Below are 57,671 nucleotides of genomic sequence, written 5' to 3'. Positions count from 1 at the left end.
GGCCCTGGATGAGCAGGGTGAACAACACCACGGTGAACGCGGTGAACAAGATCTGGGTGCGCCCGGGGAAATCGGCGCCTTCCTCGGTGAACAACGGAATGGCCAGGGCCAGCGCGACGGTCGCGACCCCGCGCATACCGGTCCACCAGGTCACCACGGTTTCCCGCCAGGTGTACGGCTCGTCGGCATCGGGATCGCTCCACCACTTACCCCGCAGCCACCAGGTGAGCAGCAGCCAGACCAGTCGCAGGCCCACGACCACGGCCAGTACGGCGCCGGCTCCGGCGACCAGTTGCGGCCAGTCGTCGCCGGTGGCCGCGAGCACCACGCTCAGTTCCAATCCGATCAGGCCGAAGGCGAAACCACTGATCAGCAGCTCGGTGATATCCCAGAACGAGTCGCCCACCATTCGGTACGCGGGGTCGCCGAATTCGGTGGCCGCGTCGGTGAGGTAGAGCGCGCACACCAGCACCGCCAGCACACCGGACCCGCCCCACGACTCCGCGAGTCCGTAGGCGGCGAAAGGTAGCAGCAGACTCAAGGCCACCTGCCAGCTCGCTTCGGACAGGTAGCGGGTGAGTTTGCTACCCACCATGCCGAGGAGCAGGCCGACACCCACGGCCATCACGGCCGATACCACGAATTCGAGACCCGCTCCGGCGGCGGAGAACTGACCGGTGACGACCGCCTCGATCGCGACGGAATAGACCACGATCGCCGTGACATCGTTGAACAGCCCTTCCCCGCCGAGCACGACGACCAGCCGCCGCGGCAGCCCGAGCCGCCCGGCCAGGGCCGTCGCGGCCACCGGGTCCGGCGGGGCGACGATCGCCCCGAGCACCACCGCCGCGGCCAGCGGCAGGCCGGGATACCAGGCGTGGAATACGGCCGCTACCGCCGCGGCCGTAGCGATCACCAGGCCCACCGCGCGCAATACGATCGGCTCCCAGTTCTCCGCGAACTGCCGCCAGGAGGTCCGGCGCGCGGCGGCATACAGCAGCGGGGGCAGCACCAGCGGCAGGATCAGGTCGGGAGGAACCCGGATCTCGGGGACGAACGGCAGCAGTGCCAGCGCGCAGCCGAACAGTGTCATCAACACGGCGGAGGCCACGCCGATCCGGCGGCCCACGGCCTCGGCCAGGACCGCGGCGAACAGGATCGTGAACATCAGCACCAACTGGTCCATGACCGTCCAGTCTGCGGCGACTGCCCGCCTCCGGACGTGCGCAATGCCGGGGCGGATCGAAATCGGGACATTCGCCGTGGTGCCGGGGCCGAACCGGACAGCGGAGCGTGTCGATCCGGTCGTCGTGCCGACCGCCCGACCGGTCGCTGTCGCACGGAATTGCAAGGGGGCCATACGATGCACCGGTGACCGAATACGACCACCTCGACACCTCTGTCCTGCCCGAACGCCAGCGGCGGATCCTCGTCGTGATCCGTGATTTCGCGGTGCGGCACGGGTATCCGCCGAGTACCCGGTGGATCGGCGAGGCCGTGGGGTTGCGGTCGCCGTCGTCGGTGGCACGCCATCTGAAGGCACTGGAGGAGAAGGGTTTCCTGCGCCGCGGTGCCGGGGTGGCACGGCCGATGGATGTGCGGCTGTTCCTGAATACCGGCACCGAATCGCCCACCGAACGGGACGCGGTGACCGTCCCGGTGGTCGGTGATATCGCCGCCGGCGTCCCGATCGCCGCCGACGAGCATGCCGGCGAGATGCTGTCGCTGCCGCGGGAACTGGTGGGCCGGGGCACCGTGTTCGGGTTGCGGGTCCGTGGTGATTCCATGGTGGACGCCGCCATCTGCGACGGAGATATCGTCGTGGTCCGGCAGCAACCCGACGCGCAGACCGGGGAAATCGTGGCCGCGCTGCTGGACGGGGAGGCGACGGTGAAGGTGTACCGCCGTCGCGGCGGGCACGTGTATCTGGAGCCCCGTAACCCCGCCTACGACGTCATCGACGGGGACGACGCGGTGATCATGGGCAAGGTGGTCTCGGTGATGCGCCGGATGTGACCGATGCCGATTCCGGTCCACTCACCGGTCACCGGCCGGTCGGCGGGCCGCGCCGATGCGGCATGATCGAACCCATGGCCGACGCAGCAGGACCGCGGGTCCCGGACGATATCGTGGATTTCCGCGCTCTCGCGCATTCCCGGCTGGAATCGTTTCCCCGGATCGCCGTGGCCGACGATCCGGGTATCCGCCGTGCCGCGGTGGTCCTCGGAGTCGTCGATACCGGTGACGCCCTGGCGGTGATCGTCATCAAACGGGCCTATCGGGGCCGCAACGCCGGACAGTGGGGTCTACCCGGCGGACGGGTCGAGGCCGGTGAGACGCTGCCGGAGGCGGCAGCCCGGGAACTGCACGAGGAACTCGGCCTGACCGCGCGGACCGCCGATATCCTCGGCGCCCTCGACGATTTCCCCGCGGCCTCCGGTTTCGCCATCACCCCGGTGGTCGCGATCCTGGGCGACACCTCCGCACTGCGGCCGAGCGAGGACGAGGTGCATTCGGTGCATCTCGTCGATCTGCATCGGCTCGCCGCCGAGGACACCCCGCACTGGGTCCACCGGGAAACCGGCGCCGACGCGCCCGCGGGCAGCGGCCTCCTGCAGATGCGCCTGGCACCGGATATGACCATTCACGCGCCGACGGGTGCCATGCTCTGGCAGTTCCGTGAGGTCGTTCTCCTCGGCCGACCGCCCGCGCAGGCCCGGGTCGCGGATTTCCTCCAGCCCGAGTGGACCCACCACTGACGATGTGCGCGGATCAGTCCCCGCGCCGCTCCGCGTCGGGGGCCGCGCCCGAACGCTGTCCCTCCGGGACGATATCCGGTCGTTCCGGTGCCGGATCAGGACTGCGGGCCGATCGCACGGCCGGTGTCGCGGTCCTCGGCACCCCGGCCCCGGCGGCTCCCGGTGTAGGCGGCCTCACGAATCCGCTGCACCACCTGCGGTACCGGCTCCACATCACCGGGATGGTTGAGCATCGGGTCGAAGAAATCCGTGCGGTGTTCCGCGGGATCCGCCGAGCGCAGGACCAGCTCCCCGGCGAGCTGCCCGCTCGTCCGCAAGCCCGCCACCCGGATATCGAAATCGACCTGATGGTCGCGTAAGTGCTCGTCGAGCTCTGCGAGCGAGGCGCCCCCCGGATGCGATCCGGCCGGGTCGGCGAAAACCCAGCGCACACCGGAATCGGGAAAGCGATACGGCAGCAGGGAACCGTAGCGGGCGTGCGACCATCCGCGTGCCGGAGTGACGACGAACCGGCCGGCGGTCCCGCGGCCGGTGGTGGCCAGCGCGAAATCCCACGGGTGCTCGTCCCGGTCGAGGACACGGAAGGCGAGGCCGAGGATATCCGGCACACCGCCGGGTGTTCCCGTGCCCTTGGACAGTCGCGCGATCACCGCGCGGTCACCGGTGCCGAACAGCGGGGCGAACTCGGGTTCGGCGCGGAACCGGCCGGTGAGGCGCACGCCCCGCGGATGGAAGAACCGGGCGTGCCGGAGCCGGGCCCCGGTATCGAAGGCGGTCCGCACGACGGGCGTGATCGGATCATTCATTCGCGCTCTCCTCACTCGTCCGGCGCCAGCTCTCATCGGCGACGAGCTGACTGGTCTGTGGGCCCATGAGCAACATCCCGCCGTCGACGACGTAGGAAGCGCCGGTGACATATCCGGCCGCCGGGGTCGCCAGGAACGCGACCACCGAGGCCACCTCGTCGGCGTGACCGGGCCGGCCCAGCGGTAGTCCCGGCCGGGGATGCTCGCGCGGATCGGCATCCTCCTGACCCGTCATCGGTGTCGAGATCTCCCCCGGCGCAACGGAGTTCACCGTGATGTGATGTTCGGCCAGTTCCAGCGCCAGCACCTTCGTCAGCGCGCCGAGGCCGGCTTTGGCCGCGCAGTACGGCGCGGCCCCGACCTTCGGCGCGTGCTCGTGGACGCTGGTGATATTGATGATGCGACCGCCGTGACCGGCGCCGATCATATGCCGGGCGGCGCGCTGGGTGCACAGGAACGCCCCGTCGAGGTCGACCGACAGCACATGACGCCAGGTGTCGAAGTCCATCTCCATCGCCTTCTGCGACGAACCGGTGCCGGCGCTGTTCACCAGGACATCCACCCCGCCCAGCTCGTCGGCGAGTTCATCGATGGCCGCCGTGCTGGTCGGTAGATCGTCCAGGTCGAGCTGCCGCACCGCGGCCCGGGCGCCCCGGTCACGGGCCAGCTCCGCGGTGTGCGCGGCCCCGGCCTCGTCCGTGTGGTACGTGATTCCCACATCGACGCCGCCACCGGCCAGGGCCACCGCGACAGCCCGGCCGATACCCGAATCGGAGCCGGTCACCACGGCACGCAGCGGCGCGCCGATACGTTCTTTCGGTAAGGGAGCGATAGTAGCCATGGCCTGCGGCTACCCGGTCCTGCCCGAGTGACACAGCTATTCGCCCACCGGATCGCGGCCACCGCCTCCGGGCCGGATTCCGGGGTGCCGCGACTGCGGAGACCGGCTACGGCTCAGGCACCGGGCCGCGCGGAACCACCGGCGGCGTGACCCGGCAGGACACAGACCGCATCGAGGCCGAGGACGTGGTTGAGCCGGCCGAAGGCGAGCCAGGAGCCCAGGCACATGCTGAGTTCCACGATTTCGGCCTGACTGTAGTGAGCTGTCATCCGGGACCAGAAGTCTTCGTCCAGGTTGTGGTGGTCGAGGGCGTAGCGTTCGGCGTACTCGGCGGCCAGCCGGGCCCGGTCGTCGAGCGCCTCGCTACGGCGCCAATCGGTCACGGCGTCGGCGAATCCGTCTTCCACCTTCCGGCCGTCGCGTTCGGTGCGCCAGTCCTGGCAGAAGATACAGCCGTTGATCTGGGCGATACGCAGCCGCGCGGCCTCGAATTCGCGCAGTCCGAGGGTGGTGTGCTCGTAGACCGCGAGGGAGAATTTCGAGGCGGCGATCCCGATACCGGGCACCATTTCACCCCAGACGTATCCGATGGGGTCCTTGCCTTCGGGGATATCAACTCGCATGACTGTTCCTTCCCAGCTTCCCGGCCGCGGGCCGCAGCGGTACGTCGAGTGCGTCGTAGAGGCCGGGCGCGGCCTCGGCCAGCCAGCTGATCGCGCCGACGAGACGTCCGACGGCGGTGGCGTTACCACCCGCCGCGTAATTGCCGCCCTCGTCGGTCGCCTCGACGGTGACCTCGATACGCGGGCGGCCTTCGATGATCACCCGGTGTGCGCCCTGACCGTTGGGTGGGGCCGGCCACTCCGGTGCACACGACGGGTGGATGCGGGTGATGTGTTCGACGACGATCCGCGGTACCCCGTCGACGATGCCCTGCACCTCGAATCGCATCGCCCCCTGGGTACCGGCCTCGAACTTCCCCATAGTCGCCGTCTCGACCGTGGTCTCCAGCGGTAGCCGCTGCACCGTCTCCCGGATGTCGTCCAGTTCGACCTCGAGTGCCCGCGCCATGAGCCGCACCTGCCCACCCCACACCATGGTCGGTACCGTGGGCGCCACCATCGGGGGCAGCTGGTCCATCGGCTGTCCCATGCCCACCAGGTAGCGCACGGAATCGGGCTGATCGTAGGTCGAGTAGTCGAAGATCTCCTGGCAGCGCACCACATCGACCACACTGCCGAGACCGCTGATCAGCAAGGGCAGCACATCGTTGCCCCAGCCGGGGTCGATACCGGAGACGAACAGCGAACCGCCGCCGGACTCGATGGCGGCCAGCACGGGCTCACGGAACTCGGCGGGCGCGCCGCGCTGGTCGTAGAGCGCGTACAGCGCGGGGGTCACCACCACGGCACCGGTGCCGACGGCGCGGACGATATCGGCCAGCGCCGCGTCGGGGCGGATCTCGCCGGAGGCGGCGTACACGACCGCGCCGGGCGTGGCCCCCAGGACAGCGTCTATATCGGTGGTGGCCGGTACGCCGAGCACCCGGTCGAGGCCGGCCAGATCGCCCGCGTCGCGTCCCTCTTTGGCGGGGTCGTGAACGAGCACGGCCGTCAACGTCAGTTCGGGGTGGGCATCGACCGCGCGTATCGCCGCGCGACCCACATTGCCTGTCCCCCAGACAACCGTCGAGATCATCGCCGAATTCTAACAATCGCTTGGTTGCGGAGACGCAAATCGGCATTTCCCGACCCGGCCCACGGTCGCCCGGGGTGATACCTGCCGGGAATGGTGATACCTACCGGGAATTCTTCGTGGCTCATATCTCCATTGCTGGAAATGCCGCCGCCCGATAGCCGTCGTATCGTTCCTTTCATGACGACGGAATTCCTAATGGCTACAACAAATTCGGAGTTACCGTCGGTAACCCGAATGTTACTTCGAGCTGACGGTTCGATGACAAGATTGCTGGAGGCTCTGGTCGACCGGCCGCTCGCGCTGAATCTCACCGACCAGCACGTCACTACCGGCCGAAGCCTCGCGCCCGCCGTGCGCGCGGCGCTGGGTTGCGACGATACCGACCCGGTGGTCGTCCGACGTTCGACCCTTGTCACCAGTGACGGTGCCGCGGTTTCACTCAACGACGTAGCCATCGCGGCCACCGACAACGAACTCACCACGCTGTTGACCGACGAGCGCCTGCCCATCGGGCACAGCCTGGCCGGGGCGCAGCGGCATCTGGCGCGCCGGGTCCTGGGTTCCGGGGTCGCACGGTGGACCGCCAGCGGTGAGTCGGAGGGCCTGCCCTGCGCATACAAGGAGAGCGTGCTCTGCGACCACCACGCCCGTGCGGTCGTCCATTTGCACGAGCGCTTCAACCCGTCCTTCGTACCGCTCGGGGTGACCGGATGAAAGTCCTCGTCGCCGGCGCCGGAATCGGCGGCCTGACCACCGCCCTGAGCCTGCACGAAGCCGGGATCGACGTGCAGGTCATCGATCGCGTCGACGAATTGCGGCCGCTCGGAGTCGGTATCAACCTGCTCCCGCACGCGACGGGCGCACTGACCGAACTCGGACTGGGTGATGCCCTCGCGGCAGGGGCCGTCGCGACCGCCGAACTCGTGCATTTCGACCGCTTCGGCAACGAGATCTGGCGCGAACCCCGCGGCATCGCGGCCGGGCACGCTTTCCCGCAGTACTCGGTGCATCGGGGCCGGCTTCAGGCCATGTTGCTCGATACGGTCCGCGAGCGACTCGGAGCCGATGCGGTCCGCACCGGCTGCCGCTTCACCACAGCAATCCAGGAAGACGACACGGTCCGCGCGGTGATCGGCGACCCGCGCGACGGGTCCTCCCGGGAAATGACCGCCGACGTGCTGATCGGCGCCGACGGCCTGCACTCCGCGGTCCGGGCGCATCTTTACCCGGACGAGGGGCCGCCGCGGTGGAACGGAATCCGGATGTGGCGCGGGGTGGCCGCGGCGCCACCCTTCCTGACCGGAGCGTCGATGGTGATGGCCGGGAGCAATCATGCCGCGAAAATCGTCGCGTACCCACTGTCGGTACCGGCCCGGCCGGGAGACACGGTACCGGTCAATTGGGTCGCCGAGGTCCAGTTGCCGGAAGGCGGGCAGGGAGAAGCGAACTGGACCCGTACCGGCCGGCTCGACGACGTCCTGCCGTACTACAAGGGCTGGCGAATCGGCGATCTGGACGTCGAGGACCTGATCGCCGGAAGCGAGACCATCCTCGAATACCCGATGGTCGATCGAGAACCGTTGGCGCGATGGAGTTTCGGCCGGATCACTCTGCTCGGCGACGCGGCGCACCCGATGTATCCCATCGGATCCAACGGTGGCTCCCAGGCAATTCTCGATGCCCGGACCGTGGCGGCCGAACTCGCGCGGGCGAGCGACCCGGTCGCGGGTCTGGCGGCCTACGAATCGGTGCGCCGTGAATCCGCGAACGCCGTCGTCCTGGCCAACCGGAACATGCCGATGGATCGCACCCTGCGGACCGTCGCCGAACGCGCGCCCGATGGATTCACCCGGATCGAGGACGTACTCACCGAGGCGGAGCTGCAGGCGATCACCGACGGTTACCGCCGGACGAGTGCCGTGCGCTAGCCCGGATCCCGAAACCGCTGACATCCCTGGTGAACCGGCGACGCTCACGACCGAAGTCCCGGCGATATAGTCGGGGCCTCGGCTCACTGTTCGATGATGTGCAGCCGGCCGCCGATACCGGTGAACGCCGTAGGAGTCAGCCCGAACATGGCACGGAACGTATCGCTGAAATGCGACGGTGAGGCAAACCCGGCATCCGTCGCGGCCCGGGTCAGATCGTAACCGGCGGAATAGAACCGGGCGATCCGCACCATCCGCGCCCACTGGACATAACGGCGGAAACTCGTCCCGGTCTGAGCGGCGAAGGTCCGCAGAAAATACGACGTCGACAAGCCGGCGCTCCGGGCGGTCTCGTCCGCGCGATGCGGGCGGGCCGGGTCGGCCCGGATGCCGTCCGCGGCAGCGGTGATCCGGGCGTCCCGGATCGCGGGGACCGGAATACTGGCCACGTCGAGCAGCCGGGCGATATCGGGCTCCGGGTCGCGGCACAATGCCACCAGCTCGGCTTCGTCGCGGTGCGCGTACGGGTAGTCGCCTGCCGTACGGGTCATCCCGCCCAGGCAGCGCGCCAGGCGCGCGCTGGTCGGGTCGAAGAAACAGAACAGCATCCGGCCCCGCGAGCCCACCATGTGATGGGTGACGCGGGCGCGGAACAGGAAACTGCGGGCGGTGATATCGGGCAGGCCGCCGACACGGACCCGGAACGGTGCGTCGACCCCCACCCCGAGTGACGGGATCGCTGTCGAATGCGCGTCGAGACCCAGGCTCGGCCCGAGATACACCGCGTGGCCCAGTCGCACCCACAGTCGCGCGGTTCCCACCGTCGCAGCGCACGTTTCCGGAAGTGCCGACCGAGTCATATGCGCGACGATACCGGCGCGGGATCGAGCAGCGGCACCGTCCGGGTGCCGCGCGAAGCACCGAGGAGGCGGCAATGACCACCGACCGGATCGAGCCGGACGCCGGGCGAACACCGGCGCTGCAGGAGACAACTGTCGACGGCGCCCGGCTCTGCTGGGCCGAGGCGGGCAACGGTGACCCTGTGGTTCTGTTGCACGGCTGGCCAGAATCGCATCGCGCCTGGCAGCACCAGATCGGGCCGCTGTCGGCCGAACGCCGGGTGATCGCACCCGATTGGCTCGGCTGGGGCGCCTCCGCCCGCGATATGTCCCTGTCCTGCGATTACGACACCGAAGTCGACCGGATCGCGCGCATGCTCGACGCCCTGGGACTCGACCGGGCAGACCTGGCCTGCCACGATTACGGCGGCTTCCTCGGCCTCGGTTTCGTCCAGCGCTACCCCGAGCGGGTCCGGCGGCTGGCGATCCTGAATTCGCGGGCCCACGGTACCTTCACCCCGCTGTACCGGTTGCTGTTCGGCGCGTTCACCGTCGGCGCCCGGCACCGTCCGACCCTGCCCCTGGTCACGGCGCCGCCCGTCTACGGCGTCCACCGCATCGGTATGGCACGGTATCTGCGCAACGGCACCTTCGACCGTGCGCAGCTCGAGTCGTATCTCGAGGTCCTGCGCAGCCCGGCGGGCCGCCGCTGGTACGCACATTTCTTCGCCGGCTACGAGGTACGGGTACGGCCGGAGCTGGGGGCCCGGCTCCACGAGATCAGCTGCCCCACCACGATCATCTGGGGTACCCGGGATCCGGCGATTCCGTTCCGCACGGCGCAGGAACTCGCGCAGCGCATCCCCGATGCCGACCTCGTACCGATCGATGCCGACCATTTCCTCATGGAGCAGCGACCCGGCGAGGTCACCGCGGCCCTGCTGCGCTGGCTGGACCGCCCCGCAGCGGACTGACGGTCATCAACCGGGTCCATGACTTATGGCATGACCGGGGCGGTCCGGGGTAGTCGCCGCGTATGACACCTACCGGCAGCGGAAAGCGGAACCGGGCACCCGTTCGGCGAACAGTACCCGGCCGCCGCGGCATGAGGTGAGCGAGATGCCGTGGCGCGTCGGCACATCGGGCTGGCAGTACCGGGATTGGCGCGGCGTCCTGTACCCGGACAACTGCCCGCAGCGGCTGTGGCTCGAGCGGTACGCCGCCGGCTTCGCGACCGTCGAGAACAACAATGCGTTCTACCGGTTGCCCAGCCGCGACACCTTCGCGTCCTGGCGGGAGCGAACGCCCGGCGATTTCGTCTGCGCGGTCAAGGCCAGCCGGTTCCTGACCCATATGAAACGGTTGCGGGATCCCGCCGAACCCGTGGATCGCCTGATGCGTCACGCCGAGGGACTCGGCTCCCGGCTCGGTCCCGTTCTGCTGCAACTGCCGGGCACCCTGCGCGCCGACCCCGAACTCCTCGACACCTGCCTGCGCTGTTTTCCGGACCGGATCCGGGTCGCGGTCGAACCCCGGCACGAATCGTGGTGGACCCCGGCGGTGCGGACGGTTCTCGAACGGAACAATGCCGCGCTGTGCTGGGCCGATGCCGGGTCGCGTCCGGTGACACCGCTGTGGCGGACCACCGGCTGGGGGTATCTGCGCCTGCACCGCGGCCGCGCCGATCCGTGGCCCCGCTACGGCCGGCGAGCACTGCACACCTGGGTCGAGCGGCTGACCACGACCTGGTCCGGCGACGACGATATCTACGTCTACTTCAACAACGACCCCGGTGGCGCGGCCGTCCACGACGCCATCGCCTTCGCCCGTATCGCCGCCGCCTCCGGCGCCACGGTGACCCGCACCCCGGACCGGGCGCTCACGAGTAGCTGACGCGCCCGTACCGGGTTTCACCGACCGGCCGCCGGGTACCGCGCACAGGTCCGGGACCGGCACGAAACCTTTCGTGCGAATTCAGCCACCACAGCTTTCGGAGGAATTATGCAGATCGGGTACAAGCTGGCCGCCGAAGCCTTCGGGCCTGCCGAACTGGTCCGGCAAGCCGTGCGCGCCGAAGCGGCCGGGTTCGATTTCGTCGAGATCAGCGACCACTATCATCCCTGGCTGGACAATCAGGCCCATTCCCCGTTCGCCTGGACCGTTCTCGGCAGTATCGCCGCACAGACCGAGCGGATCGGGCTCGCCACCGGTGTCACCTGCCCGACCGTGCGGTATCACCCGGCGATCATCGCGCAGGCCGCCGCCACCCTGGCGCTACTGTCCGAGGGCCGGTTCACGCTCGGTGTGGGCTCCGGCGAACGCCTCAACGAACACGTCGTCGGCGAGGGTTTCCCGGTCGATGTGGATGGGCGGCACCGGCTGCTGCGCGAAGCCCTGGAGATCATCCGCCTGCTGTGGCAGGGCGGATACCAGTCCTACGACGGCCGATACCTGAAGCTGTCGGACGCACGCGTTTTCGACCTGCCCGACGAACCACCGGTGATCGCCGTGGCCGCCGGCGGAGCGCGGGCGGCCGGGATCGCCGGCGAACTGGGCGACGGCCTGTTCGCCACCCAGCCCGAACCGGAACTCGTCAGCCACTACCGGGAAGCCGGGGGCAGCGGTCCCCGCTACGCGGAAGTGCCGATGGCCTGGGCGCCCGACGAGCACACCGCGGCCCGGGCCGCCCACGACACCTCACGCTGGGCGCTGACCGGCTGGAAAGTGATGAGTGAACTGCCCAATCCGGTGAATTTCTCGGCCGCGGCCGCCACGGTCCGCGAGGAGGACATCCTGGAGAAGTTCGCCTGCGGCCCGGACCCGCAGCGCTACCTCGACGTCGCCCAGCCCTTCGTGGATGCCGGGTTCGACCATCTGGTGATGCAGAACGCCGGACCCGACCCCGATGGTTTCATGGACTTCTACCGCACCGAACTGGACGAACCGCTGCGCAAGGTGATGGCGCAACCGGCATGACGCGAGAGATCGCGCGCGAATTCCGGATCCTTCCGTACCCGGCGCCGGCGCCCGGAGATCGACCCCGGATGACCGGATTCGATCCGGCGGCGCCGGGTACGCGGCCCACGTGACTGGCATGAATATCAGAGAACTAGCGCAACGACCCGGTCCGTTCGCCTCGCTGTATATCGACGCCGAACACGACACGGAGGACGCCGAACAGCAGCGCGCGCTGCGCTGGCGCGCGCTCGCCGAACGCCTCACCGACGCCGGGGCTTCCGACCGGATGGTCGAGTTACTCGGCGCGGCGGTCACCGGCAGCGAGCCCGAGCCGGGACGCGCGGGGCGCGTACTGATCGCCGACTCCGACGCGGTGCTGGTCGACCGCCGGCTGCCGCGCCCGATACAGCCGGAGATCGTCCGCGTATCGCCCCTGCCATATCTGTTGCCGCTCATCGAACACGAAACCGCCGAGGTTCCGCATGCGGTGGCGGTGGTGGACAAGGTCGGCTCGGAACTGTACGGGGTCGACGACAACGGCGAGGTGGTCGGGGAAACGATCGAAGGGAGCGGCCATCCGATCCACAAGGTGCGGCACGGCGGCGGCTGGTCGCACCGGTCGATGCAGCGGCGAGTGGAAGAGACCGTGCGGCGCAATGCCGACGATATCGCCGCCGAGCTGAAGCGCCTGACCGAACGGGTCCGCGCGCGGATCGTGGTGCTGGCCGGTGACGTCACCGCCCGCGCGGAGGTCCGCCGCGCGCTGGGGTTCACCCGGGCCCGGGTTGTCGAACTCGAATCCGGGGGCCGAGCCGCCGGGACCGATACCGGCGAACTCGACGCCGAAGTCCGCGATCTCGTCGCCGCCGAAGCCGAGGAGCTGCGCGCGGAAACGGTGGCGCGGTTCGACAAGGCCCGCGGCCGCGACGACGGACCGGCGGTGGCCGGGTTGTCCGCGACGATGTCGGCGCTACTCGCGGCGAACACCGAGAATCTGCTGATCAACGCCGCAACACTCGGCGACCGTACGGTCCGGCTGGATCCGCAACCGCTCCGCGATCCGGCCGCGCTCGGCGCACTGTCCGATACGTCGGCCCACTGCCGCGCCGACGAAGCGTTGCCGGTGGGCGTTCTGGTGCGCGGCGGCACCATCACCCCGGTCGACGCGGGCGTCGCACCGAGCGAGGGCGTCGGCGCCCTGCTGCGCTATACCTGACCCCCGCCGCCGGAGGTAGGAGGACGAGATGGAACGAGGAAGCAGTAAGCACAGCCCGATCCGCGACGACGAGCTCGCCCACGAGCTGCAGGGCACGCTGCGCGGCAACCGGTCCAGCAGGGCGGAGGAATGGCGCGACCCCGAACCGCCCGCCGACGACGACGAGTTGATCAACGAACGGGTGGATCGAACCGAGCGCGCACCGGACGAAGGGTCCTGAACAGCGGACCGACCGGCCCCGAACCGATCGGTTCGGGGCCGGTCGGCACGGCTTGTGGGCCGAACGCCCGGTGCGGGCCGCTGTTCTCTACCTGGGGGTCCGGCACCGGACTGTTGCCGGATATCTGTCAGGACGTCGAATCGGCCGATTCGGAAATCTCGATCACGCCGAAGGCTTCGCCCTGCGGGGCGCTGAGCACGCCCATTCGTCCGAACGGACTGTCCTGGGGTCCCGTCAACACCGCCCCGCCGAGTTCAGCGGCGGAAGTGAGGGTCGCGTCGGTGTCGGCGACCTGGAACCAGGCCAGCCAGTGCGACGGGCCGGAATCCGGGATACCGGTGGCATCGGCGATGCCACCCACCGGCGGCCCGCCCGGCTCCAGGGCGAACGTCGCGTAGGTCATCTCCGTGCCCGCGCCGACCTCGGTGAAGGTCCAGCCGAACACCTGCGAGTAGAAACTCTGTGCGCGTTCGTAGCCGTCGGTGTGCACCTCGTTCCAGCAGTAGGCCCCGGGCTCGTTGTAGATCCCGGCGCCGGAATGCAGCCGCGCCTGCCAGACGCCGAACACCGCCCCGGTGGGGTCGGCGGCAACGAACATCCGGCCGATATCCATCACATCGAACGGTGGCGCCAGTACCGTTCCGCCCGCATCGGCGACGGCCGCCGCCGTCGCGTCGGCGTCATCTGTCGCGAGATAGGTCGTCCATGTCGACTGCATGATCTGTCCGGCCGGTTTCGGCCCGATCCCGGCGGCCGGGCGCCCCCGCACCGTCGCCATGAGGTAGCCGTCGGCTTCGGGCGCGGTATCGGCGATCTCCCACCCGAGCAGCGCACTGTAGAAAGCGCGGGCGCGGTCGGTGTCGTCGACCTGGCAATCGACCCAGCACGGCGTGCCGGCGGGCCAGGGGATTTCACGTATCGGCATATCGTGTCCTCCGTTCATCGGTTCACACGAGTGGAGAGCAGGAGCCGGCCTGACCGGCGATAACGGCCCAGCACGAGATGGACGCCCGACGCGTTCGGAATCACAGCGAGTGCGCGGTAACCCTAGCCAGGCCCGCCGAGGCGGGCAAGCGTGTGCGGGCGGGCGAGTGTCTGCCTCCGCGATCGCCACCAACCATCGCAAAAATGTATACATCTCCCTGTTTTCATCTACATCCACCTGGTCATTCATCTGAATTCTTGCGATCTCCGGCACATTATGAATACAGTATGCCGAAGGATGTGCGGCCAGTCACAAGCAGCCCACCAGTCGCATCAGCAGCACCGTGCCGATCACGGCACATCACCGGCGGACCACCGGGTGGTTTCCGCCGCCAGTCAGGAGTGACCAATGAGTACTCGGGCACCTGCTCGCCCGCCGAAGCGCGCACGCGCCATCGTCGGAGCCACCGTCGGCCATACCATCGAGTTCTTCGACTTCACGGTGTACGGCTTCCTCGCCGTCCATATCGGGGCGACATTCTTTCCGTCCGACGACCCGACGGCCGAGCTACTCAGCAGCTTCGCCGTATTCGGGCTGGCGTTTCTCGCCCGGCCGCTGGGCGGATTCGTACTCGGCCCGCTGGCCGACCGGATCGGCCGTAAACGGGTACTCGTCCTGGTCCTGACCGTGATGGCGGCCTGTTCGGTCGGCATCGGGGTGCTCCCCGGCTACGACTCGTGGGGTATCGCGGCCCCGCTCGTTCTCGTCGCGCTGCGGACCCTGCAGGGCTTCTCCGCCGGTGGCGAGTACGGAAGCGGCAGCGCCTTCCTGCTCGAATACGCGGGACGCAACCGCCGCGCCTTCGGGATCAGCTGGCTCACCTTCGGCACGACCGCCGGGCTGATGCTCGGTATCACGGTCGTCACCGCGCTCACCGCCACCCTGGGCGACGACACGATGGCCGAATGGGGCTGGCGGATCCCGTTCCTGCTCGCCGCACCGCTGGCCGCCATCGCCCTCTACATCCGCGCGAAGCTCGAGGAAACTCCCGACTTCCAGGCGATGAGCGAGACCGGCACGCTGAGCCGCTCCCCCGGGCGGGAGGTGCTCAGCCGCGGCCGCCGGTTGGCCCTGATCATCGGGATCGGCGCGATGCACGCGACCTGCTTCTACGCGGTGTTCACCTATATGCCGACCTACATCGGCACGGTCAACGACTACGGCTCGACCTTCTCCCTGATCTCCACCATGTGCGCCGGTGCGGCCACGATGGTGACGTTGCCGCTGGTGGCCACCGTGTCCGACCGGATCGGCCGGCGCCCGGTGCTGCTGTTCGGCTCGATCGGCTTCGCCGTGATCGTCTTCCCCGTGTTCTCCGCGATCACCCTGGGCAACCCGGCTCTCGCCCTGCTGAGCCAGCTGCTGCTGGGTGTGTTCACCGCGATCTATCTGTCCGCTTCGGCCGCCACCATGCCCGAGCTGTTCCCCGCGTCGATCCGCTCGTCGGGTGTGTCGATCGGATTCAATATTCCGGCGGCCGTGTTCGGCGGCAGCGCACCCTTCGTGGCAACCTTCCTGATCCAGCAAACCGACTGGACCCCCTCCCCCTCGATCTACCTGCTGCTGACCGCGATCTGCGGTGCGGTCGCATCCTTCCTGCTCACCGGCAAGGATCTACACGGCGACGATCTCGTCGACGACGAGAAGCCCGCCACGCCTACGACAGCGGAGGAACCGGCCCGGGTACCCGACCCGATCCACTGACCGGCCGCACCGCCTTCCCTCAGAGCAAGGACTACAGATGCCCACATCCCGAGCAAGTGAACTGACCCGCAACGCGGCCGAGGAGATCCGCCGCTGGGTACTCAACGGTGCGATCGAACCGGGCGAACGCCTGCGCGAGGTCGATGTCGCCGCACGGCTCGGGATGAGCCGGACCCCGGTGCGGCAGGCCTTCCAGCTGCTCAGCGGCGAAGGCATCCTCGATGCCCGCCCGGCCGGCGGTTTCGAGGTTCCGCAGTGGTCGTGGGAGGAGATCGACGAGATCTACCAGCTGCGCGCGGTGCTGGAATCGTTCGCAGCCCGCCGTGCGGCCATACGCTCCGAGCAGGTACCGATCGCCGCATTGGCCGATCTCGCCACGGAAATGACCCGGATCGGCGAGACCGAGGATCCCGACCGGCACCTGCTCGGTGAGCTGAATCTGCGGTTCCACAATCTCGTCTTCGAGGCCTCCGGAAGTCCGCGGCTGGTAGCCGCGCTCACGGGCGTGACCCACGTTCCGCTGATGCACCGGATCTTCTTCCTGTACACGCGCACCGAGATGGCGAAGACATTGCAGGAACACCATCTGCTGGTCGATGCGCTCAATGCCGGTGATCCGGATTGGGCGGCCGGGATCCAGCATGCGCATATCCTCGCGGCCCGGTCCGTCCTGCTCAATCGCCTGGCCCGCCAGGATCAGCGCACGCAGCCCGGCCCTCCGCCCGGGCACGCCACCACGAACGAGGAGCTACTGTGACCGCCGGCGTCGAAACCCTCACCGACCGGGCCGAGGCGGGCCCCGAGAACGCATTCGCTCCGGCACATTTCGCCCCCGGAGCCGCGAACACACCGGTGCCGCTGGTGATCGCCGGCCGGCCCCGCACCACAGGCGATCCGGTCGATATCACCTCACCGGCCGACAACCGGGACGTGTTCCGTTGCACGGTGGCCGATCCCGGCCTGGTCGCGGAGGCCGCGGCCGCCGCGCACGCCGCGCGGACCCGATGTGCGGAGCTGGACCGGGGCGAGCGTGCGCAGATCCTCGAGCGGATGGCGACCGCGATAGCCCGTGACCGGGACGTCCTCGCCAGGGTCATCACCCGGGAGGTCGGCAAGGCGCTGCGTGATTCGCTCGGCGAGGTCGACCGGGCTGTCGCGACGCTGCACGCCGCCGCCCACGCCGCCGCGGGCCTGACCGGGCGGGAGATCCCGGTCGACGCCGTCCCGTCCGGGCGCGGCCGCCGCGCGTACACGGTCTGGGAGCCGGTGGGCGTGGTCGCCGGGATCTGCGGTTTCAATTTCCCCTTGCTGCTGGCCGTACACAAACTCTCCGCGGCGATCGGCGCCGGCTGCCCCGTCCTGCTCAAGCCCGGCGACCGCACGCCGCTGGCGACGGTCGCGCTGGCCGGTTACGCCGTCGGCGCCGGGTGGCCGCCGGCCGCGATCAGCGTGCTCAACGGTGACGCCGCGGTCGGCAGCGCGATGGTGGAGCATCCGGTGGTCCGGCTGGTCTCGTTCACCGGGAGCACCGCGGTCGGCGGGGCGATTGCCGCCGCGGCCGGCGCCCACCTCAAACGCACCGTCCTGGAACTGGGTTCGAACACCGCGACCATCGTGGCCGCCGACGCCGATCTCGACCTCGCGGCCCGCCGCTGCGCACACGGCGCGATGGTGTCCTCCGGGCAATCGTGTATCTCGGTCCAGCGGGTATTCGCCGAGCGGACGGTCGCCCGGAACCTGGCCGAGGCAATGGCGGGACACGCGGCAGAACTGCGGGTCGGCGACCCCTACGATCCGGCGACCGAACTCGGCACCGTGATCTCCGCGGCCGCCGCCGACCGGCTCGGGTCGATGATCGACAACGCGGTGGAGCAGGGTGCCGAACTGCTCACCGGCGGCGTCCGCGACGGGGTGGTACTGCCGACCGTGCTCTACGCGCCCTCGGCGCAGGCCGAGATCAGCCGGCTCGAAGCCTTCGGGCCGGTGGTCGCCGTCTATCCGTTCGATGCACTGGACGAGGCCGTCGCGACCGCGAACGCGCTCGAATTCGGCCTCATGACCGGTGTTTTCACCTCCTCGATCGAGACGGCCACCACGGTGGCGGCGGCGCTCGAGGCGGGCGGTGTGCATATCAACGACTGCTCCAACTACCGCGCCGACAACATGCCCTACGGCGGAGTGAAGGGCAGTGGTTACGGGAAGGAAGGACCAGCCTCGGCGATCCGGGAAATGTCGGTCGAGAAGGTCGTCACTTGGCCGCGCTGACCGCGCCGGGGAGAAGGAATCGAAAGTGAACCAGTTCAAATGAAGCGAACCGATCCGGTCGATGTCGTCATTGTCGGTGCCGGGCTGTCCGGCGGTATCACGGCCGCCGAGCTCACCGCCGCCGGTATGTCCGTCGTCTGCCTCGAGCAGGGTGACTGGCCCGACTATGCCAACGCCCGCGCCGATTTCGACGATTTCGAGGTCACCGCGGATCTGCACTGGGGCCGCAATCCCAATCAGCGGCGCGGCGCGGCGGACTATCCCGTGGACGACAGCGATTCCGATATCAGCCCATTGATGTGGAACGGGGTCGGCGGTGGCACCGTGCTGTATTCCGCGAAATGGCATCGGATGACGCCCAGCGATTTCCGGGTCCGTTCCCTCGACGGTGTCGCCGACGACTGGCCGCTGACCTACGAGGACCTCGAGCCCTTCTACGTCGAGGCGGAACGGCAGATGGGTGTCTCCGGCCTGGCGGGCAATCCGGCGTATCCGCCCGGTGAGGGCCCGCCCAATCCCCCGGTGCCGATCCGCGCCGCGGGGCGGCTGATGGCGGACACGCTCAACGAACTGGGCTGGCACTGGTGGCCGGGTTCGAACGCGATCTCCACCCGGGTCTACCGCGATCTCAAACCCTGCCGGCAACACGGTACCTGCATGTCCGGCTGCCCCGAAGGCGCCAAGGCCTCGACCGATATCACGCACTGGCCGGCGGCGCGCAGCCGCGGCGCGGACCTGCGCACCGGGGCACGCGCGACCCGGATCCTCACCGAGAACGGCCGGGCTTCGGGCGTGGAGTACATCGACCGGGAAGGCCGGGTGGACGCGGTGTACGCCCACGCGGTCGTACTGTGCGCGAACGGGCTCGGCACCCCGCGCCTGCTGCTGATGTCGGCGACCCCCGAACACCCCGACGGACTGGCCAATTCGTCGGGCCTCGTGGGCACGCACCTGATGATGCATCCTTTCGGCGCCGTCGCCGGGGTGTTCGAGCAGGATCTCGGGACCACCGCCGGATCGTGGGGTCAGCAGATCCACAGCATGCAGTTCTATGAAACGGATGAGTCGCGTGGTTTCGTGCGCGGCGCGAAATGGGGTCTGCAGCCGACCGGCGGCCCGCTCGGAATCACCCGGTCCTACCCGTGGGCGCAATCGGATGCCCCGATGTGGTTCGAGGATTTCCACCGGACCCTGCGCAGCCGCCTCGGGCACACCCCGATGTGGAGCATCGTCGCTGAGGACCTGCCGGTCGCGGACAATCGCGTCACCCTGTCCGGCTCCCTCACCGACCCCAGCGGACTGCCCGCGCCGAAGATCACCTACCGCACCGACGAGAATTCCCGGGCCATGCTCGATTGGCATACTCGCAAGGCCGTCGAATCGTTCGAGGCCGCGGGCGCCGTGGAAACCATCGTCGGGCCCATGGTCAAGGAGAGCGGCTGGCATCTGATGGGGACCACCCGCATGGGCACGGATCCGCGCACCTCGGTCACCGATCGCTACGGCCGCACCCACGATATCGACAACCTGTTCGTGTTCGATTCGAGCACCTGGGTGACCAGCGGCGGCGTGAACCCGGCCGCCACCCAGGCGGCGCTGGCGCTGTGGAGCAGCAAATACCTGATCGAAACGAAGGGCCGGAACCGATGACCGCGCCGGTGCTGACCGAGGACGACCGCGAGGCCGCCTACCTGCTCGGCGAGGAGCTCATCCCGGCACAGGGCGACGACCTGTCCGCCGACCAGGCCGGTGTCTCGGCCGAGTTCCTCGACCGCGTGCTGTCCCTGCGCCCGGACCTGGTGGTCGCGTTCCGGGATCTGCTGCGGCGTTCCCGCGATCACGAGCCCCGGGAATTCTGTGACCACCTCATGGCCGCCGAGCCCGCCGCGTTCCAGTTGCTGACCTTCGTCCTCGCCGGCGCGTACCTGATGAGCCCGCGAGTCCGTTCCCGGCTGTACTACCGCGGCCAGATCGGCGAACCACAGCTGGGCGAACCCCAGCCGGAGTACGCCGAGACCGGGCTGCTCCGGGTCGTCCGCGACCGTGGCCCCAGCTATCGGCCCACCCCGGACTGAGCACTACGCGCCTTGCTTATATTGTGAGTCTCTGCTCATAATATGAGTCTGCTGTGGCCTGAGTCACGGCGTACTGCCCCGCTCGACTGCGGGAACAGCACTCACCCGGGTGCGACGCGATGGGAACAAGCACATGTCAGACCTTGCAACGATGATCAATACGGCCGCGGCGATCCTCGCCGTCGTCGTGCTGATCACCCGATTCAAATTCAATCCCGCGGTATCGCTGGTGATCGGCGCCGCCTACCTGGGGCTCACCTCCGGGCTGGGCGCCGGGAAAACCGTCGAAACCATCACCACCGGGTTCGGCGACATCATGGCCGAGGTCGGCCTGCTGGTCGCCTTCGGTGTCCTGATGGGCGCGATGCTGCAGGAAACCGGCGCGATCCAGCGCCTGGTCGGGACGCTGGTCCGGCTCCTGGGCGCCCACCGCATGCCCTATGCCATGTCGCTGACGCTCGCCACGTTCCTGCAGTCGATCTACCTCGACGTGCTCATGGTGATCTCGGCTCCGCTGGCCCGCAGCACCGCCGCCAAGATCGGAAAGAAGGGCACCGCCAAGATGGCGACCGCCCTGGCGATCGGCGGGGAATGCGGCATCGTGCTGACGGTGCCGGGTGTCGGGGCGCTGGCGCTGGCCGGTCTGCTGGGCGTACCGCTGGGGAAAATGCTGCTCTTCGGGCTCGTTCTGGTGATCCCCACCGTGGCGATCGCGGTAGCGGTGATGTGTTTCCTGTTCGACCGCGGCTGGTGGAACGAGGAGCGTGACGAACAGCAGGATCCGCTCGAGCAGCCCACCGAGGACGACCACGACCTCGGGTCCGGGTCCGGTGGCGTGGCCACCAAGACCGCGGCCGAGACCCGCACCGAGACGCCGCTGGCACTGCTGTTCGCGCCGCTGTGCACCGCGCTGATCCTCATCGCCGTCGGCGCGATCCTGGACGTCGCCGAAGTCCACAACCCGGTGGTCGAATTCCTGTCCACCCCGGTCATCGCTCTGTTGATCGGCCTGCTCGGCACCAGCATGGTGGGCCGCCGAGCCGTCGGTATCGAGCGCATTCAGCGGTCCATCGCCACCGGCTTCAGCGAAAGCGGCCAGATCCTGATCCTCACCGGCGTCGGCGGATCGCTGGCGGCCACCATCTCGGCCATCGGTCTCGGCGATATCCTCGGCGAATACTTCACCGCGAGCAGTGCCGCGCCGCTGCTGATGGTGTGGGTGATCGCGGCCGTGCTGCATATCGCGGTCGGCTCGGTGACCATCTCGGCGATCACCGCCGCGGGCATCCTCGCCCCGGTCGCACCGGCCCTCGGGATCGATCCCGTGCTCATCGCGCTCGCGGCGGGCGCCGGTTCACTGTTCGCCGTCCACGTCACCAGCAACACCTTCTGGCTCCTGCAATCGCTGATGGGTCAGACCACCCGCGGCACCTTGAAGTCCTGCTCGGTGGGTGTCTCGGTCGCCTCGGTGGTGGCGATTCTGCTCATCATGCCGCTGAGTCTGGTCCTCTGACCCTCCGGAACGAAAAGGAAGTTATGCGCAACCAGGCAATTCGTCCGCTGGCCGATATCCGGGTCCTCGAACTCGGCAACTACATCGCCGCGCCGACCGCCGGCCGGATGCTCGCCGATTTCGGCGCCGAGGTGATCAAGGTCGAGCGCCCGGTCACCGGTGACGAACTGCGCCGGTGGCGGCTGTACGGCGGCGACACCTCGATGCTGTACCGCACGATCAATCGCAACAAGAAGTCCATCGTGCTGGATCTGAAAACCGAGGCGGGCCGCGCGCTGGTCCTCGATCTGGTCCGCGAATGCGATGTGCTGCTGGAGAACTTCCGCCCCGGGACGCTGGAGAAATGGGGTCTCGGGCCGGAGGAACTGCAGCAGGTCAACCCCGATCTGGTGATCACCCGTATCTCCGCGTACGGCCAGACCGGGCCACAGTCGGCGCGGCCCGGATTCGCCGCCGTGGCGGAAGCGGTGGGCGGGTTGCGCGAACTGGTCGGCGATCCCGACCGGGCACCGGTACGCACCGGTGTCTCCATCGGTGATTCGATCGCGGGAATCTACGCCGCGTTCGGCACTGTCATGGCACTGTTCCAGCGGGCTCGCAGCACCTCCGCGATCCCGCTGGAACAGCGCATCATCGATGTCGCGCTCAACGAGTCGATCCTGTCGGTGATGGAATCGCTGGTCCCCGACTACACCGCGTACGGGGTCGAGCGGCGGCGGGTGGGCGGCCGGATGGAAGGTATCGCACCGTCCAACGCCTACCCGTGCAACGACGGTTTCAGCATCATCATCGCCGGTAACGGGGACGGCATCTTCCAGCGCTATATGGAGATCATCGGCCGGCCCGATCTCGCGGCCGACCCCGACCTGCGCGATAACGCCGCCCGCTGGCGCCGCCGCGAAGAACTCGACGCCGCGATCTCCGACTGGACGAGCCGGCACACCCGCGAAGAAGCCCTGAAACTCCTGGACGAGGCCGGCGTGCCGTCGGGTCCGATCTACACCGCCGCCGATATCTGCGACGACGAACAGTACGCCGCCCGGAATATGATCCAGCAGTTCACCGTGGACACCGGCGCCGCCGAACCCAGCACCGTCGGCTTCCCGGGCATCGTCCCGGTGATCGGCGGCGCCTCGTTGCCGATCCGTACAATCGGACCCGATCTGGGTGAACACACACGCGAGGTACTCGCGTCGGTGCTCCACCTCACCGACGACGAAATCGATTCCATCGCAGGCACTTCCGAAACCGAGGTGACGGTATGACCTTCACATACACGCCGGCCGCGCAGCTGCGCGATGTCACACTCCGCGACGGTTTGCAGCTCACCGGGAAACTGCTGTCCACCGAACGCAAGGTGGAAATCGCCCGCGAACTGCTCGCCCTGGGCGTACCCGAGCTCGAAATCGGTTCGATGGCGCGCCCCGACCTGGTGCCGCCGCTGGCGAACACCCTCGAGGTGATCGCCGAACTGACTCCCGAGGAACTCGCGAAATGCTGGGTGTGGGTCGCCACCCCCCGGCATATCGAGAAGGCGGCCGCCGCGGGCGCCCGCAACTTCCAGTACTGCTTCTCCGCCTCGGATTCGCACAACAAGGCCAATATCGGCCGCACCACCGAGGACAGCGTGGCCGCCATGCCGCGGGCCGTGGAGCTGGCCCGGGACTGCGGCGGGACCATTCAGCTCTGCATCGCGACCTCGTTCACCTGCCCGTTCGAGGGTGTGATCGACCCCGAGCGGGTGCTGGGCATCGCCGCCGACCCACGGACCGACGGCGCCGCCGATATCGTCATCTGCGACACCCTCGGTCAAGCGGTACCGGCGCAGGTCCGGCAGCTGATCCAGGCCGTCGGCACCACGACCCCGGACCGGCGCATCGTCTACCACGGCCACGACACCTGGGGCCTGGGCGTCGCCAACACCCTGGCCGCGATCGACGCGGGCGCGGGAATGGTCGACGGTTGCCTGGGCGGTCTGGGCGGCTGCCCCTTCGCGCCCGGCGCGAGCGGCAACACGGCGAGCGAGGACATCCTGTTCGCCACCCGTCCGGACTGGCTCACCCCCGCCACCCTGGCCCGGATGGTCGATATCAGTGAGCGGATGCTCGGCGAACTCGGCGAACCCAACCGGTCCAAGACCGCCCAGGGCGCGCGGTCGGAAGCGCACGCCTTCGAATGGGTGATCGGCGGGCAGGCGTGACGGGCACCGATTTCCTCGTCACCACGCCCCTGCCCGACCCCGGAATGCGGCTACTCGAAGCCGCGGGCACCGTGACGGTCGCCGGAACTCGGATGGACCACGACGAATTGGCGGCGGCCTGCGCCTCCGGCGACTACCGGGTGGTGGTCGCGCAGTTGCGGGACGAATTCGACGCACCCCTGCTCGACAAGGCCCGGATCAGCGGGATCAGCAATTTCGCGGTGGGCTACAACAACATCGACATCACGGCGGCCACCGCGAACTCCATCGTCGTCGGCAACACCCCGGGTGTGCTCACCGATTCCACCGCGGATATCGCCGTGCTGCTGATGCTGGCGGTCGCGCGACGCTGTGTCGAAGCGGACGCCTTCGTCCGGGCCGGGAAGTTCCAGGGCTGGGAACCGGAGCTGCTGCTCGGCAGTGATGTCAGCGGAAAAACCCTCGGACTGGCCGGTTTCGGCCGGATCGCGCGGGCCACCGCCCGGCGAGCCCTCGCCTTCGGAATGACGGTCACGTTCTGCCCGCGCCCGCCGGGTGACCGGGTCGTCACCGACGAGGAGCTGGGCGAATTCGCCGGCCGGGTACGCCATGTCTCCTGGCCCGAGCTGGTCGAGACCAGCGATTACCTCTCGCTGCACGTCCCGCTCACGGCGGCGACCCGCCACCTCGTCGATGCCGCCGTCCTCGGCGCGATGAAACGTTCGGCGATCCTGATCAATACCGCGCGCGGGCCGGTGGTCGACGAGCAGGCGCTGGTGTCGGCCTTGCGCGACGGAACGATCGCCGGGGCCGGACTCGACGTCTACGAGGAAGAACCGCGGCTGGCCCCCGGGCTCGCCGAACTGCCGAATACCGTGCTGCTGCCACACGTCGGCAGCGCCACCGTACCGGTCCGGGCCGAGATGGCCCGGCGCTGCGCGGAGAACGCCGTGGCCATGGTCCGCGGGGAACTACCGCCGTACGCGGTCAATCCCGAGGCTCTGCCCCACTGAACCTCGGAAGAACCGGGATCGCTGAACGGGCTGCCGAGCGCCCAGTTCTGGGCGGCGCACCGTTCTGCGACGACGACTACATCGTCCAGGCGGCGCTGACCCTCGCCGGTCAGGTCGACACGCCCGGCGTCGACGAGTTCGGCGAGCCGGGCGGCGAGCATATTGGAGGCGATGCGCTCCATAGATGCGCCGAGTAGCTCGGCGGCCTGTCCGGTACTCGCCGGGGTGGTCGCGGCATTGCCGTACCGGCGATTGCGCGGTGAATCGGCGGACTCGGGCCTGAGCAAGCCGGCCGTCCAGCGGGCAGAGCTGCGAGATCTCGCGGTCCACTCCGGGTTCAGGCCGGGATACGACCGCCGAGCGTGCGGGTCAGCTGTTCGGCATAGCCGACGAGCAGGTCCACCCACTCCTCACACCGTTCCCGCGGCATCCGGATCGTCGGACCGCTGATCGTCAGCGCCGCCGCCACATTCCCGGCCGCGTCGAAGATCGGCGCCGACAGCCCGGAGGCCGAATCCTCGCGCTCCCCGGCGCTGATCGCATATCCGTCGGCCTTCGCCTGCGCGATGAGTGAGCGCAGTTCCGCGGGGCTGGTCACGGTGATCTCGGTGAGCGGTTCCAGCGGCGCGGCCAGCACCTGTTCGGCGAGGTCCGGATTCCAGGCCAGCAGAATCCTGCCTGCCGAGCCGGCATACAGCGGAATGATCTTTCCGACGTACATATCCCGCCGCAGCGCATGCCGGGTCTCGGCTATGGCCACACAGACACGGAACCCGTGGTCGGCCCGGAACACACAGGCCGTCTCCCCGGTCTCGTCGCGGATTTCGCGCAGTACCGGGTCGACGATCGACAGCAGATCCAGGCCCTTCACGGCCGTCGCCGCCCAGTAGCTCATCCGCAGCCCGACCCGGATCTGATCACCCGCGCGATCCAGCAGCCCCTGCGCGACCATATTCGTCACCAGCCGCTGCACCGTGGAGGTCGGGAACCCGGTGGCCTGCTGGATCTCCCCCAGCGTCAAGGACGGCCGCGCCAGCGAGAAGGCATCGAGGATCTCGGTGATCTTCACCAGCACCAGCAGCGGTTGATGGTTCGCGGCCGCGGCACTGTCATCCCTGGACATACGCCGAATCTACGCCGCGCCCCGGAACCGGCGAGCGCGGGCCGCCGCGCCCCGGCGGCGGCCCGTGGCGGCTATCCCGCTGTCAGAGGCACAGTCCGCCGAGCTGGAGCCCCGGTCGTACGGTCACCTGCGTCCCGGCCGACACCGGCAAGAGATCGGGGAGGCCGTCGGAATAGGCCGCGCTCAGCCCGTTCGCGCCGACCGTGCTCGCCGTCCAGGTGAGACTCGCCATGCCGTACTGCACCGGCACCTTGCCGAGGAACACATCGCCGTTGTCCGGGACACGGTTGAAGAACTGGACCGTCCCGGTCTCCACCGGACTGCTGTCGGGCAGGGTCACGGTCGCTTCCAGCCGCACACCGCACCCGGTCGGCACCGTGTCCCCCGACGCCGTGGTCGGTTTACCGCTCACCGCGATATCGATTTTCGGCGCCACCGCCGCGTTCGCGGCCGGTGCGGACAGCAGCGGCAGCGCGAGCAATACCGCCGCACCGCACGCTGCCGCGGCGCTCCTCCGAAACTTCTTCGCCACCATGAACTTTCCGCCTCTCCAGAATCGGTCGAGCGAGTCCTGCGTAGTCATCCTCGCACCCACAGTGGCATAAGCCGGCCGAACCCGCACGCCGGGTGCAGATTCGGGCGCCGGGCGCCTACAGCACGTTCCCGGCGTCGATGACGTGGGTGGTGCCGGTGATGTATTTCGCGGCGTCGGACACCAGGAAGAACACGGTGTCCGTGATGTCCTCGGGTTCGAGCGCGATCACCGGCAACCGGTTCATCTTCCCGGCAACCGCTTCGAAATCGGCCCGTACCGGGTTCTCCAGGTCGGGGCGGAACAGCCGGTAGGTGGATTCGTTGTAGACCATATCGGTGCCGACCGTGCCCGGGTGGACGGTGTTGACCCGGATGCTGTGCGGCGCCAGTTCCTTGGCCAGCACCTTCATCAGAGCCACCAAACCGGCTTTCGCGGCGGAATAGTGCGCGATGTTCTCCATGGCGACCATCGCGGCCACCGAACTCGTGATGACCACCGAACCGCCGTGCCCGGATTCGATGATGTGCGGCACGGATGCCTTCAACGATTTCCAGACTCCGGTCAGGTTGATATCCATCATCTCCTGCCAGGTGTCCTCGCTCATGCCCAGTGTGGGGGCGGGCGTGGAGATCCCGGCATTGGCGACCACGATATCGAGTCGTCCGAGGGCTTTCACTCCGTCGTCGACGGCGGCGGTCAGCGCAGCCAGATCGCGAACATCGGCGTCCCGGGCGACGATCTTGCGACCTTCGGCTTCGACCAACCGAGCCGTTTCGGCCAAGTCCTCGGCGGTCGCCAACGGGTAGGGCACGCTCTTCGCGTCCGCGGTGGTGTCGACGGCGATGATGTCGGCACCTTCCCGGGCGAACCGCACCGCATGACTTCTCCCCTGGCCGCGACCGGCTCCGGTGATGAACGCGACCTTGCCGTCCAGTGTCCCCATGACCCATCTCCGTCACTGTCGATCCGGCTATCGCCGAAAGAATATGACACGCAGTGCCGAAAATGTGCCGGAACGGCGACGATCAGGCCTCGACCAATTCCGCCTCGGCCTTCTCGTCGATACCGTCGTCGTCGGGTGCGCTGGACCGGTTCGGCAGCAAGACCGCCATGACGATCACGACCAGCGACAGGGCCGCCGAGACCGCGAACGCCCACTGCATCCCGCCCAGCTGCGCCGACACCGGATCGGCGCCGCCGTCCTCCAGCGTGCCCGCCCGGGTCGCCATCACGGTCACCACCAGGGCGGTGCCCAGCGCGGCGGCGACCTGCTGCAGGGTGCCCAGCATCGAACTGCCGTGCGAGTAGAGGTCCTCCGGCAGCGCGCCCAGCGCGAGGGTGAACACCGGCGTGAAGGCCGCGGCCAGCCCGATCATGAGCAGGATGTGCAGTCCGAGCAGCTGCCAGTACGGGGTGCTGATCGAGATCTGGGTGAAGCCCGCGAGCGCCGCGGTGATCGCGATCGACCCCGGGATCACCAGGACGCGGCCGCCGAAACGGTCGAACATCCGGCCGATCACCGGTCCGAGCAGGCCCATAGCCAGCCCGCCCGGCATCACCAGCAGACCGGTGAGCAGCGGCGACAGGTCGCGCAGATTCTGCAGGTACAGCGGCAGCAGCATCATCGAACCGAGCATCGCCAGGAACGCCACCGCCATGAGAACCAGTCCCTTGGCATAGGTGGCCGCCCGCAGAACCCGCAGATCCAGCAGCGGTGTCCCGTGGCGCTGCAACCACAGCTGCCGGGCCACGAACAAACCGATGAGGACGATCCCGGCCACGGTGATCAGCACCGGGGTCGTGACACTGCCCGCCTCGAACTGGCTGAGCCCGTAGACCAGGCTGCCGAAACCGAGTGCCGCGAAGACGACGCTGAACCAGTCGATCGAGCCGGCTTCCGGTTCACCGACGTTCTCCAGACTGCGCAGGCCGAACCAGGTGACCACCCCCGCGATCGGTAGCACCAGCACGAACAGCCACCGCCACGACGCGACCTGCAGCACCAGACCCGAGATGACCGGTCCCATCGCCGGCGCCACCGAAATCGCGAGGGTGACATTGCCCATGACCCGGCCACGATCACGTTCGTGCACCACCGTCATCAAGGTGGTCATCAGCAGCGGCATCATCACCGCCGTACCGCCCGCCTGCACGATCCGCCCGACAAGCAGCACCGCGAACGACGGCGCGACCGCGGACAGCGCCGTCCCGGCGAGGAAGATTCCCATGGCGAGCGCGTAGGCCCGCCGCGTCGTGACCCGCTGCAGGAACCAGCCGGTCACCGGGATGACAGCGGCCATGGTCAGCATGAACGCCGTGGACACCCACTGCGCGGCCCGTTCGGTGACCTCGAGGTCGTTCATCAGCCGCGGAATCGCGTTGATCATGATGGTCTCGTTCAAGATCACCACGAACGTCGCGATCACCAGCAGCCGGATCACCGCCGGGGTGCCTCCGCCCGCCCGGCGAACAGACTTCAGTGCGGGCATCGGCTACCTCCGGGGTCGGGAACGAACTGGTACGCGGCCCCGGGCGGTCGTCGTCGACCGGGCCCGGGCCACATATGAGAGCAGACGGAGGCGACCCGTCCGGCTCATCGGTGACGCGCCAGTCTTTCCTACGGCTACTCCTGGGATCAATCGATTTTCGCGCCGCGCTATTCCCGGACGCCGGCGAAAAGTGGCCGTAAGCCGCCGAAACCGGCGATTCCGTGCCCCGGTCTCACATACCGGACCGTTTCCGCTGTGATCGACGTCATGCCGGCAGGCGGGTGAGGCGGCCGGGCGTGGCGAGTCGTTCACCGCCACGCAGCGCCCGGGCGGTAACGGCCGCGCGGCCCGCGATCCCGGGGATGCCGGTGGTCATGAACGAACCGCCGCCCGAGAGGTCCCCCACGATGTGCACCCGAGGGTCGGCGGGAGTGATCCCGCCCTCCGGATGACGCGTGGCGAGGCCGGTGTCCACCAGGGAATCGACCAGCCCGCGCGCCGCGGCCGGAACCGCCTGCGGTGCCGGGTTCACCGCGTTGATCACGGTATCCGCCGTACCGGTGCCGGTGGCGTCGTGAACCCGGAAGCCTCCGGACACCGGCTCGACGGCCCGCACGCCGCGAGCGAGCCTGAGACAACCGGTATCCAGCATGTCCAGGACGGTCAGCGCATTGACCGGGACCATCGGCGAAGCGACGGCGTTCACCGTGCGGAAGTACCTCCGCAACCGGGCTCGATCGGTCTCCCGCAGGAGCGGCCACACGGAGGCGCCCAACTGGTGCGCCGACTCCCGGAGCAACCGCCGGCCGATCCCGGGATCGTCGATCGCGCCGATGTGCCGCCGCAGCCGGGCCACCGGATCCTCGCTCGTATCCAGGATCTCCGCCGCGAAGTCGTCGAAACTCTCCCCGGCGCCGGTGATTTCCGCGCGTACCAGGTCTACGAGGTCGTCGACCGTGACAAATCCTTGTTCCCGGTAGAGGCCCGTGATCCGCTCGCCGGTCAGGTGCCGGGAGACTCGCGGGTTCGGGCGCTGCCAGACGTGCGGCAGCATTCCGCTGCGGGAGTGCAGGGTGATCCGGCCGGAATGCCCCCGGGCGGCCAGCGATACGACGATATCGACGGCCACCAGTCCACTGCCGACGACCGATACCGCACTTTCGGGCGCGATCTCGTCGAGGGTGCGGGCCAACGGGTATGGGTCGTGGATATATCCCGGTAGGCCGCTCAGACCGTACGGATCCGGAGATGTCCCGCCGCCTGCACACAGTGCCAGACGACTCGCCCGATGCTGCTGCCCGTCGCCTGTCGTGAGTACGAACCCGTCTCCTGCGGTAACGATATTCGTCACCGGGCCGCGGACAACGCCGCAACTCCACCCCCGTTCGCGCAATGCTGCCAGGGCCCCTTCCGCGGAGTCCACCAGGTACTCGCCGTAGAGTCCACGCGGCACCAGGGGTTCCCCGAGTCGCTGGTCGAGGTGGCCGGTGCTGCGCTCGCCGAGCCAGCCGCTGTAGTGGCCGAAGTCCCCGCTCCGGATCGACATCAGCCGGGGTATCGAATTCACCAGCACCGAGTCCAGGTCCGCCGCGTAGGGCCGGCCGCGCCACAGCTGCGGCGACGGCTCGAAAACAGTCACCGACCCCGGGCGGTCCGCGAATTCGTCCGCCGATACTGCCAGTGCGTCCAGCAGGGCAACCGCCGCCGAACCACCACCCACAATTGCGATATCCATATTTCCCTCTCCGTTCGTCTGCCATCGACATTCGCGGACGCAACGACCGGGAACCATCCCGCGTGAGTGGGTGCGTGATCAGGACCGAATCCCCCGGATGAGGGGTTGGCGCCGGGCCGCCTCGCGGGCACGCTGGAACGCGGAGGCAACCTATGAACCAGGCACACGTATCCGTACTGTCCGCCGCCGACCGAGCCGTCGACAGCATCGACCTGTTCGGCCGGATCTCAGCGGGAATCCGCCGGCTCGTACCGTTCGATTCGGCGGTGTGGACCGCGGCCGATCCGGAGACCGGTCTGATCACGGCGCCGATGCTGGTGGAGAATCTCGGCTCCGGTGAGGGATGTGCCGACTATTGGGCGAGCGAACTCCTCGAGGAGAACGTCGTACCTTTCCGCGAATTGACACGCGCACCCGTCCCGGCGGCCGGGCTACGTGCGGCCACCGGCGATCTCCCGGCGCGCAGCGCGCGCTTCCGGCGGCTGTTCGCCGGCCACGGTATCCATGATGAACTGCGTGTGGCACTCCGGATCGGCGACCGGCCGTGGGGTCTGGTCAGCTTGTTCCGCGGCACCGCCGACTTCGCTGCGGACGAGGTGGCCCTGCTCGCCGAACTCTCGCAACCCCTGGCTGCGCGACTGCGTGGTTTCGCCAGGCCGGCCCCCGCGCCGACGCAGACGGATTCGCCCGCCCCCGGCCTGATCCTGTTCGACGAGTCGGGCGCTGCGCTGTCGATCAACGAGGAAGCCCGGCAACACCTCGCATCGCTACCGGCGGGCCCATCCGTTCCGTCGAAGCTCGGGCTGGGATTTCCGATCTGGGTTGTCGGCGCGGTCCTGCAGGCGCGGGCGCTGGCCGCCGGCCTCGACCACGGTAACGCCCGGTTGCGCATCCGGAACACCGAGGGCCGCTGGCTGTCCTGCCACGCCTCGAGCCTCAGCGGCGGCGACTCGGGTCCCGGCCCGGTCGCCCTGATCATCGAACCCGCCACACCCGCCGACCTGGCGGCGCTGATCGCCGAAGCACACGGCCTGAGCTCCCGGGAACTCCAGGTCACCCAGCTCATCGCGCGGGGCCTGACCACCGCCGAAATCGCCGGCACGCTCTTCCTCTCCCCGCATACGGTCCGCGACCACATCAAGGCGGTGTTCGCGAAGGTCGAGGTCTCCAGTCGTGGCGAACTGGTCGCCCGATTGTTCACCGAGCACTACTGGCCGGCCCTACCGGAGCCGGTACGCGTCTCCGATCCCGGCAGCCCACCCGCACATGCCAGAATCGCCCGTACCGGGGAGGGCACCGCGCACACTCCCGCCTGACCCCGGCGCGATATCCACGCAGGGTATACGGCACAGCGCGATCAGCCGAGCCCCAACCGCTGCGCGGCGACCTCCAGATCCTTGTCCCCGCGGCCCGACAGGCACAGCAGCACTACGGAATCGTGCGGTAGCTCGCCTCGCTCGGCCACATCCAGGAGGTAGCCCACCGCATGGGCGGATTCGAGGGCGGCGATGATCCCCTCACTGTGACTGAGTATCTGCAGTCCACGCAGGGCCAGCGCGTCGGTCGCGGCGGCGTACTGCACGCGGCCGGTCTCCTTCAGATAGCTGAGTTCGGGCCCGACTCCCGGATAGTCCAGGCCCGCGGCCACGCTGTGGGTGACCGCGATCTGCCCGTCGTCGTCCTGCAGCAGATAGCTGAAGCTACCGTCCATCTCCCCCGGCGACCCCGCGCTCAGCGACGCCGCGTGCGCCCCGGTGCCGATCCCGTGCCCCGCCGCTTCCACACCGACCAGTCGCACCTGCGGGTCGGCGGCAAACGGGTGGAACGTGCCGACGGCGTTACTTCCCCCGCCCACGCACGCGAGAACGTAATCGGGCAGCCGCCCCTCCGCGGCCAGGATCTGCGCCCGCGCCTCGACCCCGATGATGGTCTGGAAATCCCGCACGATCCGCGGATAGGGAGCGGGCCCGGCGGCCGTGCCGAAAAGATAATGGGTGCTGTCCACATGCGCGACCCAGTCGCGAACGGATTCGCTGATCGCCTCTTTGAGCCGCCGGCTCCCCGTTTCCGCCGCCCGCACATCGGCACCGAGCAGCCGCATCCGCACAACATTGTGCCGCTGCCGTTCCATATCGTCGGCGCCCATATAGATGGTGCACGCCATATCGAGCATCGCGCACACCGTCGCCACCGCGACCCCGTGCTGCCCCGCACCGGTTTCGGCGACGATGCGACGCTTACCCATCCGCTTGGCCAGCAGCCCCTGCCCGAGCGCATTGTTGATCTTGTGCGACCCGGTGTGCGCCGTATCCTCGCGCTTGAGATAAACCTTCACCCCCGGCACCCCGAGCCGCGCCGCGAACCGCGGCACCTGGTGCAGCAGGGTCGGCCGCCCGACCCGGGCACGCATCAGTTCGGCCAGCTCATCGACGAATCCGGCGTCGGCACGAGCCTGTTCGTAGGCGCTGCCCAGTTCGATCAACGCGGCCATGAGTCCCTCGGGAACATATCTACCGCCGAATCGTCCGAACCGTCCTCGTCCATCGGGCAGATCCTCATGGCGATACGAACTCTGATCCACGCCGTGACCGACGACCATCCAGCACCCGCACTCTCTCGTTCCCGTTACGAGAGAGATTCTCTGCCGCCGGCGCAAGCGCCGGGTCTCTTCCCGGCAACGGATTAGTTAACAGTACTGAAGCTATTGGCCGTGCCGATTCCCGTTGCCGGGAAGGGAAGCAGGAAATAATTCAGGGCCACAGCACGCGGAGCTGCCGCAGACGCTGCGTCGAGTTATTCGCGCTCGAGGGCGGCGGCGACCGCGGTGCCGATGCGGCACAGTGCCGCCAGATCGTGCGGCTCGAGCTGGTCGATCAGGTATTCGCGGACCGCGGCGACATGACCCGGAGCCGCCGCCACAACCGCTGTGTAACCGGCCTCGGTGAGCACTGCAACGGTGCGTCTGCCGGAGCCGGGAACGCGGGCTCGGGTGAGCAGTTCGCGCTTCTCCAGCCGCGCAGCCACATGCGACAACCGCGACAACGATGCCGCGGTCCGCGCGGCCAGGTCGCTCATCTGCAGCGTGCGAGCAGGCTGTTCGGACAGGACCGACAGCACCATGTACTCGAAGAAGGTCAGCTCGGCCTCGCGTTGCATCCTCGCGTCGAGGGCAGCCGGCAAGCTGATCATGAGCGCGGAGTTGGCCAGCCACGCCGCCCGCTCATCGTGGTTCAGCCATTGCGTTCCGGCATGCGGTTCAGTGGGTTCGCCTGCGCCGGAATCTTCTTCAGCCGCCGTTTCCGCGGTCGCCGGAGCGTTCCGCGGCCGCCGGCCCCGTTGCCCTTTCGTGCCAGCTGCCGTACTCGCCATGAGGCCACCCTAGCCGAACTTCTTGACAGGTCAAGTTCCAAGGTGTAGTTCTTGATGCATCAAGTTCTTCGCGCTGCCGGTTGATCACGTAACCGTCGGCGGCGCTGTGTGTCACCGGAGCCGTTACGCGTCTGTCGGCGGCGCCGAGACCGGTTTCGCATCGACATGCGGAACCTGCGAGCAGATCCAGGAAGGGACAACCCGATGCAGTTCACATCGCTGGGCGGGATGGAGGTCTCGCGCATCGGCCTCGGGACCATGGGAATGTCGGCGTTCTACACCGGCGCCGGCCGGAACGAGGCCGAGTCGATTCGTACCATTCAGCGCGCCGTGGATCTCGGTGTCACACATCTGGACACCGCCGAGGTCTACGGGCCCTACATCAACGAGGAATTGGTGGGTCGCGCCGTCAAGGGCCGCCGGGACAACGTCGTTCTCGCGACCAAGTTCGGCCTGATCTCGCACACCGGCCGTCCGGGCCCGGACAGCACTCCGGCAAGCATCCGCGCAGCTGTCGACGGGTCGCTGCGCAGGCTCGGAACCGACTACATCGACCTGTACTACCAGCACCGGGTCGACCCCGGCACTCCCATCGAGGAGACAGTGGGAGCGTTGAGCGAGTTGGTAGCCGCGGGCAAGGTGCGCCACATCGGGCTCTCCGAGGCCGCCGCGGCGACGATCCGCCGGGCCCATGCGGTTCATCCAGTGACAGCCGTCCAATCCGAGTACTCGCTGTGGACCCGGGACCCCGAGACCGAAGTGCTACCCACGTTGCGTGAGCTCGGGATCGGTTTGGTCCCCTACTCGCCCCTGGGGCACGGCTTCCTGACCGGTCGCATCCGCTCCCTCGATGGCCTCGACGTCGCCGACTGGCGTCGCACCAATCCCCGCTTCACCGGCGGAAACCTCACGCGCAACCTGCGTATCGCCGACGAGGTACGCGAAGTCGCCGACGATATCGATGCCACACCTGCGCAGGTCGCTCTGGCCTGGTTACTCGCACAGGGCGACGGCATCGCACCTATCCCGGGCACCAAGCGAGTCGACCGGCTCGAAGAAAACAGCGCCGCCGACGGTATCCGGCTCACTGCCGATCAGACCGCCCGGCTGAACAACCTGCCACCTGCGTCCGGTGACCGCCATGCGGAGCCCGACATGGCCGCCATCGACCGTTGAAAAACGTGCGGTGCGGGGTCGCCGCGCAGGATCTGCCGGTATAGCGCTCACGGCCCAGGTAGTCAGCAGCGCGCTGGCAGGTCGCCCCAGATTTTGTCTATGGATGAATGGAGCTCTACATCATGGCAAGCAATGTGATTCGTGTCGGCATCATCGGTGCGGACACGAAGGCGAGCTGGGCGGGGGCATCGCATATCCCCGCGCTGGCGGCCCAGCCGGCGTTCGAACTTGCGGCCGTGGCGACACGGCATGCGGAGAGCGCTCGCAGCGCTGCGGAGGCGTTCGGCGCCCGACGTTGGTACGCCGATCCGTTCGAGCTCATCGGCGATCCGTCGATCGACCTCGTCACCGTGGCGGTCAAGGTGCCGGCTCACCGCAAGCTCGTGCTGGCGGCGCTCACAGCGAACAAGGCCGTGTATTCGGAGTCGCCACTGGGCTCGACCGTCGCGCAGGCGGAAGAAATGGCCGAGGCGGCAGGCTCGCTGCACACCGCGATCGGCCTGCAGGGCCGACTCAACCCCTCGGTACGCCGCGCGGCGGAGATCATCGCTGAGGGCCGGCTCGGGCGGCTGCTCTCGGCGCGAGTCGCCGCGACGACCTTTGGCAACGGCCCGGAGTCGGTGAGCGCGTACGAGTACTTCGACAAGGCAGCGTCCGGCGCCGGCTTCCTCACCATTGCCGCGGGCCACGTCCTGGATGTGGTCGAGGCCGTTCTCGGCGACATCACCGAGATCGACGCCCGCACCGAACTCCTTTGGCCCCAGGTGAAGTTGGTCGACACCGGCGCGATATCTGTCCGCGAGGTCCCGGATCACCTCGACGCCATCGCCAAGACCTCCTCGGGGGCGCCGGTCGGGGTGCAGATCCTGGCGGGCGTGCCCGCCTCCGACGCCCACTTCAGTCTGGAAGTACGCGGATCGGAGGGCTGGCTGAAGCTGACGGGCGACCACCCCGCGGGCGTTCAGGTCGGCGACCTCACCCTCTCGTCGAGCGTCGACTTCACCACGCCCGACCGCCCGGTCGCCACCGGTGCGGGACCCACCGCCGCCAACATCTGGACGGGCGCTTCCATCAACGTCGGCGAGGTCTACGCCGGCCTGGCCCGCGACATCACAAACGGCACCCACCACACCCCGGGTTTCCAGCACGCCGCCCACAACAGCCGTCTCATCGCCCGAGTCGAACAAGCCGCCCGGACCGGCGTCCGGCACTGACGCCACCGCACCTCGCGGCACCGTGCATTACTGCCGTGACGGATACGGCGACCGATCCGCGGGCACGGGCGGCCGACATAGGTTCGGACCCGCTGAAGGGCAAAGTCATCCTCCTTCCCTGACTCGGCCGACCGGCCATTCGACCACGACAACAATCAATTGGAGAATCCGAAATGCCTGCAGTCCTCGTCCATGGTGTACCTGATACCCACCGGCTTTGGGACACCGTCCGTTCCTATCTTCAACGCGAAGATATTGTGACGATCGATCTCCCCGGGTTCGGCGTACCCCTACCAGCGGGATTCACGTCGACGAAAGAAGAGTATCTCGATTGGCTTATCAAGAAGATCGAAGAAATCGGCGAACCCGTCGACCTGGTCGGTCATGATTGGGGGTCTCTGCTGACGGGCCGTCTCGCGTCTATCCGACCAGATCTGGTGCGGACATGGACAGGCATCAGCGGGCCGATCGATCCGGAGTATCCGTGGCACTATCTTGCCAAGATCTGGCAAACGCCAGGCGAGGGCGAGCAATGGATGGCGGACCTCGACCTCGAGGCGTTCGCAGCAAGCCTCAACGAGGCGCAGATGCCGCGCGACGCGGCAAACGAATCGGTCCGGCATCTCGATGCCACTATGAGGGCAAGCATTCTCGCCCTTTACCGTTCGGCGATCGAGGTCGGGGCGGAGTGGAAGCCAGGTTTGAGCAACGTGACCGCGCCGGCGCTAGTGATCTGGGGCCTGGACGATCCGTTTCTTCCGCACCGCTTCGCCGACGAGCTCGGTAATGCCACACGCGCACGTGCCGTCTTCAAGCTGCGCAGCTCGCACTGGCCGATGATAGAGCGTCCGGCCGATGTCGCGCGCGAACTCGAGGCCCATTGGGCTCACGTGTAAAACCTGCGCTTGGGTCACTCGGGCTCAAACCCCGCGGCCGCTACGCGAACGGCAACAATTGCTCGCTCGCCATGGTGAGCCCGAGTGCCCACGCCTTTGTCCGGAAACGAATCATCGTGACGCAGCCCGGGGAGCATTGCCGGGGCTGCACAAGGCAGGAGCACCCTAGATGATGAATTCAGCAAATACCCGGATCGGCGTCGGCCTTATCGGGGCCAGTGCCGATCGGGGCTGGGGCGGAATTGCTCACGTCCCGGCGCTGCAGGCGCTCGACGCGTTCCAGATCCGCGCCGTCAGTACGACTCGTATGGAGAGCGCGAACGCGACCGCTCGTCGGCTGGGCGCCGATCTCGCCTTCGACACACATGAGGCTCTGGTCGTGCGACCGGAGGTCGACCTGGTGGTGGTTGCGGTCAAGGTGCCGGAGCACAAGCAGATTGTTTCCGACGCGCTGGCCGCGGGCAAGATGGTTTATTGCGAATGGCCGCTCGCACGAAACCTCTCGGAAGCCGAAGCGCTGGAGGGGTTTGCCCGCGAGCGGCGGCTGCGGACGGTTGCCGGGTTGCAGGGCGGCCTGCACCCGCCGATCCTCTTCCTTCGCGACCTCATCGCGCAAGGCGTGATCGGCAAGCCGCTCAGCACGAGCATCCGAGCGCATTTGGCCGACGACATGTGGGTCGGCCGATATGACCCGCCGGTCGAGTATATGGCTCACGCAAAGCATGGCGCCACGCTTCTGAGTATCATGCTCGGCCACGGGCTCGAACCGCTCGCTCGCGTGCTCGGCACGTTCGAGAGTCTGTCCGCCGTCGTGGCCAACCAGCGCGGTGACGGCGTCCGCCTCTCCGATGGCGCGTCGCTGCCGAGGGACGCGCCGGATGAGATCGTCGTCGCCGGCGTTCTCGAAGGCGCGATCGTCACCTCGCTGCACTACAGCGCCGGGCAGTCTGCCGGCTCGGCGATGGTATGGGAGATCCAGGGCACCGAGGGCAGTCTGCGTGTGGAGTCGGCGTCGGGCTACATCCATTTCACCGATTTCACCATCACGTTGCGCCGCGGCAGCGAGCCTGTCCAAGTGCTACAGGTCCCCCCCGCCTATGCGGCTCCCGACCTGCAACTCGACGCACCCGCAGCGGGGGTCGCCCGCCTCTACGCCCAGTTCGCCGCCGACCTCCGCGACGGAACCGCCAATGCGCCGGACTTCGCGGTCGCACTCGATCGCCACCGGGTGCTCGAAGCGATCAGACGGGCCGCTGAAACAGGTCATCGGCAGCATCTGTCCCGCCCCGACCGAATGAACTCCAATCTCTGAAACCCGGGAGAGGCACTGCCGCCGGACCCGAGGACCTTGTCCGCAACCACTTCGTACGGGTGGCTCGGCCTTGTACGCCCGTTACTGTGTCGCCCCATAGAACGATGAGACCAGGACGGTCTTGCCGCTGCCGCTCTCCCCGAAGACAGCGATCTGCTGGTCGGTCTTCCGGTTAAGCGGCCGCGCGTCGACACCGCCTCTGCTACTTACCCGCCGCCGAGGGCCTCGTCAACGGATTCGTTCGAGGGTTGCGACCGGCGCGAGACCGTCCGGGTTCGGAAAACACATCCGGCGGCTATCGGACTGTGACCGATATGGCGACCGATCCGAAAGTGCTGGTGGCCGAAGTAAATTCGGACACGTTAAAGGCCCCCTGCGGCCATGGGAACTCGATCTGGGAGTAGCTGTGATTCCTGTCCTCTGCCACCTCGGCGCCGGTGGCACTGCGCAAGAGGCCGACAACATATGACCACGTCCGCACTCGCCGCAGTCCTGGAAATCAAGGACGGGCCGTTCGAATTCCGCGATATCGAGATCGAAGACCCGCGCCCCGACGAGGTACTCGTCCGCATTGCCGCGGCCGGAATATGCGCAACCGATGCACACGTACGTGCGCAACGAATGGCGACTCCGTTACCGGTGGTGCTCGGGCACGAGGGCGCGGGAGTTGTCGAGCGGGTGGGGGCCGCCGTCACCACCGTCGAGCCCGGTGACCATGTCGTCCTCTCCTACCATTCGTGCGGCCACTGCAAGCCGTGCCTTTCCTCGCACGCGGCCTACTGTGACAGCGTCTGGGCGGCCAACTTCGCCGGTGCCCGGCTGGATGGCTCGAACGGCCTGCACGTCGCCCGCGGCCCTGAGCCCCACGGCCACTTCTTCGGCCAGTCCTCCTTCTCCTCGTACGCCCTGACCCACCAGCGGAATACGATCAAAGTCCCCCGTGACCTGCCGCTCGAGGTCATGGCTCCGCTGGGTTGCGGAGTGCAGACAGGCGCGGGAGCCGTACTCGAGGCTCTCGCTGTTCCAGTGGGGGCCTCCTTCGCCGTTTTCGGCGTGGGTGCCGTGGGCCTGGCAGCAGTCATGGCGGCGCATGTCGCGGGTGCGACCACCATCGTCGCCGTCGACGTCGACGCCGGCCGGTTGCAGCTCGCGCGCGAACTGGGGGCGACACACTGTGTCGACCCCGGCCGAGTCGAGGATCTGACCGGCGCGCTCCGCGCGATCGACGAACGCGGCCTGGAGTACATCCTCGACACCAGCGGCCGCAAGGAAAACCTCGACGCCGGAGTCGGCGCCTTGGCGCCCATGGGCCGTTTCGGCTTCGTGGCGTTCCACGAAGGCGCGGGCGCGGTGATCGACGCGGGCCGGCTCACGCTCGGCCAATCGTTGCAGGGCATCATCCAGGGCGACGCCGTCTCTCCGCTGCTGATCAACGAAATTGCCCAGCTCTATCGAGCCGGCCGGTTCCCGATCGACCGGCTGCTGTCCTGCTACGACTTCGCCGATATCAACACCGCGTTCGAGGACGCGGGCTCGGGTCGCGTCACCAAAGCGATCCTTCGCTTCGCGTCCGCGGGATAGTCGGCCGACCGCATACCCGCAGCGCTCCAATACTTCACGACCAGAGCAGACAATAGAAAGGCATCTCGTCGATGTGCCAGCACAGTCAGAAACCCATCAATGTCGACAACACCTCGGGCTTCTACGGGATAGACAATTATGGGTTCCCGCCAGTCGGGCCGGACGACCCGCCGGACCCCCAGGGGTACTATCCCCCCTATTTCGAGAGTGAGCACTTTCAAAAGTACGGCTACCACGTCGAGGAACTACGAGGCGGCTTCTACTGGGTCACCAGCGCCGGCTATGACGCCGGATTCGTAGTGACCGACGAGGGCGTGGTCGCGATCGACGCGCCGCCGACGCTGGGCGAGAACATGCTGGCGGCGATCGAAGACGCCACCGACAAACCCGTGACCCACGTGATCTACAGTCACTGGCACGCCGATCACATCGGAGCGGCCTCTGTTTTCGGCCCCGACGTCGAGATCGTCGCCCACCGCATCACCAAGGAACTTCTGGAACGCTTTCCCGACCCGAAGCGTCCGCTGCCGACCACAACATTCGACGACGAGCTCGTGCTCGTTGTCGGCGGGGTGAGCTTGCAGCTGTCGTATAAGGGTGAAAACCACTGCCCGGGAAACATCTTCATCTACGCGCCGCAGCAGAAGGTGCTCACCGCAGTGGATATCCTGAGTCCCGGCAGCGTCACATTCATGCATTGTGATGCCTCGCAAAACATTTCCGGGTGGTACGAGGCACACTCACAGATTCTCGAATACGACTTCGATTTCTTCATCGGCGGACACCATATGCACTACGGCACCTACGAACAGGTAAAACTGTGCGTGGAGTACTTCGCCGACGTACTCGCGGGGGCGACTGCCGCGGTCGAGCAGTTCAGTCGCTCGGACGCGCTGGCCGACATCGTGAGCAGCACAGGCTGGGACAGGATATTCGTCGGCACCGAGAACTGGATCAACTCGATGGCGAACTACACCACCCGGCACGTCCTCGAGAAGAAAACCAGCAATGGCCAACTCTGGTGGGAACGTCTGGCGGGTGCGACCACTCAGACCAAGTACCACGCATACACCGTGTTGGAGTCGATCCGACTGGAACGTCCTCGACCGGACTACCGGTTACGGGGCGAGAACCCCCCGGTCTTCTTGACCTGACGCCGCCCTGAACAGTTCAACCACTCGAGCGGTGCGACGGGGCCGTGTTCGCCCGTTGCACCGCTCAGTGTCGTCACGGGACCGTGTGGTGGCGGCGTCCCGTCGCCGCCGCCGGCGGCAGGCCTGCCGGCTTGCCGCCGCGTGCCCGCGCTCACCCCGACTCGCAGCCGACGTGGGCGCAGCTCAGCTCCGTCCGCGCAGTGATGCCCAGCTTGGCGAACACGTTGCCGAGATGGTGGCCCACCGTTCGGTGGCTGATCCGCAGCTGGGCGGCGATTTCGCGATTCGTCAGCTGTTCGGCAGCCAATCGGGCAACCCGCTGTTCCTGGGCGGTGAGTCGGTTCAACTCCCTGACGTCCAAGCTTCCCCGGCGTCCCGGAGGGCCGGTGAGATCGTGCTCGCGCTGGGCACGGCGGCGCAGCGGCTCGGCCCCGAGCCGATCGAACACCGCGGCGGCGCCGGCGAGCTGGATACGCGCGTCGGTCCGCCGCCGGTCGCGCCGCAACCACTCGCCATAGAACAGTTGCGCGCGAGCGTGCAGAAGCGGGTTCGACCGGGCATCCGGCACGTCCAGCGCGGCCCGGAAGGCACTCTCGACACGGGGACCTCCGAGGAGTGCTCGACCGACATGCGCGGCGGTCCGAGCCCATGGCGCTCCGGTGCGCCGCGCCCAGGCTTCGAGTGCCCGCACTCGTTCCTCCGCGACCTCGTGTCTTCCGACGTGCACTGCCGCCTCGGCGGTGTCGAGAGCGGACAGCAGCGCGTAGGTCGAGTGCGCCGCGTCATGCCCTGGCTCGGCCAGTCGGATCAGGATTTCCAACGAATCTTCGGGACGCTCGTGGAACAGCAACGCCATCCCGCGGTTCCAGTAGGCGGCCGCGCTCAACGCTCGAACACCCTGCGGGAGTGAAGTATCCAGCGTGCGGGCGGTGACCTCGGCGACCAGACGCTCGTCACCACGTGCGGCAGCGAGCCAACCCAGGCAGTTGCGACACTGGGAGGCGATGTGATCGGCGCCCATATCCTCCGCCAGCCGCAGCCCTTCCGTGGCCGAGGATTCTGCTTCTGCCCAGCGACCGGCGAAGCTGTCGAGCATCGCGGTCCGAGCCAGCGCGCCGGCGAGTCGGGCAGGCTCGGAAGTGCGCCGCAGATACGCGATTCGGCGGCGCAGGGCATCCCCCATCGGCTTGTCGATACCCCAGGCCAGCCCGAGCGGCGTCGGCGGAAGCAACCGCAACATCGTGGTCCGGGCCCGCGCGACCATATCCCCGGCATCGGGCAGAGCGGTCGATGCCGCGGCGGCCGGTACGTCAGCACTCCACCAGGTCAGCAGGGCGGGTAACGCAGCCCGATTCGCTGTGTCGAGCCCGACCGACAGCTCGGCCGCACGGGCCTGCAGATCGCTACGCCCGGCCGACCAACCGGCGTGCATGGCCATGGTGCCCAGTTCCAGTGCCGTGTCCGGATCCGCTACTCGGGCCATATCGGTGATCAGGTAGTGATGCGCCAGCTCGGGCATTCCTCGGGCGAGTTCGATGACACCTCGCAAGCCCCGGCTACGCCGGGCGATATGAGCACCGGGCGCCAGCCGTTGCGCGTCATCGAGCAGGCACTCAGCGATGGCCATCCGCCCGGAATCCCACGAAACCCGGGCCGCCGCAGCGAGCCGTTGGGACGCCTCGAGCGGTGCAGGCGAGAGTTCGGCGGCCCGGCGCAACGCCCGTTCCGCCGCGGTCGTGTCCCCGCGGAGCCGGGAGCGCTCCGCGGACCGTTCGAGCAACATCGCGACATCCTCGTCGCGGTCATGCGCCGCGGCGGCGAGGTGCCAGGCGCGATTCTCCGCGTCGTCCGGTAGTGCCGCGGCCAATATGCGGTGCGCCCGTCGCTGTGCCGCGGGACCACTACCCTCGTAGACGGCTGTGCCGACGATGGGATGCCGGAACCCGACTCGGTTGCCGGCGACGTGGAGCAGGCTCGCGTTGGTCGCCTCCTCCCAGGCGGCCTCGTCAGCCCCCGAAGCGCAACCGGCTCGCTGCACCGTGAGCCGGTCGCCGTGGTCCTCGGCCGCCGCGAGCACCGTCAGCAGCTGAGCCGCGGGGCTGAGAGCCTCGATCCCAGCACGGAAGGCCCGCTGCAGGCGGGGCCCGACGAGTCGCCGCCCGCAATCCTGCCGACACTCGGCGTTGTCGCGGACGCCCTCGAGCACGGCCAGCTCCTCCAACGCCAGAGGGTTGCCGCCGGCCTGCTCGACCATGTGCTGAACCGTCGGCCCGTCGGTGTAGGGCGCCACGGTCGCCAGAAGCTGCCGTGCGCTCTCGTCGGTGAGGCCCTCTACCCGCAGGTCGGGTATGCCCTCCCATGACCGGGTAGCCGGGTCACTGTGATCGGCGAGCACGACCACCACGGGATTTACCCAGACTCGTCGAGCAACGATTCCCAGGCACAGCGCGGTGGCCTGATCGAGCCACTGCGCGTCGTCCACGACGACGAGCACCGGCTGCTGTTCGGCAAGCCCGCCGAGTAATGAGAGCACGGCCGAGCCGACCAGCAGCCGGTTCACCGGCCCACTGCTCGATCCGAGCGCATCCCGCAACGACGCAGCTCGACCCGCCACCGACGACTCGACGCGATCGGTCACCGGCCGCAGCAGTCCGTGCAGCCCTGCGAAGTCCAGATCCGACTCGGGCCGGGTGGCCTGATAGCTCAGCCGGAGAAAATCCGCGGCCTGCTCGTGAACGTATCGAAGCAGGGCAGACTTTCCGATACCCGGCTCGCCCCACAGCGCGAGCGCGCCACCGGTCCCATCGCGAGCCCGCGAGAGAAGTTCGTCGAGAACCGCGACTTCGTCTCGCCGCCCGAACAATCGCGCCGGGCCTGCCGGTACGGGAAATTCGTCAATGCGCCCGCCAGGGGCATACCCCGTCACGCCGTGCGTTCGGACCGGACGAGCTCGCGGGCTCGCGGCGCGACCTCGTGGCCGAAGAGGTCCAGGTCGGCAGGGTCGTCCGAGGCCAGGATGAATCCGGAAACTCCGTACTGGAGAGCGAGGTCGGCGATCTGTTCAGCCCAGTCACCGGGAGTTCCTTCGAACATGCCGCCGCCGGCGCCACCGGTGAATCGGCCGCTGAGGTTGAGCGTACGGGTGACCGCGGTGGGCTTGCGTCCGGCGGCGGATGCGGCCTCGTCGATCTGCTCGTTCATCGATGCCAGTGAGGCGGGGCCGGCGGGCAGGTAGCCGAGCGAGGGCAGCCAGCCGTCGGCGATCCGGCCGGTCAGTCGCAGCATGCGCGGCTTGTAGGCCCCGATACGAATCGGTATCGGGTGGGCGGGTGCGGGTCCCCGCTTCGCGCCCGCCACGGCATAGAACTCTCCCTGGAGTTCGAGAGGGCCTGGCTCGTCGGTGGCCCACACTCCGCGGATCACCTCGACGGCTTCCTCCAACGCCCGTACGGCGTCCGCCGGCGCAAGCCGCCGGCCCCCCATCGCGATGATGCCGTCCCAGAACGCACCGGCACCGATACCCATCTCGACCCGTCCACCGGTGAGCCGGTCCAGGCTCGCGGCGGCGCGGGCCAGTACAGCCGGGGGGCGCAACGGCAGGCTCAGCACATTGCCGCTGATCCGGATCCGTTCGGTGCGTGCCGCGACGTACGACATCAAGGTCCAGGTGTCCTGGAACGCCGCCTGGTACGGGTGGTCCTGGAAGCTGACGAGGTCGAGCCCGGCCCGCTCGGACGTCATGGCCAGCTCGACCGGCTTCTGCGGCGGGCGGGCGGCGGGGGTGACGAAACTGCCGAACCACAGGGCGTGGCCGTAGTCGGTCATCGGTCTCTTCCTCCTGGGGTATTCGTCGCGGGAGTGAGGGCGAAGTTGTCGCCGAACACTCCCTCGGGGTCGTACACGGTCTTGAGCTCACGCAAGCGGGACAGAGTTCGTGGGGGCCATGCCTCGGCGAGACGTCCGGGCCGGAGGCTGGACTCGAAGCTGATGTAGAGGCCATCGAGGAAGGGGCGCAGGCGGTCCCACGCCTTGTCGACCACCTCGTCGATACCGCCCATCACCACGAGCGAGAAATTCGCGTCGCGGTGGGCGTAGGCGGTGGCATCCGTGGGAATGTCGGCGACGGCCCCGCCGACCGAGCGGAGCTGGAACCATCCGATCGCTCCGCTGCGGAGCACACTGGCTGCTGCCGCGGCGAACTGCGGGGTGATGTGCCGGAGCAGGCCGCTACGGGAGACCGGTTCACCGTGCGAAACAGGTGCGTCGTCGCTCGCGTTGTTCATCACGGCCGCATAGGACGAGATGACGACGTCCTGGGCATACAGTGGCGAGATCGCCGCCAGCGGCTCCAGCCGAGCGAGAACGGTCTCGCGATCCGCGGCGTCGACCATGGTGCGACTCAGCGCCAATACCGGTCGGCCGGCCCGCGGAGGGGGCACGATAACGAAGCTGGTGAGGTCCCGCGGTGAGTCTTCGACCACGCGACCCCACTCGACGAGATAGCGTTCGAGATCGCTCGCGTCCTGAGTGAGCTGGGCGAATGCGACCGCCCCGACTTCGTCGGCCTCGAACTCGAAGGCGGTGACGATCCCGAAGTTCGCGCCCGCGCCCCGAACAGCCCAGAACAAATCCGAATTCTCCGAATCGCCGGCCTTTACGGTCGAGCCGTCCGCGAGCACGATCTCCACGGCCCGCAGGCGGTCGATGGTCAGCCCGTGCCCACGCGCGAGGTACCCGATTCCCCCCGCCGTCGCGAGGCCCCCCACTCCGACCCCGCCGTAATCGCCCGAGCTCAACGCCCAGCCGTGCGGCTCCAGTGCGGCCGCCACCTCGGCCCAGCGCGCTCCCGGCCCGATGCGCACTCGCCGCGTCTTCTCGTCGAGCACCTCGATCGTGTTCATCAGCGATACATCGATGACGATCCCGCCGTCATTGGTGGAACGTCCGGAGATCCCGTGTCCGGCACTTCGGCGAGACAGGGGCACGCCGGGGTGCCGACGGGCGAACGCTACCGCCTGTGCCACCTGCTCGTTCGTCTCGGCACGCAAGATGATCCCGGGCGCGCCGCCCCGCAGGTATCCGGACCGCAGCCGAGCGTAGGCCAGGTCCCCGGGCTCGACGACCTCGGCCATTTCCGCTGGAACGCCGTCGTAGTCGATCCCGGGACGACGCCTGGCAAGCGCTGCGGATCGGCGGACCCGAGCGGTCGACCACTCACGCGGCAGCGCTGCCTCCGTGGCCGCCCGCAGGGCGGGAGCGACCTCGGTCGCGAACGTGATCGCGACGCCTCGATCGTCGGTGTCGAGCACAACGGTGCCCACTCCGTGGTCGACGACGAGTGGCAGCAGATCGGTCACCCAGTCGGCGGCAGTGCCGGTGAATATGCCTGTGCGGTCCCCGAAGTCACCTCGGATTGTGACCCTTCTGCGGATCTCGCGGGGATCGCGGCCGGCCTCCCGCGCCGACTCGTCGATCACCCGGTTGCCCGCTGCCAGAGCGGCGATATCCCACCCGCCCGTCGACCATTCGTCAGCCTGCTTTCCCACGAGCCGCAACACGTTTCGGTCCTGGCCGTCCACGACGATCGGCACGTCGTGCGCTGGTGCCGACTTCTGCGCCCCCGCGAGCCGGTAGAAGCGGCCGGCGAATCGGCCGAGGCCGCGGTCGAGGACATTCCACAGCTCGCGGACGACATGAATCGCCTCGCTGAGTGCCGCGCCGGTATCGTCGGCCGGCCATCGCGCCTCGCGCCCCGGGCTCATCGGCCCGGAGCCGGCCGATGCCGGACCCGCCGGGAGAGTCAGATCGACCCTGCCCTCGGTGAGGTGGTCCAGGCTTGCGACGGCCCGAGCGAGCATCGCCGGGTGACGGGTGGGCCTTGCTTCCACCGACAATCCGAGCGAGCTCGTGGTCGCTGCGATCCACGACGACACGGTCCACGGCTCGAGCTCGGAGCCCTCGGTGGTGTCGGCCGGAATGACGAGCAGATCCAACCCCTGCTGTTCGGCCATGCCCGCCCATTGAACCGGACGGCCGGGTTCGCAGCCGTCGTGTGTCGGCAGGCGCAGCCCGAACTTCAGCCGGTGTCCGTAGTTCACAGCGCGTCGCGACGGGGGTGTGCATCCATGACAGAAGGGTGCACACCAGCGGCCAGGGACAACAAGTGGGACGTGACCTAGTCACAAAAGATGACTCGCTCTAGTAGCCTGATCACATGGCCAGTATTCCGCCGTCCGGCGAATCCTCCACGCCACCCGTCCAGAACCGCCCGGACGTGTACGAGCGCATCGACGACGACGTGTGCCGCAGTTTCCAGCAGTCGGTCGAGCTCGTGGGCAAGAAGTGGACTGCCGCCGTGCTCTTGGCGGCGATGCGGGGGGCTCGCCGGTTCGTCGACTACCGCTCACGGATCACCGGAATCTCGAACCAGCTACTGTCCCAGCGCCTCCGCGAACTCGAGAGCCACCAACTGATCGAGCGAGTCGTGGTGCCGACGACACCGGTCCAGATCCTGTACCGGCCCACCGAAAAAGGCGCGGGACTGATGCGTGTTCTGCACCCCCTCGTCGAATGGAGCGCCACGAACGACGGATGAGGACATGGCGTCCCCGCTCGTGACCTCACCTGTCGTGGACCCGATGACCGAGATCACGCCGGGCGGACTTGAGCATGCCGCGACGTCAGAGTCTGTACTCGGGGGGTGAATACCCGTCGACCAGGAGGACTGTCGATGACGTCCGCGTCGAAGCTGATCGCCGTCGAGGAATTCTTCGGTCCACCGACCCGAAGCCGCGCCCGGCTGTCCCCGAACGGCAGGACCGTCGCCTACCTTGCCCCGTGGCGTGGTCGGCTCAACGTGTTCCTCCGCGATGTGGATTCGGACTGGGCCACCCCCGATGACGTACCCGGCGCCGATGTCCCGGGCGCCCTGCGCGTCACCTCCGACACGCGGCGCAACATCGACACCTCCTTCTGGACCGTTGATGGCCGTTACCTGCTGTTCCAGCAGGACACCGACGGCGACGAGAACTGGCACCTGCACCGCGTGGACCCGGACCGGCCCGACGAGCCCGCGGTCGACCTGACTCCCTTCGAGGGGGTGCGACTGCTCGGCGCGCAGCTTCCACCGGACCGGCCAGGGATTGCGTTCGTCCAGCTCAACAAGCGGCGCCCTGACCTTGCCGACCTGTTCGAGCTCGACCTGGCGACCGGCCGGCTGACCCCGATCGCGGAGAACTCCGGCGATGTTGTGCAGTGGCTGTACACACCGGGCCGTGTGCTGGCCTTCACGATGGAGGAAGGGGGTGACCATCTTCTGTCGGAATGGACGAACGGTGACCGCCGGCGCCCGATCGCCCGGTTCCCGGGCACCGACGTCCTGTTCGCGGTCTCCCCGGCGGCTCTCACCCCGGACGGGACCGGACTCTGGATCGGTTCGTCGCGCGGGTCGGACCGCACCCGCCTGGTCCGGCTGGACCTGGCGACCGGCGAGCAGACAGAGGTGGACAGCCACCCCGTATTCGACCTGGACACCCCACGCCCCGAGGCCGACCCACGCTTCCCGTCCTCACTGATCCTGCACCCCGGCACCGGGGAATTACTCGGGGCCCGCTACCTCGGTGCCCGCCAGGACGTCCACGCGCTCGACCCGCACTTCGCCGCGGTACTGCCCCGGCTGGCGGAGCTGTCCGACGGCGACCTGGCCCACGTGTCCTGCGATTCCACCGCACGGCGCTGGGTCGTCGACTTCACCCACGACCGCGACCCCGGAGTCACCTGGTTCTACGACCACGCCACCGGCCGGGCGCGCCGCCTGTTCCGGCCGTTCCCGCACCTGGACCCCGGCCGGCTGGCCCCGGTCACCCCGATCACCCTCACCACCCGCGACGGGCTGACTCTGCCCTGCCACCTCACCCTGCCTACCGGGATCGAACCCCGGAAGCTGCCCACCGTGCTGCTGGTACACGGCGGCCCCTGGTACCGCGACAGCTGGAGCTACGACCCCGAAGTGCAACTACTGGCCAACCGCGGCTACGCCGTGCTCCAGGTCGACGTCCGCGGCTCGACCGGCTACGGCAAGGCCCACACCCAGGCCGCGATCGGCCAGTTCGCCGGACGCATGCACGACGACCTCATCGACGCCCTCGACCAGGTGATCGGCCAGGGCTACACCGACCCGGACCGCGTCGCGATCTACGGCTGCTCCTACGGCGGCTACGCCGCACTCGTCGGAGCAGCCTTCACTCCCGAACGGTTCGCCGCAGCCATCAGCTACACCGGCATGTCCGACCTCGTCGACCTTGTCGAGTCGGTCGTCCCGTTCGCCCGGCGCTCGGTCGAGAACAGCTACCTGCGCTACATCGGCGACCCCGAAGACCCCCGCGACAGAGCGGATATGCTCGCCCGCTCACCCATCACCCGGGTCGATGACATCACCGCACCGGTGCTGCTCATCCACGGTGCCAACGACGTCCGCGTCCACCGGCGCCACTCCGACCGCATCGCCGACGCACTCCGCTCCCGCGGTGCCGAGGTCGAGTACCTGCTCAACGAGGCCGAGGGCCACTGGTTCACCAACCCGGACAGCAACATCGAGCTGTACAGCACGCTCGAACGTTTCCTGGCTCGACACCTGGGCGGACGTGCGTCGACGGCATCGTGACCCACCGCAGCCGGCCTCGGCCTGGCTGCCGCGTCGAATGCGAGGGCTACCTCATAATCCGCTCTCGGCGCTCCCGCACCCACACGAACGCGACCATACCGATGTTGACGGCGGCGAGAATCAGCAAGGACGCATCACCGGCGTCGGTGGAGCGATCGAGGGAGAAGGCCGCACCGTCCGCCATCAGCGTGTTGACGGTCGTCGTGATGACGTTGTTGGCGATATGAAACGCGACCGGCGCCTCGACACCGCCGCTGATGACCGCCATCAGCCCGGTGCAGATTCCGAGCAGGAGGTAGTAACCGAACAGCCATGGGTCGGCCGAGCCGTGGATCACGGCGAAGGTCAGGCCCGAGGCGACGATCCCGACAGCCAGGGCCGGGCGGACCGACCGGACCCAGGACGCGGCAGCGGGCAACACGGCGCTCCGGCACATCAGCTCTTCGCCGGCGGCCTGCAGCGGGGTGGTGAACAAAACGATCACCAGCATCGCGACCGTTGTGCCGCTCACGCCGAACGCCGTCCACCCCGGAGACTCGGGAGCGACCAGCGCCACAACTCCCAACCCGGCACCCACCAGCAACGCCGCGACAAGCAGGTACCGTACGAGGCGGCGCATGTCGAACGCCCGCGGCCAGCTGACCAGGGTGCGCCAAGGCACCGCGCTCATCCGTGCGAGCAGGAGAACCACCAGCACGCCTGTGGCGCCCACACTCAGATTGATGGCCAGGAACTTCAACGGCGTCATCGTGGCCGACATCGGCTCGTCGCTACCTTCGATGACGCCGACGACCTGGTAGGTCAGCACCTGCAGTACGACCAGTATCACCGGTACCGCGATCAGGAGCACGAGCGGCTTCCACCAGCTCATCCGCACATGCGCACCGAACGGCCGGGAGCTATCGGCCACCGATGAGGACGGCTCACGCCCCAGAACGTTCGACGGCACCGGGTTCACCGGCACCGAAGTTTCACGGGAATGGCGGGATCCTGGCGAACGCATCGAAGCGACCTCTTCCGGGCTCGAGTCCGTTGGAACGTCGCGAGTAAAAACCATGCCGCAGGGGCACAGTCAAGTACCCACGGGCGGCGTCGAGCTCGGGCTTCGACGATTCGGCAGAGTGGCGGATCCGGTGACCGATTCGCGGTCGAGGTATGACCACTATCCTTCGAATCGAGACCGGCGCCCGAACGCATCGGCCCGGCCGCTACAGACCCGCGCCCGGCTCGGCGACCTGCGACCCGGACGGCGTCCTCGCCGGCAGTTTCTCCGCCACCCCGTCCCACCACCCGGATGCGAGCACACGATGCCCGATTACGGACACGAGCCGATCTTCGGCTGCTTCGTCACCCCGGCCGCGCAGCCGCCGCAGCGCCCGGTCGAGCTCTCGGTCGTCGCGGAACAGGCCGGGCTCGACCTCGTGACCTACCAGGACCACCCGTACCAGTCCGCTTTCCAGGACACCTGGACGCTCATGTCCTTCGTCGCCGCACGCACCCAGCGAATCCGGATCTGCGCCAACGTGCTCAACCTGCCGTTGCGCCCGCCCTCGGTCCTCGCCCGCGCCGCCGCGAGCCTGGACCTGCTCAGCGACGGCCGCGTCGAGATGGGCCTAGGCGCCGGCGCGTTCTGGGACGCCATCGCCGCCATGGGCGGGCGCAGACTCGAACCGCGCCAGGCTCTCCAGGGCCTGGAGGAGGCCATCGCGATCATGCGCGGAATCTGGGCAGTCGACGAGCCCGGCGTGCTGCGTGTGGACGGCGGGTACCACCACGTCGACGGCGCGAAACGCGGGCCCGCTCCGGCCCACCCGATACCGATCCGAATCGGGGCGTACAAGCCCCGCATGCTGCGGTTGATCGGCCGCCTCGCCGACGGCTGGATTCCGGGGCTGCCGAACCTGCCGGACGGGCTCGCGTCACTGCCCGCGATGAACGAGCACATCGACGATGCCGCGACCACCGCGAATCGGGACCCGGCCGCGATCACCCGGTACCTCAATATCACCGGGCAATTCCGAACAACCGGCACGGGACTGTTCGACGGACCGCCGCAGCAGTGGGCCGAACAGGTGGCCGAGATCGCCCTCACTCACGGGACCTCCGGCTTCATCCTCGCCTCCGACGACCCGGGCGCCCTCGAACTCTTCGGCAGCGAGGTAGCCCCCCGTGCCCGCGAGATCATTGCCGGCGAGCGGAAGCGTTGACCTCAGTACCCCGGGAGACGGATCCCGCCCACCCGCAACAGACTCGCCCGACTTCTGGGCAGTGATCGGTACCCCCGCTCAGGAGGGGAATGAACGAGGAGACGGAAATGTCTATGTCCGACAGACGGCAATTTCGAGAGGAGCGGTTGTGACAGGTGTGGTACGGCTCTACCGGCACGGTGGCCCTGACCAGCTCGTGTACGAGACCGAAACGGTGCGCAGCCCCGGTGTGGGAGAGGTGCTCCTGCGTCAAGAGGCCATCGGTGTCAACTTCGTGGATACCTACTTCCGGAGCGGCGCTTTCCCGCTCCGCGCTCTGCCCGCCGTGCTCGGCGGCGAAGGCGCCGGTGTCGTCGAGGCGGTCGGTCCCGAGGTGTCACTGGTCGCCGCAGGCGACCGCGTCGGCTACTACTTTTCACCCGGTGCCTACGCAGCGAAGCGCCTGATCGCCGCGGCGGATCTGATCCCGCTTCCCCCGGATATCCCGGCGCGAGAAGCTGCAGCACTGCTCGCCAACGGGCTCACCGCATGGGGGCGGCTGCGCCGGGTGTACCGCGTCGAGCCCGGCAGCGTGGTCCTGGTCAGCGGGGCGACCGGCGGGGTCGGCTCGGTACTCGCGCCGTGGGCCGAACATCTCGGTGCGACGGTCGTCGCGCTCGTCTCATCGCCCCATCGTATTTCCGCCGCACGTGCGCTCGGCCTGCAGCACATCGTCGTTGCCGGTACCGGCGAGCTGAAGAAGACGATCGACGAGCTCGGCTCCGGTGTGGACGTGTTCTACGACACCGTCGGTCGCGCTACCTTCGCCGAGGCTGTGTCCGTTCTACGTCATGGTGCGACCCTCGATCTTCTCGGTTCGGCATCCGGGCCACCGGAGCTGGACACCGCGGACCTGAAGCGCAGGGGCATCACACCGAGGCAGTCACCGGCCGCACAGTACCTACCCGACCGCGCCACGGTGATCACCGCGGCCGGCGAGCTGTTCGCCGCCTGGCATGACGGGGTTTTCCGAAACCGCCCGATCCGGACCTACCCCCTGTCCGAGACAGCCTCGGCCCACCGGGACCTGGAAGCGCGCATCTCCGAAGCCGCAATCGTCCTGTTGCCGGAGCACAGCGGGTAGCGTCCGGCTTCCGGGCTTGAGTATGCCGCTGCGGCACAGTGTTCGATCAGTACGTAATCGTGTGCAGGAGCCGAGCGAACGGGAGACCGAGTATGACCGGACAACCGACCCACCAGCGGCCGGAGCTGATCGATATCGAAAGGTTCTTCGCCGACCCTCAGTTTGCGAACCCGTCGATCTCCCCGGACGGCACCCGGATCGCCTACCTCGCCCCGCACCGGGGCCGCCGCAACGTCTGGGTGCGCGGTGTGGACCAGACCCATGACGACGCCGTCCCGGTCACCCACGACACCCGCCGCGGGATCACCACCTACTACTGGACCGACGACCCCCGATGGCTGCTCTACCTCCAGGACACCGACGGCAACGAGGACTGGCACCTCTTCCGCGTCGACCTCGACGACCCCGCAGCACCCGCGGTCGACCTCACTCCGCTGGACCCGGGTTCGCGAGTGCTGGGCGCGGAACCGCTGCCGTCGGTGCCAGGCAGCGTGCTGGTCACGATGAACCGGCGCCCGCTGTTCTTCGACACGTTCCGGATCGACATCGTCACCGGCGAAACGACCCTGCACCTCGAACAGGACGATCCGACCGCTGCCGTCCTGCTCGACCGCCGCGGTAAACCGGTGTTCCGTACCGTGCTCGCCGCGGACGGCGCCGTCGAGATCTCCGCAATCGACCCCACCGGGGCGGCGCGGCCACTGCGCCGGCTCGGCGGCGCCGAACACCCGCTGGGTGTCTACCCCCAGCAGGTCACCGCCGACGGGAAAGGCTTGCTCGTCGGGTCCTTCCAGGACGGTGACAACCTGCGACTGGTGCGCATCGACCACGAGACCGGCGAGGAAACCGTCGTCGCCGCCGTCGACGGTCACGACCTGGATCTCGGCGGGATGATGCTGCCCGGCGTGCTCCCGCCTCCGGTCCACACTCATCGGCGCACCGGCGAAATATTCGCCGCCCGCTTCGTGGCCGACCGGCCCCATATCGAAGTCCTCGACCCCCGGTTCGCCGAAATCTACGCCCAGTTGCAGAAACTGTCCGAGGGCGTGCTCGCCACCCTGTCCTGTGACGACTCCGGGCAGCGCTGGATCGCCACCTTCGTCCACGACCGCGACCCCGGCGTCACCTGGTTCTACGACCACACCACCGGCGATGCCCGGTTGCTTTTCCGTTCCTACCCCGACCGCGACCCGAATACCCTGGCCCCCATGCAATCCGTCGGTTTCCCGGCCCGCGACGGGCTGCCCCTGCACGGCTACCTCACCCTGCCGGTCGGCGTCGAACCGCGGAACCTTCCCCTGGTGCTGGTGGTGCACGGCGGGCCCTGGTACCACGACTCCTGGGGGTACAGTCCCGGCGCGCAGTTCCTCGCCAACCGTGGCTACGCGGTACTGCAGGTGAACTTTCGCGGTTCGCTCGGCTACGGGAAACGGCACGTCACTGCCGCGATCGGCGAATTCGCCCAGGCCATGCACGACGACCTGATCGACGCCGTCGACTGGGCCGTGGACCGCGGTTACGCCGATCCCGACCGCATCGGCATCTACGGCGGCTCCTACGGGGGCTACGCGGCCCTCGTCGGTGTCACCTTCACGCCGGACCGCTTCGCCGCCGCCGTCGACTACGTCGGCATCTCCGACCTCGCCAACTTCCTGCGCACCCTGCCGCCGTTCGCCCGGGCCCTCAGCGTCAACAATTGGTACCGCTACGTCGGCGACCCGGATATCCCGGAGCAGGAAGCCGATATGCTCGCCCGGTCCCCGATCACCATGGTCGACAAGATCCGCACCCCGCTGCTCGTCGCCCAGGGCGCCAACGACGTCCGCGTTGTCCGCGCCGAATCCGACAACATCGTCGCCCGGTTGCGCGAGCGTGGCGTCCCGGTCGAGTACCTGGTCGCCGACGACGAGGGCCACGGCTTCGAGAACCCGGAGAACCGGATCATGCTGTACCGCGCGATCGAACAGCACTTCGCCCGCTACCTCGGCGGCCGCAGCGCCGACCGGACCGAACCGCCGAGCACGGACTGATCCGAATATCACGGCCGGTCGTCAGAAGTAGTGCCACAAGCTCAGCGTGTCGATCACGTCACGAGACGACGACTCGTTACCCGTAGTCCTCATCAACGCGCGACCCGACACTATGTCGGGCCGGGTCCCCGGGGCGGGTCCACGCCGCCGTGGCGCGTAGTCGCTACCGGTACCGCGTTGCCGGGATCCTGTGCGTTCACCACTCCCGGGTAGCGATCAGTTCCTCCGCATCCGCGTCCTGGAAACCATACGCGCGGGCCACGAACCAGAAGTCCTCGCCGATCTCCTCCCGGGCCACCGTCTCGATTCCGCTGCCCGCCGAATCGAACTCGGCCTCCAGCGCATTGAACTCCTCGGTGGCGGCCTGGGTAAGGACGTACAGCGCGGCCAGGTCGGCGGGCTGTTCGGCCTCGATACGCTCGCACAACCTCAGCAGAATTGTCCTACCCCGGTCCACCAGGTGGCTGGGATAGAAGTCGTCCTCGGACAAGGGGCGGAGAAAGCGGTGTGTGATCACCTGTTGATTGCTGATCGGCATGACGTCCTGCTCCCGGTCTTTCGCTATGGCAACCAGGATCGTTCCATGCATGCTCGCTGCAGCTGCGGCCGACACTGCTACCGACCCAGCTCCCCGAGAACCCTGACAACGATCTCTCGTGCCGCCCGGCCGTACACGGCCGCGCCGCGGAGAACTTCGAACATACGCATGTACATCAGGCATTCGGCCGGTTGGGTCACCTGGATACTCGCGGTCGGAGTCTCCAATGCCACCAGGTCGTCATCGAAAACCCAGAATCCCGCCGAGGCGACCGCCTCGCGTTCGATCATCAACGGGATGATGCCGAGCGAGATGTTCGGCAACGCCATCAGCTCGAGCAGCCGCCCCAGTTGACCCGACTGAACCTCGGCGTCACCGAACCAGGTCCGTAGCGCCTGCTCTTCGAGCACGATCACGAACCGTTTCCCGCCACGCTGAAGGATCCGCTGCCGCTCCATTCGGACTGCTGTGGCCTCGTCGATGTCGTTGGTCGTGCCGAGAAACTTGATCCAGAACGACAGCATGGCCGCGGAGTACTCGGCGGTCTGCAGTAAGCCGGGAATCACATTGTGCTCGTAGATCCGGAAGACCTTCGTCTGCTCGTATCGCTTCTGTGTGTGCGCGCCGAGGACTCGTTTCATACCGACCCGGCTCTCACGCCGGAACTCGATATAGGCGGCGTCCACAATGCGCAGGGTCGCGAGCAGGTCCGCTGTCTGGTCCTCCGCATTGCACACTCGGCACCACTCGCGGATGTCGTGGTCGCTCGGTTGCTGGACCCCGTTCTCTATTTTGGAAACCCGCGTGAAGTGCTGCCTCGTCGCCTCGGCGAGCTGCCGGCCGGTCAGCTCCGCGTCCTTTCGCAGGTCGCGGAGCCGACCGCCGAGCACGCGCCGCGCCTCCTGCGCGGAGCTAGAGGGGCTTGTACTCACTGTGCGGAATCGCCAATTGCCACACGTCGTCGAATGCCCTGCGGCACAGGTCGATGTCGCGGCGGTCCGTCGAGGTCACCTTGTCGACACCGAGCCCATTCCCGGCGTAGTGCAGAAACACAACCAACTCGTCGTCGAAAAGGTAGAAGTCGTTCCCCGGGATCGCCGTCGACGATACGAGGCGGCGCGGAACCCAGCGGATATCCTCTCCCGCCTCCACCATCGGGTGCGCAATGCTGTGCGACCACCGCTGATAGTCGCTCAACGGCTCGGACACGATCCGCGCGCGACGTACTATTCGCCCTGCCGCCACATGTTCGCGGACTACCGAACACCAACCCTGCAGCCACTCCAGGTCGTCGAGCTCGCCAGCCGCCCACTGCGCCATATGCGGCAGCTCGACCTCTGTGCCGTAAGCATCACGGGTCTCGAGGTGCACAGACGACGCACCGAAATCAGCCAGTAGCCGTTCGAATTCGTCATCGCTGATCGAGTTCACTATCTCCCTTCCATTCGAGCGCAGGATTCTTCGTCGGTACAGTCCGTGGCACCTGCGCCACTACCGTTTCGCGATCGGTCAGCTAGAACGCTGTAGT

At 68.1% G+C, this 57,671-nt stretch carries 51 protein-coding genes (1 of these 51 running past the window's edge); 30 read left to right on the top strand and 21 right to left on the bottom strand.

Annotated elements, in window-relative coordinates:
• Positions 1-1,186, bottom strand: the 5' portion of a protein-coding gene (locus tag ACIA75_RS33555; RefSeq protein ID WP_397111070.1) for a Na+/H+ antiporter. It extends 395 nt beyond the left edge of the window; 1,186 of the gene's 1,581 nt are visible here — the first part of the coding sequence; it begins with the start codon at positions 1,184-1,186; the stop codon falls past the left edge of the window.
• Positions 1,187-1,371: 185 nt separating this feature from the next.
• On the opposite strand from ACIA75_RS33555, the gene lexA reads away from it, so the two are divergent.
• Together lexA and ACIA75_RS33545 are read left to right on the top strand one after the other, a co-directional pair.
• Entirely contained in the window at positions 1,372-2,016 is a 645-nt protein-coding gene (lexA, locus tag ACIA75_RS33550) for a transcriptional repressor LexA (RefSeq protein ID WP_397111069.1), read from the top strand.
• A 74-nt stretch (positions 2,017-2,090) separates the two neighbouring features.
• Positions 2,091-2,759, top strand: coding sequence for an NUDIX hydrolase (locus ACIA75_RS33545; protein ID WP_397111068.1), 669 nt, complete (start codon positions 2,091-2,093; stop codon positions 2,757-2,759).
• Between the two features lie 95 nt (positions 2,760-2,854).
• Here ACIA75_RS33545 and ACIA75_RS33540 read toward each other — a convergent pair whose 3' ends face one another.
• The 4 genes from ACIA75_RS33540 to ACIA75_RS33525 all read right to left on the bottom strand — a co-directional run bounded on the left by ACIA75_RS33540 (position 2,855) and on the right by ACIA75_RS33525 (position 6,104).
• A complete protein-coding gene (locus ACIA75_RS33540; RefSeq protein WP_397111067.1) occupies positions 2,855-3,565 on the bottom strand; it encodes a phosphodiesterase in 711 nt (236 codons plus the stop codon).
• Complete coding sequence (locus ACIA75_RS33535) at positions 3,558-4,406, bottom strand: SDR family oxidoreductase (RefSeq protein WP_397111066.1); 849 nt, start codon at positions 4,404-4,406, stop codon at positions 3,558-3,560. Before ACIA75_RS33535 ends, ACIA75_RS33540 begins: the two co-directional genes overlap by 8 nt.
• A 113-nt stretch (positions 4,407-4,519) precedes the next feature.
• The gene (locus ACIA75_RS33530; protein ID WP_397111065.1) at positions 4,520-5,029 is read right to left on the bottom strand and encodes a carboxymuconolactone decarboxylase family protein; all 510 of its coding nucleotides are present in this window, start codon (positions 5,027-5,029) and stop codon (positions 4,520-4,522) included.
• Positions 5,019-6,104, bottom strand: a complete 1,086-nt coding sequence (locus ACIA75_RS33525; protein WP_397111064.1) for a dihydrodipicolinate reductase — start codon at positions 6,102-6,104, stop codon at positions 5,019-5,021. The genes ACIA75_RS33530 and ACIA75_RS33525 overlap by 11 nt, the downstream gene beginning before the upstream one ends.
• Positions 6,105-6,362: 258 nt before the next feature.
• On the opposite strand from ACIA75_RS33525, the gene ACIA75_RS33520 reads away from it, so the two are divergent.
• Positions 6,363-6,818, top strand: a complete 456-nt coding sequence (locus ACIA75_RS33520) for a hypothetical protein (RefSeq protein WP_397111063.1) — start codon at positions 6,363-6,365, stop codon at positions 6,816-6,818.
• Positions 6,815-8,032: a flavin-dependent oxidoreductase gene (locus ACIA75_RS33515; RefSeq protein ID WP_397111062.1), complete on the top strand. Its 1,218-nt coding sequence runs from the start codon at positions 6,815-6,817 to the stop codon at positions 8,030-8,032. Before ACIA75_RS33520 ends, ACIA75_RS33515 begins: the two co-directional genes overlap by 4 nt.
• 83 nt (positions 8,033-8,115) lie before the next feature.
• Here the strand turns inward: ACIA75_RS33515 and ACIA75_RS33510 are convergent, their stop codons facing one another.
• Positions 8,116-8,853, bottom strand: a complete 738-nt coding sequence (locus tag ACIA75_RS33510; RefSeq protein WP_397111061.1) for a helix-turn-helix transcriptional regulator — start codon at positions 8,851-8,853, stop codon at positions 8,116-8,118.
• Between the two features lie 113 nt (positions 8,854-8,966).
• Here ACIA75_RS33510 and ACIA75_RS33505 point away from each other — a divergent pair, with 113 nt between their 5' ends.
• The 5 genes from ACIA75_RS33505 to ACIA75_RS33485 all read left to right on the top strand — a co-directional run bounded on the left by ACIA75_RS33505 (position 8,967) and on the right by ACIA75_RS33485 (position 13,265).
• Positions 8,967-9,845, top strand: coding sequence for an alpha/beta fold hydrolase (locus tag ACIA75_RS33505; protein WP_397111060.1), 879 nt, complete (start codon positions 8,967-8,969; stop codon positions 9,843-9,845).
• Positions 9,846-9,990: 145 nt separating this feature from the next.
• Positions 9,991-10,764 (top strand): DUF72 domain-containing protein, encoded by a 774-nt coding sequence (locus tag ACIA75_RS33500; RefSeq protein WP_397111059.1) that lies wholly within the window; start codon positions 9,991-9,993, stop codon positions 10,762-10,764.
• Between the two features lie 108 nt (positions 10,765-10,872).
• A complete protein-coding gene (locus tag ACIA75_RS33495; RefSeq protein WP_397111058.1) occupies positions 10,873-11,847 on the top strand; it encodes a TIGR03557 family F420-dependent LLM class oxidoreductase in 975 nt (324 codons plus the stop codon).
• A 118-nt stretch (positions 11,848-11,965) separates the two neighbouring features.
• Complete coding sequence (locus ACIA75_RS33490) at positions 11,966-13,045, top strand: Vms1/Ankzf1 family peptidyl-tRNA hydrolase (protein ID WP_397111057.1); 1,080 nt, start codon at positions 11,966-11,968, stop codon at positions 13,043-13,045.
• Between the two features lie 28 nt (positions 13,046-13,073).
• Positions 13,074-13,265, top strand: coding sequence for a hypothetical protein (locus ACIA75_RS33485; RefSeq protein WP_397111056.1), 192 nt, complete (start codon positions 13,074-13,076; stop codon positions 13,263-13,265).
• Positions 13,266-13,392: 127 nt separating this feature from the next.
• On the opposite strand, the gene ACIA75_RS33480 is transcribed toward ACIA75_RS33485, so the two are convergent.
• Positions 13,393-14,190, bottom strand: coding sequence for a VOC family protein (locus ACIA75_RS33480; protein ID WP_397111055.1), 798 nt, complete (start codon positions 14,188-14,190; stop codon positions 13,393-13,395).
• 408 nt (positions 14,191-14,598) lie between these two features.
• Here ACIA75_RS33480 and ACIA75_RS33475 point away from each other — a divergent pair, with 408 nt between their 5' ends.
• From ACIA75_RS33475 to ACIA75_RS33435, 9 genes are all read left to right on the top strand, one after another.
• A complete protein-coding gene (locus ACIA75_RS33475) occupies positions 14,599-15,954 on the top strand; it encodes an MFS transporter (protein ID WP_397111054.1) in 1,356 nt (451 codons plus the stop codon).
• 37 nt (positions 15,955-15,991) lie between these two features.
• Positions 15,992-16,711 (top strand): GntR family transcriptional regulator, encoded by a 720-nt coding sequence (locus tag ACIA75_RS33470; protein WP_397111053.1) that lies wholly within the window; start codon positions 15,992-15,994, stop codon positions 16,709-16,711.
• Positions 16,708-18,219 carry an aldehyde dehydrogenase family protein gene (locus ACIA75_RS33465; RefSeq protein WP_397111052.1) on the top strand — a complete coding sequence of 504 codons (1,512 nt, stop codon included), beginning with the start codon at positions 16,708-16,710 and terminating at the stop codon, positions 18,217-18,219. The genes ACIA75_RS33470 and ACIA75_RS33465 overlap by 4 nt, the downstream gene beginning before the upstream one ends.
• Before the next feature lie 39 nt (positions 18,220-18,258).
• Positions 18,259-19,869 carry a GMC family oxidoreductase gene (locus tag ACIA75_RS33460; protein ID WP_397111051.1) on the top strand — a complete coding sequence of 537 codons (1,611 nt, stop codon included), beginning with the start codon at positions 18,259-18,261 and terminating at the stop codon, positions 19,867-19,869.
• Positions 19,866-20,294, top strand: a complete 429-nt coding sequence (locus tag ACIA75_RS33455) for a hypothetical protein (protein WP_397111050.1) — start codon at positions 19,866-19,868, stop codon at positions 20,292-20,294. Before ACIA75_RS33460 ends, ACIA75_RS33455 begins: the two co-directional genes overlap by 4 nt.
• Before the next feature lie 133 nt (positions 20,295-20,427).
• Entirely contained in the window at positions 20,428-21,807 is a 1,380-nt protein-coding gene (locus ACIA75_RS33450; protein ID WP_397111049.1) for a GntP family permease, read from the top strand.
• A gap of 23 nt (positions 21,808-21,830) precedes the next feature.
• Positions 21,831-23,072 (top strand): CaiB/BaiF CoA transferase family protein, encoded by a 1,242-nt coding sequence (locus ACIA75_RS33445; RefSeq protein ID WP_397111048.1) that lies wholly within the window; start codon positions 21,831-21,833, stop codon positions 23,070-23,072.
• The gene (locus tag ACIA75_RS33440) at positions 23,069-24,007 is read left to right on the top strand and encodes a hydroxymethylglutaryl-CoA lyase (RefSeq protein WP_397111047.1); all 939 of its coding nucleotides are present in this window, start codon (positions 23,069-23,071) and stop codon (positions 24,005-24,007) included. Before ACIA75_RS33445 ends, ACIA75_RS33440 begins: the two co-directional genes overlap by 4 nt.
• On the top strand, positions 24,004-24,999 hold the full coding sequence (locus ACIA75_RS33435) for a 2-hydroxyacid dehydrogenase (protein WP_397111046.1): 996 nt from the start codon (positions 24,004-24,006) through the stop codon (positions 24,997-24,999). The genes ACIA75_RS33440 and ACIA75_RS33435 overlap by 4 nt, the downstream gene beginning before the upstream one ends.
• Positions 25,000-25,336: 337 nt before the next feature.
• On the opposite strand, the gene ACIA75_RS33430 is transcribed toward ACIA75_RS33435, so the two are convergent.
• The 5 genes from ACIA75_RS33430 to ACIA75_RS33410 form a co-directional block, all read right to left on the bottom strand.
• Entirely contained in the window at positions 25,337-26,122 is a 786-nt protein-coding gene (locus ACIA75_RS33430) for an IclR family transcriptional regulator (protein WP_397111045.1), read from the bottom strand.
• Between the two features lie 82 nt (positions 26,123-26,204).
• Complete coding sequence (locus ACIA75_RS33425) at positions 26,205-26,705, bottom strand: Ig-like domain-containing protein (RefSeq protein ID WP_397111044.1); 501 nt, start codon at positions 26,703-26,705, stop codon at positions 26,205-26,207.
• 67 nt (positions 26,706-26,772) lie between these two features.
• Positions 26,773-27,600: a mycofactocin-coupled SDR family oxidoreductase gene (locus ACIA75_RS33420; protein ID WP_397111043.1), complete on the bottom strand. Its 828-nt coding sequence runs from the start codon at positions 27,598-27,600 to the stop codon at positions 26,773-26,775.
• A gap of 82 nt (positions 27,601-27,682) precedes the next feature.
• The gene (locus tag ACIA75_RS33415; protein ID WP_397111042.1) at positions 27,683-29,146 is read right to left on the bottom strand and encodes an MDR family MFS transporter; all 1,464 of its coding nucleotides are present in this window, start codon (positions 29,144-29,146) and stop codon (positions 27,683-27,685) included.
• Positions 29,147-29,411: 265 nt separating this feature from the next.
• The gene (locus tag ACIA75_RS33410) at positions 29,412-30,881 is read right to left on the bottom strand and encodes an FAD/NAD(P)-binding protein (RefSeq protein ID WP_397111041.1); all 1,470 of its coding nucleotides are present in this window, start codon (positions 30,879-30,881) and stop codon (positions 29,412-29,414) included.
• Between the two features lie 152 nt (positions 30,882-31,033).
• Between ACIA75_RS33410 and ACIA75_RS33405 the strand changes: the two genes are divergently transcribed.
• The gene (locus ACIA75_RS33405) at positions 31,034-32,197 is read left to right on the top strand and encodes a LuxR C-terminal-related transcriptional regulator (protein ID WP_397111040.1); all 1,164 of its coding nucleotides are present in this window, start codon (positions 31,034-31,036) and stop codon (positions 32,195-32,197) included.
• Between the two features lie 41 nt (positions 32,198-32,238).
• Here ACIA75_RS33405 and trpB read toward each other — a convergent pair whose 3' ends face one another.
• Together trpB and ACIA75_RS33395 are read right to left on the bottom strand one after the other, a co-directional pair.
• On the bottom strand, positions 32,239-33,480 hold the full coding sequence (gene trpB / locus ACIA75_RS33400) for a tryptophan synthase subunit beta (RefSeq protein WP_397111039.1): 1,242 nt from the start codon (positions 33,478-33,480) through the stop codon (positions 32,239-32,241).
• A gap of 194 nt (positions 33,481-33,674) precedes the next feature.
• A complete protein-coding gene (locus ACIA75_RS33395) occupies positions 33,675-34,250 on the bottom strand; it encodes a MarR family winged helix-turn-helix transcriptional regulator (RefSeq protein WP_397111038.1) in 576 nt (191 codons plus the stop codon).
• Positions 34,251-34,454: 204 nt separating this feature from the next.
• On the opposite strand from ACIA75_RS33395, the gene ACIA75_RS33390 reads away from it, so the two are divergent.
• The 6 genes from ACIA75_RS33390 to ACIA75_RS33365 all read left to right on the top strand — a co-directional run bounded on the left by ACIA75_RS33390 (position 34,455) and on the right by ACIA75_RS33365 (position 41,583).
• The gene (locus tag ACIA75_RS33390; protein ID WP_397111037.1) at positions 34,455-35,426 is read left to right on the top strand and encodes an aldo/keto reductase; all 972 of its coding nucleotides are present in this window, start codon (positions 34,455-34,457) and stop codon (positions 35,424-35,426) included.
• Between the two features lie 122 nt (positions 35,427-35,548).
• Positions 35,549-36,640, top strand: coding sequence for a Gfo/Idh/MocA family protein (locus ACIA75_RS33385; protein ID WP_397111036.1), 1,092 nt, complete (start codon positions 35,549-35,551; stop codon positions 36,638-36,640).
• Positions 36,641-36,813: 173 nt separating this feature from the next.
• The gene (locus ACIA75_RS33380; protein WP_167505457.1) at positions 36,814-37,536 is read left to right on the top strand and encodes an alpha/beta fold hydrolase; all 723 of its coding nucleotides are present in this window, start codon (positions 36,814-36,816) and stop codon (positions 37,534-37,536) included.
• A 169-nt stretch (positions 37,537-37,705) separates the two neighbouring features.
• Positions 37,706-38,848 (top strand): Gfo/Idh/MocA family protein, encoded by a 1,143-nt coding sequence (locus tag ACIA75_RS33375; protein ID WP_397111035.1) that lies wholly within the window; start codon positions 37,706-37,708, stop codon positions 38,846-38,848.
• 465 nt (positions 38,849-39,313) lie between these two features.
• Complete coding sequence (locus ACIA75_RS33370) at positions 39,314-40,429, top strand: NAD(P)-dependent alcohol dehydrogenase (RefSeq protein ID WP_397111034.1); 1,116 nt, start codon at positions 39,314-39,316, stop codon at positions 40,427-40,429.
• A gap of 71 nt (positions 40,430-40,500) precedes the next feature.
• Positions 40,501-41,583 (top strand): MBL fold metallo-hydrolase, encoded by a 1,083-nt coding sequence (locus tag ACIA75_RS33365; RefSeq protein WP_397111033.1) that lies wholly within the window; start codon positions 40,501-40,503, stop codon positions 41,581-41,583.
• A gap of 151 nt (positions 41,584-41,734) precedes the next feature.
• On the opposite strand, the gene ACIA75_RS33360 is transcribed toward ACIA75_RS33365, so the two are convergent.
• From ACIA75_RS33360 to ACIA75_RS33350, 3 genes are read right to left on the bottom strand one after another with little or no spacing between them, the layout of a single operon-like run.
• Entirely contained in the window at positions 41,735-44,446 is a 2,712-nt protein-coding gene (locus tag ACIA75_RS33360; protein ID WP_397111032.1) for an ATP-binding protein, read from the bottom strand.
• A 59-nt stretch (positions 44,447-44,505) separates the two neighbouring features.
• Positions 44,506-45,408, bottom strand: coding sequence for an LLM class flavin-dependent oxidoreductase (locus ACIA75_RS33355; RefSeq protein WP_397111031.1), 903 nt, complete (start codon positions 45,406-45,408; stop codon positions 44,506-44,508).
• Entirely contained in the window at positions 45,405-47,681 is a 2,277-nt protein-coding gene (locus tag ACIA75_RS33350; RefSeq protein WP_397111030.1) for an LLM class flavin-dependent oxidoreductase, read from the bottom strand. Before ACIA75_RS33350 ends, ACIA75_RS33355 begins: the two co-directional genes overlap by 4 nt.
• Positions 47,682-47,797: 116 nt before the next feature.
• On the opposite strand from ACIA75_RS33350, the gene ACIA75_RS33345 reads away from it, so the two are divergent.
• Both ACIA75_RS33345 and ACIA75_RS33340 read left to right on the top strand, forming a co-directional pair.
• The gene (locus ACIA75_RS33345) at positions 47,798-48,178 is read left to right on the top strand and encodes a winged helix-turn-helix transcriptional regulator (RefSeq protein WP_397111029.1); all 381 of its coding nucleotides are present in this window, start codon (positions 47,798-47,800) and stop codon (positions 48,176-48,178) included.
• 135 nt (positions 48,179-48,313) lie between these two features.
• A complete protein-coding gene (locus ACIA75_RS33340; protein ID WP_397111028.1) occupies positions 48,314-50,245 on the top strand; it encodes an alpha/beta fold hydrolase in 1,932 nt (643 codons plus the stop codon).
• A 46-nt stretch (positions 50,246-50,291) separates the two neighbouring features.
• Here the strand turns inward: ACIA75_RS33340 and ACIA75_RS33335 are convergent, their stop codons facing one another.
• Positions 50,292-51,194: a CPBP family intramembrane glutamic endopeptidase gene (locus tag ACIA75_RS33335; protein WP_397111027.1), complete on the bottom strand. Its 903-nt coding sequence runs from the start codon at positions 51,192-51,194 to the stop codon at positions 50,292-50,294.
• Positions 51,195-51,552: 358 nt separating this feature from the next.
• On the opposite strand from ACIA75_RS33335, the gene ACIA75_RS33330 reads away from it, so the two are divergent.
• The 3 genes from ACIA75_RS33330 to ACIA75_RS33320 all read left to right on the top strand — a co-directional run bounded on the left by ACIA75_RS33330 (position 51,553) and on the right by ACIA75_RS33320 (position 55,605).
• Positions 51,553-52,452 (top strand): LLM class flavin-dependent oxidoreductase, encoded by a 900-nt coding sequence (locus ACIA75_RS33330; protein WP_397111026.1) that lies wholly within the window; start codon positions 51,553-51,555, stop codon positions 52,450-52,452.
• Between the two features lie 148 nt (positions 52,453-52,600).
• Positions 52,601-53,575, top strand: coding sequence for a zinc-binding dehydrogenase (locus ACIA75_RS33325; RefSeq protein WP_397111025.1), 975 nt, complete (start codon positions 52,601-52,603; stop codon positions 53,573-53,575).
• Between the two features lie 92 nt (positions 53,576-53,667).
• On the top strand, positions 53,668-55,605 hold the full coding sequence (locus tag ACIA75_RS33320) for a S9 family peptidase (RefSeq protein ID WP_397111024.1): 1,938 nt from the start codon (positions 53,668-53,670) through the stop codon (positions 55,603-55,605).
• Positions 55,606-55,801: 196 nt separating this feature from the next.
• Here ACIA75_RS33320 and ACIA75_RS33315 read toward each other — a convergent pair whose 3' ends face one another.
• Genes ACIA75_RS33315 through ACIA75_RS33305 form a run of 3 tightly spaced genes read right to left on the bottom strand, consistent with a single transcriptional unit; the run spans position 55,802 to position 57,574 of the window.
• A complete protein-coding gene (locus ACIA75_RS33315; protein WP_397111023.1) occupies positions 55,802-56,194 on the bottom strand; it encodes a DUF5713 family protein in 393 nt (130 codons plus the stop codon).
• Between the two features lie 26 nt (positions 56,195-56,220).
• A complete protein-coding gene (locus ACIA75_RS33310; RefSeq protein ID WP_397111022.1) occupies positions 56,221-57,033 on the bottom strand; it encodes a helix-turn-helix domain-containing protein in 813 nt (270 codons plus the stop codon).
• 22 nt (positions 57,034-57,055) lie between these two features.
• The gene (locus ACIA75_RS33305) at positions 57,056-57,574 is read right to left on the bottom strand and encodes a DUF6879 family protein (protein WP_397111021.1); all 519 of its coding nucleotides are present in this window, start codon (positions 57,572-57,574) and stop codon (positions 57,056-57,058) included.
• Positions 57,575-57,671 lie beyond the last annotated feature (97 nt).

It is taken from the genome of Nocardia sp. NPDC051750 (genome assembly GCF_044453135.1).
Classification (GTDB): domain Bacteria; phylum Actinomycetota; class Actinomycetes; order Mycobacteriales; family Mycobacteriaceae; genus Nocardia.
This window is presented reverse-complemented; position numbering and strand designations above follow the sequence as displayed.

Bases quoted from the DNA above. Each gene is read 5' to 3' on its own strand.
- ACIA75_RS33545 (WP_397111068.1), top strand. From the start codon at position 2,091: ATGGCCGACGCAGCAGGACCGCGGGTCCCGGACGATATCGTGGATTTC.
- ACIA75_RS33540 (WP_397111067.1), bottom strand. From the start codon at position 3,565: ATGAATGATCCGATCACGCCCGTCGTGCGGACCGCCTTCGATACCGGG.
- ACIA75_RS33535 (WP_397111066.1), bottom strand. From the start codon at position 4,406: ATGGCTACTATCGCTCCCTTACCGAAAGAACGTATCGGCGCGCCGCTG.
- ACIA75_RS33530 (WP_397111065.1), bottom strand. From the start codon at position 5,029: ATGCGAGTTGATATCCCCGAAGGCAAGGACCCCATCGGATACGTCTGG.
- ACIA75_RS33525 (WP_397111064.1), bottom strand. From the start codon at position 6,104: ATGATCTCGACGGTTGTCTGGGGGACAGGCAATGTGGGTCGCGCGGCG.
- ACIA75_RS33520 (WP_397111063.1), top strand. From the start codon at position 6,363: ATGACAAGATTGCTGGAGGCTCTGGTCGACCGGCCGCTCGCGCTGAAT.
- ACIA75_RS33515 (WP_397111062.1), top strand. From the start codon at position 6,815: ATGAAAGTCCTCGTCGCCGGCGCCGGAATCGGCGGCCTGACCACCGCC.
- ACIA75_RS33505 (WP_397111060.1), top strand. From the start codon at position 8,967: ATGACCACCGACCGGATCGAGCCGGACGCCGGGCGAACACCGGCGCTG.
- ACIA75_RS33500 (WP_397111059.1), top strand. From the start codon at position 9,991: ATGCCGTGGCGCGTCGGCACATCGGGCTGGCAGTACCGGGATTGGCGC.
- ACIA75_RS33495 (WP_397111058.1), top strand. From the start codon at position 10,873: ATGCAGATCGGGTACAAGCTGGCCGCCGAAGCCTTCGGGCCTGCCGAA.
- ACIA75_RS33490 (WP_397111057.1), top strand. From the start codon at position 11,966: ATGAATATCAGAGAACTAGCGCAACGACCCGGTCCGTTCGCCTCGCTG.
- ACIA75_RS33485 (WP_397111056.1), top strand. From the start codon at position 13,074: ATGGAACGAGGAAGCAGTAAGCACAGCCCGATCCGCGACGACGAGCTC.
- ACIA75_RS33480 (WP_397111055.1), bottom strand. From the start codon at position 14,190: ATGCCGATACGTGAAATCCCCTGGCCCGCCGGCACGCCGTGCTGGGTC.
- ACIA75_RS33475 (WP_397111054.1), top strand. From the start codon at position 14,599: ATGAGTACTCGGGCACCTGCTCGCCCGCCGAAGCGCGCACGCGCCATC.
- ACIA75_RS33470 (WP_397111053.1), top strand. From the start codon at position 15,992: ATGCCCACATCCCGAGCAAGTGAACTGACCCGCAACGCGGCCGAGGAG.
- ACIA75_RS33460 (WP_397111051.1), top strand. From the start codon at position 18,259: ATGAAGCGAACCGATCCGGTCGATGTCGTCATTGTCGGTGCCGGGCTG.
- ACIA75_RS33455 (WP_397111050.1), top strand. From the start codon at position 19,866: ATGACCGCGCCGGTGCTGACCGAGGACGACCGCGAGGCCGCCTACCTG.
- ACIA75_RS33450 (WP_397111049.1), top strand. From the start codon at position 20,428: ATGTCAGACCTTGCAACGATGATCAATACGGCCGCGGCGATCCTCGCC.
- ACIA75_RS33445 (WP_397111048.1), top strand. From the start codon at position 21,831: ATGCGCAACCAGGCAATTCGTCCGCTGGCCGATATCCGGGTCCTCGAA.
- ACIA75_RS33440 (WP_397111047.1), top strand. From the start codon at position 23,069: ATGACCTTCACATACACGCCGGCCGCGCAGCTGCGCGATGTCACACTC.
- ACIA75_RS33430 (WP_397111045.1), bottom strand. From the start codon at position 26,122: ATGTCCAGGGATGACAGTGCCGCGGCCGCGAACCATCAACCGCTGCTG.
- ACIA75_RS33425 (WP_397111044.1), bottom strand. From the start codon at position 26,705: ATGACTACGCAGGACTCGCTCGACCGATTCTGGAGAGGCGGAAAGTTC.
- ACIA75_RS33420 (WP_397111043.1), bottom strand. From the start codon at position 27,600: ATGGGGACACTGGACGGCAAGGTCGCGTTCATCACCGGAGCCGGTCGC.
- ACIA75_RS33415 (WP_397111042.1), bottom strand. From the start codon at position 29,146: ATGCCCGCACTGAAGTCTGTTCGCCGGGCGGGCGGAGGCACCCCGGCG.
- ACIA75_RS33410 (WP_397111041.1), bottom strand. From the start codon at position 30,881: ATGGATATCGCAATTGTGGGTGGTGGTTCGGCGGCGGTTGCCCTGCTG.
- ACIA75_RS33405 (WP_397111040.1), top strand. From the start codon at position 31,034: ATGAACCAGGCACACGTATCCGTACTGTCCGCCGCCGACCGAGCCGTC.
- trpB (WP_397111039.1), bottom strand. From the start codon at position 33,480: ATGGTCGTCGGTCACGGCGTGGATCAGAGTTCGTATCGCCATGAGGAT.
- ACIA75_RS33395 (WP_397111038.1), bottom strand. From the start codon at position 34,250: ATGGCGAGTACGGCAGCTGGCACGAAAGGGCAACGGGGCCGGCGGCCG.
- ACIA75_RS33390 (WP_397111037.1), top strand. From the start codon at position 34,455: ATGCAGTTCACATCGCTGGGCGGGATGGAGGTCTCGCGCATCGGCCTC.
- ACIA75_RS33385 (WP_397111036.1), top strand. From the start codon at position 35,549: ATGGCAAGCAATGTGATTCGTGTCGGCATCATCGGTGCGGACACGAAG.
- ACIA75_RS33380 (WP_167505457.1), top strand. From the start codon at position 36,814: ATGCCTGCAGTCCTCGTCCATGGTGTACCTGATACCCACCGGCTTTGG.
- ACIA75_RS33375 (WP_397111035.1), top strand. From the start codon at position 37,706: ATGATGAATTCAGCAAATACCCGGATCGGCGTCGGCCTTATCGGGGCC.
- ACIA75_RS33370 (WP_397111034.1), top strand. From the start codon at position 39,314: ATGACCACGTCCGCACTCGCCGCAGTCCTGGAAATCAAGGACGGGCCG.
- ACIA75_RS33365 (WP_397111033.1), top strand. From the start codon at position 40,501: ATGTGCCAGCACAGTCAGAAACCCATCAATGTCGACAACACCTCGGGC.
- ACIA75_RS33355 (WP_397111031.1), bottom strand. From the start codon at position 45,408: ATGACCGACTACGGCCACGCCCTGTGGTTCGGCAGTTTCGTCACCCCC.
- ACIA75_RS33345 (WP_397111029.1), top strand. From the start codon at position 47,798: ATGGCCAGTATTCCGCCGTCCGGCGAATCCTCCACGCCACCCGTCCAG.
- ACIA75_RS33340 (WP_397111028.1), top strand. From the start codon at position 48,314: ATGACGTCCGCGTCGAAGCTGATCGCCGTCGAGGAATTCTTCGGTCCA.
- ACIA75_RS33330 (WP_397111026.1), top strand. From the start codon at position 51,553: ATGCCCGATTACGGACACGAGCCGATCTTCGGCTGCTTCGTCACCCCG.
- ACIA75_RS33320 (WP_397111024.1), top strand. From the start codon at position 53,668: ATGACCGGACAACCGACCCACCAGCGGCCGGAGCTGATCGATATCGAA.
- ACIA75_RS33315 (WP_397111023.1), bottom strand. From the start codon at position 56,194: ATGCATGGAACGATCCTGGTTGCCATAGCGAAAGACCGGGAGCAGGAC.